At 71.2% G+C, this 55,374-nt stretch carries 54 protein-coding genes and 1 tRNA gene (2 of these 55 cut by a window edge); 32 read left to right on the forward strand and 23 right to left on the reverse strand.

Annotation, left to right across the window (positions count from 1 at the left end; all coding sequences use genetic code 11):
- The 4 genes from ACVHNB_RS00755 to ACVHNB_RS00770 all read left to right on the forward strand — a co-directional run.
- Positions 1 to 1,501, forward strand: partial view of a DUF5979 domain-containing protein gene (locus ACVHNB_RS00755; protein WP_456227200.1) — the end only. 3,572 nt of this gene lie to the left of the window's left edge; 1,501 of the gene's 5,073 nt are visible here — the last part of the coding sequence; its start codon lies beyond the left edge, outside the window; it ends in the stop codon at positions 1,499 to 1,501.
- 292 nt (positions 1,502 to 1,793) lie between these two features.
- Complete coding sequence (locus ACVHNB_RS00760; RefSeq protein WP_428953431.1) at positions 1,794 to 1,931, forward strand: hypothetical protein; 138 nt, start codon at positions 1,794 to 1,796, stop codon at positions 1,929 to 1,931.
- Between the two features lie 17 nt (positions 1,932 to 1,948).
- Positions 1,949 to 2,056: a hypothetical protein gene (locus ACVHNB_RS00765; RefSeq protein WP_428953429.1), complete on the forward strand. Its 108-nt coding sequence runs from the start codon at positions 1,949 to 1,951 to the stop codon at positions 2,054 to 2,056.
- Between the two features lie 41 nt (positions 2,057 to 2,097).
- Positions 2,098 to 2,958, forward strand: a complete 861-nt coding sequence (locus ACVHNB_RS00770; RefSeq protein ID WP_428953428.1) for an MFS transporter — start codon at positions 2,098 to 2,100, stop codon at positions 2,956 to 2,958.
- Between the two features lie 156 nt (positions 2,959 to 3,114).
- Here ACVHNB_RS00770 and ACVHNB_RS00775 read toward each other — a convergent pair whose 3' ends face one another.
- The 5 genes from ACVHNB_RS00775 to ACVHNB_RS00795 all read right to left on the reverse strand — a co-directional run bounded on the left by ACVHNB_RS00775 (position 3,115) and on the right by ACVHNB_RS00795 (position 5,956).
- A complete protein-coding gene (locus ACVHNB_RS00775; RefSeq protein WP_428953427.1) occupies positions 3,115 to 3,561 on the reverse strand; it encodes a hypothetical protein in 447 nt (148 codons plus the stop codon).
- Between the two features lie 385 nt (positions 3,562 to 3,946).
- Complete coding sequence (locus ACVHNB_RS00780) at positions 3,947 to 4,231, reverse strand: hypothetical protein (RefSeq protein WP_428953426.1); 285 nt, start codon at positions 4,229 to 4,231, stop codon at positions 3,947 to 3,949.
- Positions 4,232 to 4,423: 192 nt separating this feature from the next.
- Entirely contained in the window at positions 4,424 to 4,894 is a 471-nt protein-coding gene (locus ACVHNB_RS00785) for a hypothetical protein (protein WP_428953425.1), read from the reverse strand.
- A gap of 433 nt (positions 4,895 to 5,327) precedes the next feature.
- Positions 5,328 to 5,594 carry a hypothetical protein gene (locus tag ACVHNB_RS00790; RefSeq protein ID WP_428953424.1) on the reverse strand — a complete coding sequence of 89 codons (267 nt, stop codon included), beginning with the start codon at positions 5,592 to 5,594 and terminating at the stop codon, positions 5,328 to 5,330.
- 288 nt (positions 5,595 to 5,882) lie between these two features.
- Positions 5,883 to 5,956, reverse strand: a tRNA-Gly gene (locus ACVHNB_RS00795).
- 512 nt (positions 5,957 to 6,468) lie between these two features.
- On the opposite strand from ACVHNB_RS00795, the gene dcd reads away from it, so the two are divergent.
- Positions 6,469 to 7,044, forward strand: a complete 576-nt coding sequence (gene dcd / locus ACVHNB_RS00800; RefSeq protein WP_428953423.1) for a dCTP deaminase — start codon at positions 6,469 to 6,471, stop codon at positions 7,042 to 7,044.
- Positions 7,045 to 7,055: 11 nt separating this feature from the next.
- The gene (locus ACVHNB_RS00805; protein WP_428953422.1) at positions 7,056 to 7,553 is read left to right on the forward strand and encodes a phosphoribosyltransferase; all 498 of its coding nucleotides are present in this window, start codon (positions 7,056 to 7,058) and stop codon (positions 7,551 to 7,553) included.
- A gap of 73 nt (positions 7,554 to 7,626) precedes the next feature.
- On the opposite strand, the gene ACVHNB_RS00810 is transcribed toward ACVHNB_RS00805, so the two are convergent.
- The 8 genes from ACVHNB_RS00810 to ACVHNB_RS00845 form a co-directional block, all read right to left on the reverse strand.
- The gene (locus ACVHNB_RS00810; protein WP_428953421.1) at positions 7,627 to 8,451 is read right to left on the reverse strand and encodes a Yip1 family protein; all 825 of its coding nucleotides are present in this window, start codon (positions 8,449 to 8,451) and stop codon (positions 7,627 to 7,629) included.
- A 117-nt stretch (positions 8,452 to 8,568) separates the two neighbouring features.
- Positions 8,569 to 10,044 (reverse strand): FG-GAP repeat domain-containing protein, encoded by a 1,476-nt coding sequence (locus ACVHNB_RS00815; RefSeq protein WP_456227201.1) that lies wholly within the window; start codon positions 10,042 to 10,044, stop codon positions 8,569 to 8,571.
- Between the two features lie 46 nt (positions 10,045 to 10,090).
- Positions 10,091 to 11,455 carry an FG-GAP and VCBS repeat-containing protein gene (locus ACVHNB_RS00820; RefSeq protein ID WP_456227202.1) on the reverse strand — a complete coding sequence of 455 codons (1,365 nt, stop codon included), beginning with the start codon at positions 11,453 to 11,455 and terminating at the stop codon, positions 10,091 to 10,093.
- Positions 11,456 to 11,537: 82 nt separating this feature from the next.
- The gene (locus ACVHNB_RS00825; RefSeq protein ID WP_456227203.1) at positions 11,538 to 13,052 is read right to left on the reverse strand and encodes an FG-GAP and VCBS repeat-containing protein; all 1,515 of its coding nucleotides are present in this window, start codon (positions 13,050 to 13,052) and stop codon (positions 11,538 to 11,540) included.
- A 238-nt stretch (positions 13,053 to 13,290) separates the two neighbouring features.
- Positions 13,291 to 14,583 carry an FG-GAP repeat domain-containing protein gene (locus ACVHNB_RS00830; RefSeq protein ID WP_456227204.1) on the reverse strand — a complete coding sequence of 431 codons (1,293 nt, stop codon included), beginning with the start codon at positions 14,581 to 14,583 and terminating at the stop codon, positions 13,291 to 13,293.
- A 114-nt stretch (positions 14,584 to 14,697) separates the two neighbouring features.
- Positions 14,698 to 16,092, reverse strand: a complete 1,395-nt coding sequence (locus tag ACVHNB_RS00835; RefSeq protein ID WP_428953416.1) for an FG-GAP repeat protein — start codon at positions 16,090 to 16,092, stop codon at positions 14,698 to 14,700.
- A 185-nt stretch (positions 16,093 to 16,277) separates the two neighbouring features.
- A complete protein-coding gene (locus ACVHNB_RS00840; protein WP_456227205.1) occupies positions 16,278 to 17,801 on the reverse strand; it encodes an esterase in 1,524 nt (507 codons plus the stop codon).
- 186 nt (positions 17,802 to 17,987) lie between these two features.
- A complete protein-coding gene (locus tag ACVHNB_RS00845) occupies positions 17,988 to 20,270 on the reverse strand; it encodes a (Fe-S)-binding protein (protein ID WP_428953414.1) in 2,283 nt (760 codons plus the stop codon).
- 302 nt (positions 20,271 to 20,572) lie between these two features.
- On the opposite strand from ACVHNB_RS00845, the gene ACVHNB_RS00850 reads away from it, so the two are divergent.
- The 6 genes from ACVHNB_RS00850 to ACVHNB_RS00875 are packed head-to-tail and all read left to right on the forward strand — an operon-like array spanning position 20,573 to position 25,954.
- Positions 20,573 to 21,607: an NAD-dependent epimerase/dehydratase family protein gene (locus tag ACVHNB_RS00850; protein ID WP_456227206.1), complete on the forward strand. Its 1,035-nt coding sequence runs from the start codon at positions 20,573 to 20,575 to the stop codon at positions 21,605 to 21,607.
- A gap of 2 nt (positions 21,608 to 21,609) precedes the next feature.
- Positions 21,610 to 22,656, forward strand: a complete 1,047-nt coding sequence (locus ACVHNB_RS00855) for an MraY family glycosyltransferase (protein WP_456227207.1) — start codon at positions 21,610 to 21,612, stop codon at positions 22,654 to 22,656.
- Between the two features lie 59 nt (positions 22,657 to 22,715).
- A complete protein-coding gene (locus tag ACVHNB_RS00860; RefSeq protein WP_428953411.1) occupies positions 22,716 to 23,132 on the forward strand; it encodes a class I SAM-dependent methyltransferase in 417 nt (138 codons plus the stop codon).
- Positions 23,129 to 24,268, forward strand: a complete 1,140-nt coding sequence (locus ACVHNB_RS00865) for a glycosyltransferase family 4 protein (protein ID WP_428953410.1) — start codon at positions 23,129 to 23,131, stop codon at positions 24,266 to 24,268. Before ACVHNB_RS00860 ends, ACVHNB_RS00865 begins: the two co-directional genes overlap by 4 nt.
- On the forward strand, positions 24,265 to 24,924 hold the full coding sequence (locus ACVHNB_RS00870) for a glycosyltransferase (RefSeq protein ID WP_428953409.1): 660 nt from the start codon (positions 24,265 to 24,267) through the stop codon (positions 24,922 to 24,924). Before ACVHNB_RS00865 ends, ACVHNB_RS00870 begins: the two co-directional genes overlap by 4 nt.
- The gene (locus ACVHNB_RS00875) at positions 24,911 to 25,954 is read left to right on the forward strand and encodes an LCP family protein (RefSeq protein WP_456227208.1); all 1,044 of its coding nucleotides are present in this window, start codon (positions 24,911 to 24,913) and stop codon (positions 25,952 to 25,954) included. Before ACVHNB_RS00870 ends, ACVHNB_RS00875 begins: the two co-directional genes overlap by 14 nt.
- 16 nt (positions 25,955 to 25,970) lie before the next feature.
- Here the strand turns inward: ACVHNB_RS00875 and ACVHNB_RS00880 are convergent, their stop codons facing one another.
- Positions 25,971 to 26,795, reverse strand: a complete 825-nt coding sequence (locus ACVHNB_RS00880) for a glycosyltransferase family 2 protein (protein WP_456228828.1) — start codon at positions 26,793 to 26,795, stop codon at positions 25,971 to 25,973.
- A gap of 329 nt (positions 26,796 to 27,124) precedes the next feature.
- Between ACVHNB_RS00880 and dnaK the strand changes: the two genes are divergently transcribed.
- The 4 genes from dnaK to ACVHNB_RS00900 are packed head-to-tail and all read left to right on the forward strand — an operon-like array spanning position 27,125 to position 31,379.
- On the forward strand, positions 27,125 to 28,990 hold the full coding sequence (gene dnaK / locus ACVHNB_RS00885; protein ID WP_428953407.1) for a molecular chaperone DnaK: 1,866 nt from the start codon (positions 27,125 to 27,127) through the stop codon (positions 28,988 to 28,990).
- Positions 28,990 to 29,676 (forward strand): nucleotide exchange factor GrpE, encoded by a 687-nt coding sequence (gene grpE / locus ACVHNB_RS00890; protein WP_428953406.1) that lies wholly within the window; start codon positions 28,990 to 28,992, stop codon positions 29,674 to 29,676. The genes dnaK and grpE overlap by 1 nt, the downstream gene beginning before the upstream one ends.
- A 48-nt stretch (positions 29,677 to 29,724) precedes the next feature.
- Entirely contained in the window at positions 29,725 to 30,921 is a 1,197-nt protein-coding gene (dnaJ, locus tag ACVHNB_RS00895; RefSeq protein ID WP_428953405.1) for a molecular chaperone DnaJ, read from the forward strand.
- Positions 30,922 to 30,926: 5 nt separating this feature from the next.
- Positions 30,927 to 31,379: a heat shock protein transcriptional repressor HspR gene (locus tag ACVHNB_RS00900; RefSeq protein WP_428953404.1), complete on the forward strand. Its 453-nt coding sequence runs from the start codon at positions 30,927 to 30,929 to the stop codon at positions 31,377 to 31,379.
- Positions 31,380 to 31,484: 105 nt separating this feature from the next.
- Here ACVHNB_RS00900 and ACVHNB_RS00905 read toward each other — a convergent pair whose 3' ends face one another.
- Together ACVHNB_RS00905 and ACVHNB_RS00910 are read right to left on the reverse strand one after the other, a co-directional pair.
- Entirely contained in the window at positions 31,485 to 33,431 is a 1,947-nt protein-coding gene (locus ACVHNB_RS00905; protein ID WP_456227209.1) for a PA14 domain-containing protein, read from the reverse strand.
- Positions 33,432 to 33,564: 133 nt separating this feature from the next.
- Positions 33,565 to 34,344 (reverse strand): NAD(P)H-dependent oxidoreductase, encoded by a 780-nt coding sequence (locus ACVHNB_RS00910; RefSeq protein ID WP_456227210.1) that lies wholly within the window; start codon positions 34,342 to 34,344, stop codon positions 33,565 to 33,567.
- A 152-nt stretch (positions 34,345 to 34,496) separates the two neighbouring features.
- Here ACVHNB_RS00910 and ACVHNB_RS00915 point away from each other — a divergent pair, with 152 nt between their 5' ends.
- Positions 34,497 to 35,345, forward strand: a complete 849-nt coding sequence (locus tag ACVHNB_RS00915; RefSeq protein ID WP_428953401.1) for a helix-turn-helix transcriptional regulator — start codon at positions 34,497 to 34,499, stop codon at positions 35,343 to 35,345.
- A gap of 33 nt (positions 35,346 to 35,378) precedes the next feature.
- Positions 35,379 to 35,897 carry a GNAT family N-acetyltransferase gene (locus ACVHNB_RS00920; RefSeq protein WP_428953400.1) on the forward strand — a complete coding sequence of 173 codons (519 nt, stop codon included), beginning with the start codon at positions 35,379 to 35,381 and terminating at the stop codon, positions 35,895 to 35,897.
- Here ACVHNB_RS00920 and ACVHNB_RS00925 read toward each other — a convergent pair.
- Complete coding sequence (locus ACVHNB_RS00925; RefSeq protein WP_456227211.1) at positions 35,864 to 36,091, reverse strand: DUF397 domain-containing protein; 228 nt, start codon at positions 36,089 to 36,091, stop codon at positions 35,864 to 35,866. The genes ACVHNB_RS00920 and ACVHNB_RS00925 overlap by 34 nt on opposite strands.
- Entirely contained in the window at positions 36,088 to 36,936 is an 849-nt protein-coding gene (locus tag ACVHNB_RS00930; RefSeq protein WP_456227212.1) for a helix-turn-helix domain-containing protein, read from the reverse strand. Before ACVHNB_RS00930 ends, ACVHNB_RS00925 begins: the two co-directional genes overlap by 4 nt.
- 167 nt (positions 36,937 to 37,103) lie before the next feature.
- Between ACVHNB_RS00930 and ACVHNB_RS00935 the strand changes: the two genes are divergently transcribed.
- The 4 genes from ACVHNB_RS00935 to ACVHNB_RS00950 all read left to right on the forward strand — a co-directional run bounded on the left by ACVHNB_RS00935 (position 37,104) and on the right by ACVHNB_RS00950 (position 40,594).
- A complete protein-coding gene (locus ACVHNB_RS00935; RefSeq protein WP_428953397.1) occupies positions 37,104 to 37,649 on the forward strand; it encodes an ATP-binding protein in 546 nt (181 codons plus the stop codon).
- Positions 37,650 to 37,810: 161 nt separating this feature from the next.
- Positions 37,811 to 38,611: a helix-turn-helix domain-containing protein gene (locus tag ACVHNB_RS00940; protein WP_456227213.1), complete on the forward strand. Its 801-nt coding sequence runs from the start codon at positions 37,811 to 37,813 to the stop codon at positions 38,609 to 38,611.
- Between the two features lie 298 nt (positions 38,612 to 38,909).
- Positions 38,910 to 39,290 (forward strand): nuclear transport factor 2 family protein, encoded by a 381-nt coding sequence (locus ACVHNB_RS00945; protein ID WP_428953395.1) that lies wholly within the window; start codon positions 38,910 to 38,912, stop codon positions 39,288 to 39,290.
- 182 nt (positions 39,291 to 39,472) lie between these two features.
- Positions 39,473 to 40,594 (forward strand): substrate-binding domain-containing protein, encoded by a 1,122-nt coding sequence (locus ACVHNB_RS00950; protein WP_428953394.1) that lies wholly within the window; start codon positions 39,473 to 39,475, stop codon positions 40,592 to 40,594.
- A gap of 272 nt (positions 40,595 to 40,866) precedes the next feature.
- On the opposite strand, the gene ACVHNB_RS00955 is transcribed toward ACVHNB_RS00950, so the two are convergent.
- Positions 40,867 to 41,841, reverse strand: coding sequence for a LuxR C-terminal-related transcriptional regulator (locus tag ACVHNB_RS00955; protein WP_428957601.1), 975 nt, complete (start codon positions 41,839 to 41,841; stop codon positions 40,867 to 40,869).
- 48 nt (positions 41,842 to 41,889) lie between these two features.
- The gene (locus tag ACVHNB_RS00960) at positions 41,890 to 42,873 is read right to left on the reverse strand and encodes a helix-turn-helix transcriptional regulator (protein WP_428953393.1); all 984 of its coding nucleotides are present in this window, start codon (positions 42,871 to 42,873) and stop codon (positions 41,890 to 41,892) included.
- Positions 42,874 to 43,004: 131 nt separating this feature from the next.
- On the opposite strand from ACVHNB_RS00960, the gene ACVHNB_RS00965 reads away from it, so the two are divergent.
- The gene (locus ACVHNB_RS00965; protein WP_428953392.1) at positions 43,005 to 43,394 is read left to right on the forward strand and encodes a hypothetical protein; all 390 of its coding nucleotides are present in this window, start codon (positions 43,005 to 43,007) and stop codon (positions 43,392 to 43,394) included.
- Complete coding sequence (locus ACVHNB_RS00970; protein WP_428953391.1) at positions 43,391 to 43,735, forward strand: hypothetical protein; 345 nt, start codon at positions 43,391 to 43,393, stop codon at positions 43,733 to 43,735. Before ACVHNB_RS00965 ends, ACVHNB_RS00970 begins: the two co-directional genes overlap by 4 nt.
- Before the next feature lie 134 nt (positions 43,736 to 43,869).
- On the opposite strand, the gene ACVHNB_RS00975 is transcribed toward ACVHNB_RS00970, so the two are convergent.
- Positions 43,870 to 44,289: a PPOX class F420-dependent oxidoreductase gene (locus ACVHNB_RS00975; protein ID WP_428953390.1), complete on the reverse strand. Its 420-nt coding sequence runs from the start codon at positions 44,287 to 44,289 to the stop codon at positions 43,870 to 43,872.
- Positions 44,290 to 44,392: 103 nt separating this feature from the next.
- Between ACVHNB_RS00975 and clpB the strand changes: the two genes are divergently transcribed.
- Together clpB and ACVHNB_RS00985 are read left to right on the forward strand one after the other, a co-directional pair.
- Complete coding sequence (gene clpB / locus ACVHNB_RS00980; RefSeq protein ID WP_428953389.1) at positions 44,393 to 46,990, forward strand: ATP-dependent chaperone ClpB; 2,598 nt, start codon at positions 44,393 to 44,395, stop codon at positions 46,988 to 46,990.
- A gap of 114 nt (positions 46,991 to 47,104) precedes the next feature.
- A complete protein-coding gene (locus tag ACVHNB_RS00985; RefSeq protein ID WP_428953388.1) occupies positions 47,105 to 47,641 on the forward strand; it encodes a YbjN domain-containing protein in 537 nt (178 codons plus the stop codon).
- 22 nt (positions 47,642 to 47,663) lie between these two features.
- Here the strand turns inward: ACVHNB_RS00985 and ACVHNB_RS00990 are convergent, their stop codons facing one another.
- Together ACVHNB_RS00990 and ACVHNB_RS00995 are read right to left on the reverse strand one after the other, a co-directional pair.
- Positions 47,664 to 48,854, reverse strand: coding sequence for a hypothetical protein (locus ACVHNB_RS00990; protein ID WP_428953387.1), 1,191 nt, complete (start codon positions 48,852 to 48,854; stop codon positions 47,664 to 47,666).
- A gap of 70 nt (positions 48,855 to 48,924) precedes the next feature.
- A complete protein-coding gene (locus tag ACVHNB_RS00995; protein WP_456227214.1) occupies positions 48,925 to 50,118 on the reverse strand; it encodes a pyridoxal phosphate-dependent aminotransferase in 1,194 nt (397 codons plus the stop codon).
- A gap of 321 nt (positions 50,119 to 50,439) precedes the next feature.
- Between ACVHNB_RS00995 and ACVHNB_RS01000 the strand changes: the two genes are divergently transcribed.
- From ACVHNB_RS01000 to ACVHNB_RS01025, 6 genes are all read left to right on the forward strand, one after another.
- A complete protein-coding gene (locus ACVHNB_RS01000) occupies positions 50,440 to 51,174 on the forward strand; it encodes an ANTAR domain-containing protein (RefSeq protein WP_428953385.1) in 735 nt (244 codons plus the stop codon).
- Positions 51,175 to 51,239: 65 nt separating this feature from the next.
- A complete protein-coding gene (locus ACVHNB_RS01005) occupies positions 51,240 to 51,950 on the forward strand; it encodes an ANTAR domain-containing protein (RefSeq protein WP_456227215.1) in 711 nt (236 codons plus the stop codon).
- Positions 51,951 to 52,137: 187 nt separating this feature from the next.
- Positions 52,138 to 52,449, forward strand: coding sequence for a hypothetical protein (locus ACVHNB_RS01010; RefSeq protein WP_428953383.1), 312 nt, complete (start codon positions 52,138 to 52,140; stop codon positions 52,447 to 52,449).
- Positions 52,450 to 52,784: 335 nt separating this feature from the next.
- Positions 52,785 to 53,309, forward strand: a complete 525-nt coding sequence (locus ACVHNB_RS01015; protein WP_428953382.1) for a DUF2617 family protein — start codon at positions 52,785 to 52,787, stop codon at positions 53,307 to 53,309.
- Between the two features lie 98 nt (positions 53,310 to 53,407).
- A complete protein-coding gene (locus ACVHNB_RS01020; RefSeq protein WP_428953381.1) occupies positions 53,408 to 54,940 on the forward strand; it encodes a polyamine aminopropyltransferase in 1,533 nt (510 codons plus the stop codon).
- Positions 54,941 to 55,118: 178 nt separating this feature from the next.
- A protein-coding gene (locus ACVHNB_RS01025) for an SRPBCC family protein (protein ID WP_428953380.1) crosses the window boundary here: on the forward strand, positions 55,119 to 55,374 show its beginning. 569 nt of this gene lie beyond the right edge of the window; only the first 256 of its 825 coding nucleotides appear in the window; the start codon lies at positions 55,119 to 55,121; its stop codon lies off the right edge, out of view.

Here is a 55,374-nt window from a genome sequence, read left to right on the forward strand (position 1 = left end):
CTGGGACGAGCGCCCCACCCTCGCCTCCCGCCCGCAGCTCGACGGGCCCGGCACGATGACCACCACGTACGAGAACGACGAGCCCCTGTGCACCGACGACCTCGACATGGGCGGTGCCGGCTCCAGCGCCGACCGATGCCCGTCGGACACCTGGGACGACGCGTACGGCCCGCGGGCCCGGGGAGCGGAGATGCAGCTCACCTTCGCCCCGGCGCTCGCCCCGGGCGGCACCGTGAACATCACCTACGCGATGGACACCCCGCTCGACGTCACCAAGAACGGCGACCCGACCATCGCCTGGAACTCCTACGCCCACAACGAGACCACCGACCGCGCAGGATCCCCGCGCGTCCTGCAGGCCAACGAGCCGATCCAGGTCGGTGTCGCCCTCGCCTACGGCGACCTGAAGCTGGTCAAGCGCCTCGGCGCCCACCCCTCGCAGCTGGACGGGCCGCTCAAGAAGGTCCCGTTCCCGTTCCACGTCACCTGCGTCATCCACCCCCAGGGCGGCCGCGACCGCACCGTGATCGACAAGGACTACCGGGTCTCCGTCGACAAGCCCGTCACCATCGAGGGCATCCCCGCCGGAGCGGACTGCGAGGTCTGGGAGACCTCGGCGCGCGGCGGACAGGCGAACCACACCGCCGACAACCCGGTGCAGGTCACCATCAAGCCCGGCATCGGAAAGACGTCCGTACAAACGGCAGCGGTCACCAACACCTACGAGTTCGGCGCCCTGCAGCTGATCAAGTCGGTCGACGGCGACGCCGCCGACTACGCGGACGGCCGCACCTTCACGGTCGACGTCTCCTGCGCTCTGCCGAACGCGGCCGGGAACGCCAGTGACCTCGTGCTCCACAAGACGTACGAGGTGAGCGCCGACGAGCCCGTCACCATCAAGCCCCTCCCGGTCAACTCCCGCTGCTGGGCCGAGGAAGTGGACACCGGTGGAGCCGCCGAAGCGGTCGTCGACCACGGCTCGGCCGACAACCCGGTGATCATCACGGCAGACGGCGACGCGGCCGTCACGGTCACCAACACCTTCCCCGCCGGACAGATCACCGTCACCAAGCACGTCGTGAACGGCAGCGCTGGACCGTACGCGTTCGAGCTGTCCTGCACCACCGGCCAGGGCGACGTCCCGCTCGCCCCGGGCGACCGGTCCTTCGAGCTGAGCGACGGCGAGAGCCGCACGGTCAGCGTGCCGCAGGGAGCCGAGTGCACCGTCGAGGAGACGGATGTGCCGGGCGGCGACACCGTCACCTACACCGCGTCCGACGGCGGTGACGACGGGCAGGTCGTCGTCGATGACAAGGCGGCGGTCGACGTCACCAACACCTTCGACACGACTCCGGACACGCCTGGCCACCACGACCACGGCAAGGACCACCTGGCCGACACCGGGTCGTGGGACTGGACGGTGATCGGCGCCCTGATCTCGGCACTGGCCCTGGCGGCCGGATTCGCGGTCCGCAGGTTCTCCCGCAAGCGCGTCGCCTGAGTCGTTCCGCACCGAACACGTCGAGGCCCCGGGCAAGTCCATCGCCCGGGGCCTCGACGTATGCCAATCGAGAAACCAGCGTCGAAGCCCGGCAGAAACCGCCCTTGAGGGCCTTCCAGGAGCGTTCTGGAGCGGTGCGGGGCCGTGGCCGGGGTGACCTGCCTGCCCCCCTTCCTCGCGCCCTCACCGTGCCCAACCACTGCCTGGACCATCCCTTTTCGCACCCGCTGAGCTGCGATTACGGCGGTAGTTTTCGTTGCGTTCCCACCCCCCTTTTCACCTGGAGTGCGCCTTGCCCAGTCCTGCCCAGAACACGACGGACACCGAGCACTCCACGCCCGGGCCGGCCGCCCGCACCAAGCTGCTGATCTTCCTTGTCCTGGCCGGGCTGACGGCACTGCCCTCGCTGTCGTCGTACAGCTCACCCTGACGTCATGCCTGGTCGGCATGGCCCTGGGCCAGCTCGTCGTCGGCCCGCTCAGCGACCGGCTCGGCCGCCGACGCCCCCTGCTCACCGGCATGACGCTCTACACCCTCGCCTCCATCGCCTGCTGATCGGCCTGCGCTTCGTCCAGGGCGCCGCCGGGGCCGCGGGCGTGGTCATCGCGCGTGCCGTCGTACGCGATCTGTACGAGGGAGTGGAGATCGCCAAGGTCTTCTCGTCCCTGATGCTGATCTCCGGCGTCGCACCCGTCATCGCCCCGCTCTTCGGCGCCCAGCTCCTGCACGTCACCGACTGGCGCGGCGTCTTTGTCGCGCTGGCCGTGCTCGGCCTGCTCCTGGTGCTGCTCGTCGTACGCAGCCTGCCCGAATCCCTGGAACCCGCCGCACGCCGCCGCCGTGGCGTGGGGCTCGGCGAGATGGGCAAGCTCCTGCGGGACCGGATCTTCGTCGGCTGTCTGATCGCCGCGAGCGGAGCGTTCGCGGCGTTCTTCGCCTACCTCGCCGCCTCGCCCTTCGTCCTCCAGGACCTCTACGGCGCGTCCCCGCAGACCTACGCCCTGCTGTTCGGCCTCAACGCCGTCGGCATGGTCGGCGTCGGCCAGCTCAACGGCCGTCTCCTGGTGGGCAAGTTCCCCGTCCACGCCATCGTGACCGCCGGACTGGCGTTGCTCACCCTCGCCGGCGTGGCCCTGCTCGCCCTCGCCACCGGCCGCCTCGGCACCCCGGGCCTCGCGCCGGTCTGCGTGGTGCTGTTCGTCCTGGTCTCCAGCCTCGGCCTGCTCATCGGCAACGCCAACGCCCTTGCGATGAACCGCACCAAGCACGCGGCCGGCGCCGCCTCCGCACTCCTCGGGGCCTCGTCGTTCCTCATCGGCGCACTCGTCTCGCCCCTCGCCGGCATCTCCGCCGGCGCGACGCCCATGGCCCTCATCCAGACGATCGCCGCAGCCGCCGCACTGACCGGCTTCACCGTCCTGACCCGCGGCCGTCCGGCCGGTGCCGACAGCGAGTGATGCTCAGCAGTACGCCTGCCGGCAGTTGTGCGCCGGACTGCAAAGCAGGCTGGTTGCCCGCACTTCCCCGTGGCTGCCGTGCCGGATCGGCGACCCCGAAAGGGCGGAGCCGCATCACCGACGGTGCGGCTCCGCCCCCGAGGTCAGCGCTGACAGTCACTTCAACGTGACGCAGGCCTTCGTGGTGTAGCCCTTGAACTGCCCGCAGAACTTGGTTCCCTTGGGGAAACTCAGGCCACTGCTGTGAAAGCGCTCGCCCCACTGGGCTTCGTACCAGTGATCGTTGTCCTGCGAGCCGTATGGAGCCTTCCGCCAGGACTTGCCGACGTGAGCCGAACCACCCGGCTTCTTGTACAGCCAGCGGCCGTACTTGGTGCCGATGTGCCTGGACACGTTCTTGTCGATGGCGATCATGCTGATGGCCCGCTTGGTGGTGCCCGCCCTGGGCTGGTAGGTCACGATGATGGCGTAGTTGCCGTTGTGTGCGACTACCTGCTTCTCGGGCGCCGCCTGCGCGGTGGGTGCACTCAGGAGTGCGATGGCGGTGCTGGTGGCAAAGACGCCCGCAGCGATGCCGGCGCGCGTTCGCTTGACTGGTTGCATGGTGATGTCACCCCGTGGTGAAGCATTCGATCTTGGTCAGGGTGCATGCTACGTGCGCCTTCGGCGCAGGACCTTGGGTCAACGCCGAACCGTCGCAGCACCTGAACCGGCTGGTCACATGCGGAAGATCCAGCGTCTTGGGGCAGGTCGCGGGCCGCGAACGTTCACCCGCCATGTGGCACCCGCCGATATCGCCGCCGGGCCCCTGCAAGGGATCAGGCGCGGATAGGGCGTCTTGCCCGGCCGCCGCGACGACTGCTCGGACGCCTGAGGCCGGCCGGAGCCACCGTCGTCCGCTGCCGTTGATGTCAGCGATGGATGTCAGACGACGAGCCTGGACTCGGCTAGGGGCGCCGGTAGGTTCCCGGTCTGTTCTGGGAGGCACTCAGAGGCCGCGTAGTGCCTCGTACAGGTCGCCGTAGGCTTCCCAACAGTCGACGCTGCCGTCGTCGTACAGGCTGCCCATGTACCAGTCGTCGTCATCGACAGGCCTCACGAGACACAGGCTGTGGAACCCGAGAACGATCTCTGGGCGTGGCATCCCGTGGGCCCCATCGACGCTGACCCACTTCACCGGCCGATCGGGGCCCAGGGCGACAGCCGCCCGGTCCCCTGAGACATCGCGGATCTGCTGAAGAGTCCATCCCTGGGGCAGTCGGGCGTCGGCCATCCACGGATGATCTCACCCTGTGGCACGGAAACCGGATGATCAAGCAGCTGGCACGGATGGGGCACGCGGCGACTGAGCGAGAGCGCACAGCAAAAGGCCCGGGTCGATGACCTGGGCCTTGTACAGCCGGTGCCAGCCGAAGCTTTGTCCTTCCTCGGATGGGCTGAGGCCGATCGGCCCGGCAGGCGACCTCTAGGCCTGCTCCACCAGTTCCATCGCGATGGGCGCGGCGGACTCGATCTCGATCGTGGCCGCTTCGTCCTCCTGCAGGGCGTCAGAGGAAGCGTCGACGGGGAGTACGACCAGCCTCGTGTGCGGTCGAGGAAGCCGACCCAGGTCCAAGGGCGGATCGTGGCGCCGGATGTCGACGACACGAACGAGCGTCTCGGGAATGCTGACGCTGCACGAGTCCCCACGGTTCAGGTATTGAGGGCTCGGCTCGGTGCGAAACAGCGTGTACGACCACTCCCACGAGCCAGGGTCGACAGGGAAGGCCACTTGGCCGTTCCATCGGAACCGGGAGTCCGGATCGATCTTCTCCCAGGGCCACTCCACAGAGATGTAGGAGCCCCGAACATCGGCAACTCGCGCGCTCGCCGGCGAGCAACTCACTCTCAGTACATCGCCTACCCGGTAGACCGGTCGACCGACTTCGCGCTTCACCCGCTGTTCCTCACATGTCTGATCCGTATCCGAAGGCTACGGCTGGTTGTTGCCTTCTTCTTGCCCTGGGTCTTGTCGGGGATCTCAGAGGCCTGCGTTGTTGCAGCTCTGGGGGTTGGACGCGGTCGTCTGAGTGGTCGTCATTGGTCGTTGTCGGCCTCCGTTGAGCGACCTCGGACGGCCCCGAGACGGCCCAGACAACGACCCGCTGACCTACGAGCTGATGGGTAGCTCCCGCGCTCGCTGGCGTGCCTGGGCCCGTAGTTCCTTCAAGCGGATGTGGAACGCGTTGTGGCGGTTCGTCGACTGGGACATGTCCACCGAGTGTGGCCACTTCCCGAAAGCCGCCGCTGCCCGCTCGTGACCGTGATTCCCTGTGAGTTCCTGGTCTATCGGGCACGGGTGGGGCACGACCGCAGGCAGGCTCGCGGGCTCAGCACTTCTTCTTCAGCACGTTGTAGAAGTCGTCGGCGAACTCGTCTTCCGACTCCTGCGATGCGTATGACGGGATCTTGATCGGGTGCTGCGGGTCGTGCGCGCGGTATGCCTCGCAGTACTCGGTGCGCTCATCCTTGGTGCTCTTGTACCAGGCGCCTTCCCCGGCCGATCTGGTCGGACGCAGTTCAGGCTTCTCCTGCGCGCAGGCCGTAAGCAGAGTGGCTGACAGGATCGCCACGGTGAGCATGGGCGCGCGCTTCATGATGCCTCCGCAGGATTGAGACCATGATTTTGGGGGCTTGGCCTACGAGGCGGTTTGCTGGTTGAGGCTTCGTGCCCGGTGCACCCCTCAGCCGCCCGTGCGGCCGTCGGACTCCCCGAAGAGCGACAGCGTGAGGTCGCCGACGGGCTCGACGCGATGGTGCGCGCTCGGCGTGCGAAGGACCACAAGGGCACGCCCGAACAGAGCTAGTGGTGCGGCTGTGGTGCGCGCCCCGCCCACGGTCCGGGCAACAAAGAACCCCCGGGTCGATGACCTGGGGGTTTCACATGGAGCGGGTGACGAGAATCGAACTCGCACTCTCAGCTTGGGAAGCTGATGTTCTACCACTAAACTACACCCGCGTAGTACGGCCGCTGAAGCGGCTTTGTACTGGCGGTCACTCTACCTCATGCCGGGTCCCGGGCGCTTGCGCCTCGGGGCCCGGCTGCGTTGTGACGCATGGATGTGACTGCGGGTGAAGGGAGTTGAGGCGTACGGTGGGGGAACCGCCAGAGGGTTGTCCACGGTCGGAGTGCCGCCTGGATCGGCGTCCCTTTCGTCCCGTAATGTGACCCCTCGTCGTCGGTCAGGAAACTGGCCCAATGGCTCGTGGGGAAGGGACTCCGGGACTTTGATGGACTCGATGGAACGCACCGTCGTCCGTTGTGCCGAAGGGCACGTGTTCAGCACCGCTTCGTTCCCGATGCAGCAGGCCGACCGTCTCGGTCCCGGCCGGCTCATCCGGTGTCCGCGCTGTGCTCGACTGCGGCATGCCGTTCCGGTGGGACCTGGCAAGCGGTAACAGGACGGAGCAGGTGAAGCGCGCGGCCCCGCCGATTTAGGCGGGCCCGCGCGCTCTGCGTATCCTCGCTACGTGCTTCTCTCAGACAAGGACATCCGGGCCGAGATCGACGCCGGACGGGTACGGATCGATCCCTACGACGAATCCATGGTGCAGCCGTCCAGCATCGACGTACGCCTCGACCGCTACTTCCGGGTGTTCGAGAACCACAAGTACCCGCACATCGACCCGAGTGTGGAGCAGGCCGACCTGACCCGGCTCGTGGAGCCGGAGGGCGACGAGCCGTTCATCCTCCACCCCGGTGAGTTCGTGCTCGCGTCGACGTACGAGGTCATCACCCTCCCCGAGGACATCGCCTCGCGCCTGGAGGGCAAGAGCTCGCTGGGCCGTCTCGGTCTCGTCACGCACTCCACGGCCGGATTCATCGACCCCGGCTTCAGTGGCCACGTGACGCTGGAGCTGTCGAACCTCGCGACGCTCCCCATCAAGCTCTGGCCCGGGATGAAGATCGGGCAGCTGTGCCTGTTCCGGCTGTCGTCGCCCGCCGAGTTCCCGTACGGGAGCGAACGGTACGGTTCGCGTTACCAGGGACAGCGGGGGCCGACGGCCTCCCGTTCCTTCCTCAATTTCCATCGGACCCAGGTGTGAGCAGCAGCGACATGAGTGACGTGCGCGAGAACCTTACGTACGAGAAGTTCGGCGTCGCCGTGCGCGAGCTCGCCCAGACGATCGCCGACGACGGGTACGAGCCCGACATCGTGCTGAGCATCGCGCGGGGCGGGGTGTTCGTCGCCGGCGGCCTCGCGTACGCCCTCGACTGCAAGAACATCCACCTGGTGAACGTCGAGTTCTACACGGGGGTGGGGACGACGCTGGAGATGCCGGTCATGCTCGCGCCGGTCCCCAACGCCATCGACTTCAGCGACAAGAAGGTGCTCATCACCGACGACGTCGCCGACACCGGCAAGACGCTGAAGCTGGTGCACGACTTCTGCCTCGACACGGTGGCCGAGGTGCGGTCCGCCGTCGTCTATGAGAAGTCGCACTCGCTGGTGAAGTGCGAGTACGTGTGGAAGCGGACCGACGACTGGATCAACTTCCCGTGGAGTGTCGAGGAGCCCGTCGTGAAGCGTGACGGACAGGTGCTCGACGCCTGAGCGGACGCGCTGCCCGTACGGAAGGGGCCCGGCACCGAGACGGTGCCGGGCCCCTGCCGCGTACGGGTGCGTACTAGAACGTGCCGAGCTTGATGATCGACAGCAGGGCGATCAGCTGGATCGCGGACGCCGCGAGGGCCTTCGGCCAGGGCAGGTCGTGGGACTTGGAGACCATGGTCGTGAGCAGTGCGCCCGCGGCCAGCCAGGTCGCCCAGCCGAGGAGCTGTACGAAGCCCTCGTCGCCGCCGAGGAACATGCCGACGATCAGGCGCGGGGTGTCCGTGAGGGACGCGATCAGCATGGACAGGCCGACCGTGGGCTGCCAGGCGCCGTCGCCGCCGAGCTGGCGGGCCAGGGTGTGGGTGACCACGCCGAGGATGAAGAAACTGATGGTGACCGCGACGCCGGTGGTGAGGACGTAGGGGATCGCCGACGAGAGCGTGGCGTTGATCACGTCCTCGCGGGCGCCGTCGAAACCGAAGATCGCCAGCAGTCCGTAGAGGAACGTCACGATGAGGGCCGGGGCCCACATCGCGTAGTCGCGCATCTGGAGGTACGTCGGGGCGGGGCGCAGGACGACCCCGCTGAGCAGCTGCTTCCAGTGCAGACGGGGGCCGACGGGGCCTGCCGCGGCGGAGCCCGCCTGGTAGGTGGCGCCCTGGGTGTACGGGTCCTCGTTCACCGAGAACGCCTGGGTGTGGCCCGGGTTGTTCGCCGCGTACGGGTCGTAGCCGCCCTGCGGGTGCCGCGGCGTGCCGGGGTCGCCGAAGTACTCCGGCTCACCGTGCCCGTTGTTGCTCTGGGGCCACTGCTGCTGGCCCCCGCCTCCGTAGTACTGCGGTTGCCCCTGCGGCGCTTCGCGGTTGTCCCGGCCGCGTCCGTTCCTGAATCCAGCCACGTGTCGAACGTACCTGGTTTCGGCGGGAGGGATGCCGGGCCCGGGGATCCGGGCCCGGCATTGCGGCTGAGCTGTGACATCCCCTAAGGGGCGCCCCGAGGGGATGCCACGGGTGCGTTACGGGGCCAGGATCCCGCCGTACGCGAGCGGTTCGGACGACGCCGGGAGCGTGAGCGTGCGCGGGGAGAAGGCCGTGACGGGGGAGTCGTCCCCGCCGGGCAGCAGCCAGGCGGCGCCCAGCGACGCGTTCTCGCCGGGGGAGCCCGCGACCAGGTCGGCGGTGCCGTCGTGGTCGTAGTCGGCGGCGGTCAGCGCGGCCGCGAAACGGTCGCCCGCCTCCGCGACGCCCGGGACGCCCGACGTGTCCTGCTGGACGCCGACGCCCACGGCCCGGCCGGACGCGTCGAGGACGCCGGCCGGGCTGCCGCGCAGCACCGTGAACGCGCCTGCCTTCGCCTTGCTGCCGATCGCCTCGCCGGGGGCGCCGACGATCAGGTCGTCGCGGCCGTCGCCGTCCAGGTCGGCGACGGCCAGGGCGTCACCGAAACCGTCGCCGGACTCGGCGACGCCGGGCACGCCCGGGGTGTCCTGGTTGAGGGTCTGCTTGCGGTAGCCGAAGGAGCCGCCGGGGCCCGCGCCGTATCGGATGTGGACGCCGCCGCCCTTGGTCAGTTCCTCGGGGCCGCACGGGTCGTCGATGTTCTCGTCGGCGATCTCGCGGCAGTCGCCGAGCGCGAGGTCGTCGTGGCCGTCGCCGTCGAAGTCGCCGACGGCCAGGGCGTTCGCGGCGCCGTTGTCGTTGGCCCAGAACAGCAGCATGCTCTTCTCGTCGGTGTTCCAGCCGTAGAGGAGGACGTGCGACTGGAAGTACGGCTGGCCCTGCTGGTAGTGGGCGACGGCGAGGTCGGTGCGGCCGTCGGAGTCGAAGTCGCCGGTGGCCAGGAGCGGGGCGCGGCCGCCCATGTGGTCGCCGGCGAACGTGGTCGTGGACAGGCGCGGATCGGTGGTGCCGCCGCCCTTGTAGAGCTGGACCTTGTCGGTGGCGCCGATCGCCAGGTCGTTCTTTCCGTCGCCGTCGAAGTCGCCCGCGGCGAGCGACAGCCCGTACTTCCCCCCCGTGTTGATGCCGTCGGCGAGCGGGCGGCCGGTGCCGAAGCCGCCCTTGGCGCCGTGCACGACGGTGACGGTGCCGCCGTCGCGGACTTCGCCGTCCTCGCCGGGGACGCCGACGACCAGGTCGGTGCCGCCGTCGCCGTCGATGTCGGCGGCGGTCACGGAGGCCCCGAACCGGTCGCCCGCCTCGGGGACGCCCGGGACGCGGGCACTGTCCTGGCTGATCCGGACCGAGCCGTGGGAGCCGACGCCCTTGGGTCCGCCCCAGACGACGTTCACGTACCCGGCACCGGCCTTGCCGGAGACCGTCGCCGAGGGCAGGCCGACGGCGAGATCGGGGTAGCCGTCGGCGTTGAAGTCGGCGGTGGGGGCGGCGGGTTCGGGCGTGGCGGCGAGGGCGGGGGTGGCGGCGAGCGCCGTCGCCGCGAGGGCCGTCGCGGTGGCGAGGGCCAGCGGGACGGTGCGGTGGAGTCGTGACATGGGAGCTCCAGCTCGTCTGGGGGAGAGGGGTGTCGGGTGCCGGTGGTTACTGGAGGAAGGCGCTGACGGGAAGCTGGTTGAACTCCGTGACGCCCGCCGTGGTGATCCCGGTCGTCGCGCCGGGCAGCCGCAGCGAGTCGTAGCCGCCGGAGACGAAGAGATCGGCCTTCTTGTCCCCGTCCGTGTCGCGCAGGCGCACGTCGCCGCCGAAGCTGTCCCACTCCTCCAACGCGCCCGGCACGCCGGGGCTGTTGCGGGCGAACCACTGGGAGCCGGTACCGGACAGGCCGCTCGCGCGCCCCTTGAAGAGGTGGACGCCGCCCGCGGTCTTCTTGCCGTCGATCGCCTCGTTGGGGACGCCGACGGCGAGGTCCGCGTAGCCGTCGCCGTTGACGTCGCCGGCCGAGACGACGGTGCCGAAGCTGTCGTAGTCCTCCGGTGTACCGGCGACGCCGCTCGACGCCTGGGTGATGCGGGTGTCGCCGGCGGGTCCTGACGAGGAGCCGTACCAGACGGTGAGGCGGCCCTTGTGCTTCGAGTACATCTCGGTGCCGATGGCGATGTCGCCGTAGCCGTCCTTGTCGAAGTCGGCGATGACGCCGTCGCCGCCGCGTTCACTGCTGCCGCCGTTGCCGGACTGCGACTCCAGGCGCAGGGTCTTGCCGGAGGTCAGTGAAGAGCTGCCGCCCTTGATGAACCAGGCGTCCGATGCGATGTACGACGGGGTGACCACGTCGCCGATGATGGTGAGGTCGGTCTTGGAGTCGCCGTTGACCTTGCCCGCGATCAGGGCCGTCGCGTAGAACGACGACGTCTTGTCGAGCTTGGTGACCGCGCCGGTGCGGCCGGAGCGGGTGAACGGGCCGCGGTAGACGTACGTGACGGCGCCGTTGACGACGGCCAGGTCCTGCTTGCCGTCGCTGTTGAAGTCGCCGGTCGCCAGGTCCTTGCCCATGGCGTTCCACGAGTCGGGGTTCTTGTTCGCCAGGGTCGTGCCGGTCTTCAGGCCCGATGCCGAGCCCCACAGGATCGTCACCGCGCCCTGGCCGACGCCGTGCGAGCCCTTCTCGTGGGTCGCCGACACGGCCAGGTCGCCGTATCCGTCGCCGTCGAAGTCGGCGGCGGCCCGCACCTCGCCGAACATGTCGTCGGCCTCGTCGGCGCCGGGCACTCCGGCGCTCGCCTGGCTGATGCGCCGGGTCGTGGTGCCGGGGCCGTCCGCCGTGCCCAGCACGACGGCGACGCTGCCGCCGCCGTTGCCGCTGTAGCCGGCGTAGGCGTAGTCGCGGTACCCGTCGCCGTTGAAGTCGTCGGCGTACTTGGCGGGGGCGGCCGTCGCGGGGCCGGCCGGGAGTGCCAGGGCGCCGGATGCGGTCAGGGCCGCGGCGAGGAGGAGGACGCGCTTGCGCATGGGTGACTCCGTGTCTGGGGAACGCCCGGTCCGGTGCTCCGCCGAGCACCGGACCGGGCGGTGAACTGCACTGAGATACGCGTCAGTTGGCGGCGTTCGCGCCGAACTGCGGGTAACCGTCCGTGCTCACGCCGGCCGCCGTCGTGGAGATGCCGCGCGAGCCGGTCGTGGTGATCTTCGTGCCGTCGGACGGCAGGTAGGTCAGCGCGCCGTTGCCGTCGTTCTCGCCGAGGGCGCCGACGGTGAGGTCGGACTTGCCGTCCTTGTTGACGTCGGTGAGCTTGACCTCGCTGCCGAAGTAGTCGTACGCCTCGTCGTCGCCGGGGACGCCGGGCGTGGACTGGGCGAGGAACTGGGTGCCGGAGGTGGTGTTGATGCCGTCCGGGGAGCCGTAGAGGACCGTGACGGAACCGGTGTTGACCACGGACGGGCTGCCGAGGTTCTCGCCGGAGGCGCCCGCGACCAGGTCCTGGTAGCCGTCGCCGTTGATGTCGCCGAGGGAGACCTCACCGCCGAACCAGTCGCCGCGCTCGGAGGAGCCGGGGACGTTGCCGGTGTTCTGGTCGACGTCGACGGACCCGGTGGGGCCGGAGGGCGAGCCGTACAGGATGTGGACCTGGCCGCCGGTGACGGACTCGGGCACCGAGGGCTCCGAGGAGCCGGACTTTGCCGGGTCCCAGTCCTGGCCGGTGACGATGTCGCCGAAGCCGTCGCCGTTGATGTCCCCGATGCCGGTGATGACACCGCGCTTGAGCTGCTTGGCGCCGCTCGTGGTCAGGCCGGAGGCGGAGCCGGGGAGGTAGTAGTTGGTGTTCCAGCCGTACCCGCCGTCGTTCTCGTAGCCGTCGACGACGAGGTCGGTCTTCTTGTCGCCGTTGACGTCACCGGCGGTGAGGATGAGCGGGCCCGCGTCGCCGCCGCTCATGATGTTCGGCTTGACGGTGTAACGGCCGCCTGCGGTACCGGACTTGGAGATGCCGCGCTTGAAGACGTAGATGGTGCTGGAGGACGAGCCGACGGCCAGGTCCTCGGTGCCGTCACCGTCGAAGTCGCCGGCGGCGAGGGTCTTGCCCCAGCGGTCGTGGGAGGAGGCGGCCGGGTCGGCGATCGTGGTGCCGCCGGACAGGCCGGACGTCGAGCCCCACAGGATGGCGACGGTGCCCCCGTTGGTGTCGGTGCCGACCTTCTCGTGCTCGGCGGCGACGGCCAGGTCGTCGAAGCCGTCGTGGTTGAAGTCGCCGTAGGCGGTGTTCCAGCCGAACGAGTCGCCCGTCTCCGCGCTGCCCGGGACGCCGGTGGTGTTCTGGCTGATGGTGGTGCGCTTGGTGGAGGTGATGCCGCTGGCCGAGCCGTACAGGGCGACGACCTGGCCGGCCTGCTTGTGTCCGGCGACCGTGGCGTAGCCGGCGGCGAACGCGACGTCGCCGAAACCGTCGCCGTTGAAGTCCGCCTCGTGGTGCTGGACGGAGTCGGCGGCCCCGGCCGTGCCCGCGGACACGGCGAGCAGGCCGCCGGTCAGCGCGGCGGCCACCGCCGTCGCCGTGGCGAGGCGAAGGCGGGTCGGGGACGGAGCGGGGATGCGTCTGTGCTTGGGCATGGGCTGAGCTCCTGCGGCAGGAAGGGGATGTCTGGCGGACATCCCGCGTCGATGAGATGCCGGACCGCGGGTGTTTGCCGGGAGTTGTCCCGGACATGACCCGCCGTTCGGCGAACAGGAGACTCGTCGGGGGGTGCAAGGGTTGTACGGAAACTTCGGGGAAATCAGGGGCTGATGGGGCGGGCGGGCGATAGATGCCGGTAGTTCCGGAAAGACCCGGACCCGCCCCCGGGAGGGCCTAGGGGGCGAAATCGACCGTGGAGAAGGTGAGGCGCGGCTTGTCGGTGAGGAGGGCGGAGGTCCGTGCGCCCGGCAGCACCACGACGGTGTCCTTGCCCGCCGCCGAGTCGGTGGTGCGCTGGAGCACCACGTCGTCCCGCCCGTCCCCGTCGAAGTCCGCGACCGCCACGACCCGGCCCGCGCCCGGTGTGCCCGGCACGACGCGGGAGCCGGAGCGGACCAGGTGCGCGGTCGTGCCGCCCGAGACGACCAGGTCGGTGCGGCCGTCCCCGTCGAGGTCACCCGCGTCGAGCGTGGTGCCGGACACCTTGAGGGCGGCGCCCGCGCCCACCTTCAGCCCCGCCGCGGTCAGGACGGCCGCGCTCTTCGCCGGGGCGGCGCCGAACCGGCCGAACGCCACGTCCGTACCCGCCGGGTAGGCCGCGCCGGGCGCGCCCGGACCCTTCGGGCCGCCGAGGACGACGGCCGAGCGGGCGGTGCCGTTGTGGGCGCGGACCAGGACGTCGTCGGCGCCGTCGCCGTTCAGGTCGGCGGCCGGGCCCGCCGGAACGTTTCCGGCGGCCTGCGCGAGGCGGGCCGTGCCGCGGGGCGCGCCCGCGCGGGTGAACGGGCCGGGCAGGAAGGTGAGGCGGCCGTCGCTCGCGTGCACCACGAGGTCGTCCTTGCCGTCGCCGTCGAAGTCGCCGCAGACCGGCTGGTCCGGCCAGTCGTTGCCGAAACGTGCCTGCGCCGGGATGCGCAGCTTCACGCCCTTGCCGGAGATGCCGGTGGGCGAGCCGAAGAGGATCTGCAGCGGCACGGGCGGCTGGCCCTGGCCGTCGTAGGGCGGGTCCGTCGACACGACGAGGTCGGCGAACCCGTCGCGGTCGAGGTCGCAGCTCGCCTCGGAGCTGAACGCCGCCGGCGTCTGCCCCTTCGTCTGCGCCGCGTACTTCGCGGGCGACAGCACCTGCCGGGTCGCCGGGTCGAGCCCGTGCCCCTTGCGCCCGTACACGATCCCGATCCCCGCGTCGTCGCCGAGCCCGTCGTGGGCCAGATCGTCGAGTACGAGGTCGGGGGCGCCGTCACCGTTGAAGTCGGACGCCACCTTGCTGCCGGTGCCGCGCGGGACGGGACGGTCCGCCCGCGCGTCCTTGCCGGTCAGGGCCACGGGGCTGTGCGAGGCGGAGCCCGCGGCGGGCTCCGTGCCGCCGCAGCCGGTGAGTGCGGCCGTGAGCAGTACGGCACCGCTCAGCCCCGCCACGCCCTTGCGCAGAGCCGTGCCCCGTCCGCAACTTTCTCTGCCCGCCATCAGCAACGACCCCGTCCACCTCATGAGTTCACAACCTGCACATGATGGCGCCCGCGGGGCGTGGCGTTAAGGGGCACGAGATGCCGCGTTCGTCACGCCCCGCGCGCCGGGGCGTCAGCGCAGGGTCGTGCCGAACGCGATGCCCGCGCCGGGCAGACCGACGTCGGCGCCGTTGAACGAGGTGATCCTCGCCGTCGTCACGAACGGGTCGGCGCCGCGCAGCACCCACACCGCGCCCGCGTCCATCGTCGTGCGGATGTCCTCACCGGACGCGGCGATCTCCAGGTCGGCGCGCTTGTCGCCGTTGATGTCCTTGAAGGCGAGGGTGGAGCCGAACGCGTCGCCGGGCTCCGGGGCGCCGGTGACGCCGGGGGTGGCCTGGTGGTAGGCGCGGCCGCCGCTCTCCACGTAGCCCTTGCGGCCGTCGAGGACGGTGACCGAGCCGGTGCCCCTGACGCCGTCGACCGTCTCGCCGGGGGCGCCGATCGCGATGTCGGCGCAGCCGTCGTCGTTCATGTCGCCGACGGCCACGGACGCCCCGAACCGGTCCTCGGGCTCGGTGACCCCGGGCACGTCCTCGCTGTTCTGGGTGACCTTGCCCATGCCCTCCATCTCGTCGGTGAAGACGGCGCCGCCGCCGTAGATGACCCAGACCGAGTTGTCCTCGGGCTGCCCGGTGACCAGGTCGGGGATGCCGTCGCAGTTCACGTCGCCGGTGGCGGCGGCGCCGGTGGTGGAGCCCAGGAAGCTCCCGTCGAGCCGGCCCGAGTGGTAGCCGATGTCGCCTGGCCCGCCGTCCACCCAGCCCGTGTACGCCGAGCCGTCGGCGTTCTTGCCGTACAGGACGTACGTGTACGTCTCGCCGACACCGGCGCCGTGGATCTGGAGCGCGGTCTCGCCCTCCAGGGTCACGCCCTCGGGGATGAAGTCGACCTCGGGCGCGTACGCCGACGCGGGGGTGCCGTCGCCGTACCACCACCAGTTCTTGGCGCTGACGACGGACAGCTGCTCCCAGTCGTCGCCGTCGAGGTCGACGAAGACCGCGCCCTCGCCGAAGCGTTCGTCGTCCGCCGTCGGCGCGTGGTAGACCTGCGCGCCCTTGGTGAAGGGCTTGGTGCCGCCCCAGACGACGGTGACGGAGCCGCTCGCCCAGTCGGCGACCTGTTCGCCGGGAGCGCCGATGATGAGGTCGGTGTAGCCGTCGTGGTTCACGTCGCCGCTGGTGACGTTCTCGCCGAACTCGTCCTCGGGCTCGGTGGCGCCGGGGACGCCGGGGGTGGCCTGGGTGATGGTCACGGACCGGGCGGGTCCCACGCCGGAGGCCGAACCGAACGTCACCGTCACGGAGTTGGTCTTCGGGGTGCCGATCGCCAGGTCCCGGTAGCCGTCGCCGTTGTAGTCGTCCTTGAGGGCGGTCGCGGCGGAGGCGGTCCCCGCCAGGGGGAGGGTGAGGCCGCCCGCGGTGAGGGCGGCCACCCCGGCGGCGACGGCCAGTTTCCGGATACGCACGGTCAACTCCGTTGGGGTGAGGGGATGCTGTGCTCTGTGTTCACCGGTGTGACGGCTGGGGTTCGGTGAATGGTTGTACGGGGTGGGCGGCGGATTCTGTTGTCGGGTGCGGGTGGGTGGGGCTTCTCGCGCGACCAGCCCCCACCGGCCCGCACCCGAGAACGACGCACCGCCCCCAACGGCCCCTAGTCGTCCACCGCCGCCCCGAACCGCGCATCCTGGGCCGGAGCGGCCAGCGACCCCGCTCCGTAGGTCCAGGAACCCGACGCCGTGATCCCGCCGGAGCCCGCCGAGAAGACCCAGACCACGCCGTCGTTCGTGTTCTCGCCCGGCGCCGCCGCGAGCAGCCCGAAGCGGCCGTCGTCGTTCGGGTCGGTGAAGGACACCTGGGCGCCGAACTTGTCGCCCTTCTCGGCGGCGCCGGGCACGTCCGCCGAGTCCTGGTTGACGTCCCGTGCGCCGCTCGCCGTCAGGCCGTCGGCGGAGCCCCGCAGGACCCAGACCGCGCCCGCGTCGGCGACGGTGCCGATGTCCTCGCCGGGCGCGCCGACGGCGACGTCGGCGAACCCGTCGCCGTTCGTGTCGCCGACCGACAGGTCCCCGCCCCAGCGGTCGCCCCGCTCGTGGGCGCCCGGTACCCCGGGGCTGTCCTGCGTCCACCGGTCGGCCTCACCGGCGGGGCCCGCGTCCGAGCCGTAGTACACGCCGATCATGCCTCCGGCGACGGACTCGCCGCCCTCGTCGGGGCCCTGCGGCTCGCCGGTGACCAGGTCGTCCTTGCCGTCGCCGTCGATGTCCCCGGAGGCGACGACCGGGCCGCCGCGCAGCGCGAGCACGGGCAGCGGGTCGGCGTCGGAGGCGGTGCCCGGCAGGACGTAGGACCAGCCGTGGCCGCTGTCGTCGTCCACGGAGATGCCGGAGACGACGAGGTCGGCGAAGCCGTTGGCGTCGTAGTCGCCGGTGCTCAGGTTCGTCGGCCGGATGCCCGGCGGCTCCTCGGCCGCGGAGCGGGCCTTGGGCGCCTTGTGCGCGAAGTCGGTTCGGGAGTGCCGCACGAGGTTCTTGCCCGAACCGCCCGGGGCGCCCTTCGCGGCGGGCGCCGCCTCGTACCGGAAGATCGCGAGGCCCACCGAGTCGAGGACGGCGAGCAGGTCGCCGTCGCCGGTGTCGGTGAAGCGGGCCGCGGCGAGCGCGGAGCCGAAGCGGCCGCCCTTGGCGGGCTCGTCGGCCTCCAGGCCCGTACTGGCGCTGCCGGTCAGGCCCTTGGGCGTGCCCCACAGGACGACGCCGCCGCCGGAGTCGGCGAGGGTGCCGAGGTCCTCGCCGGGGGAGCCGACGATCGCGTCGTCGTAGCCGTCGCCGTCGAGGTCGCCGGTGGCGACGGCCTGGCCGAACGCGTCGCCGGCCTCGGCGGCCCCGGGCACTCCGGTGGTGTTCTGGCTGATGACGGCGGAGCGGGACGTGCCCATGCCGCTCGCGCCGCCGTACTGGACGGTGACGAGACCGGCCCCGGCGCGGCCGCCGACGGTGGCCCCGGGGGCGCCGACGAGGACGTCGTCGTAGCCGTCGCCGTTGAAGTCGGTGTTGCGGTCGTTCGCCCGGGTGCCGCCGGGACTGCCCGCGTACGCGGACGGGGCGGCGGCGATGCAGGTACCGGCGAGGAGGAGGAATGAGGCCGCGGCGACGGCGGCCGTACGGTTCTTGCGCACGAGCGGCTCCTGAAGCGAAGGAAGGCCGGGCAGCGCGGGGGTATGGCCGGAAAGGGCCCGTTCCTTGTCCGACGCCCCGTTCGACACGGGATCAGGCGCAAGGGTTGTACGGGACGGGACAAGCGAAAGGGCACCCCGTCGGAACGGGGTGCCCTCAGTGACGTACGAACTCGCCTATGAAAGAGGCTACTTCACGGGCTCGGGCTCCGGCGCGTCCTCGGTCTCCGTCTCGCCCGCCGGGTCGGCGGGCGTCTTCACGGAGTCGAGCAGCAGCTGGGCCACGTCGACGACCTGGACGGACTCCTTGGCCTTACCGTCGTTCTTCTTGCCGTTGACCGAGTCGGTCAGCATGACGAGGCAGAACGGGCAGGCGGTGGAGACGATGTCGGGGTTCAGCGACAGGGCTTCATCAACGCGCTCGTTGTTGATGCGCTTGCCGATCCGCTCCTCCATCCACATCCGCGCGCCGCCGGCGCCGCAGCAGAAGCCGCGCTCCTTGTGGCGGTGCATCTCCTCGTTGCGCAGGCCCGGGACCTTGCCGATGATCTCGCGCGGCGGCGAGTAGATCTTGTTGTGGCGGCCCAGGTAGCACGGGTCGTGGTACGTGATGATGCCCTCGACCGGGGTGACCGGGACGAGCTTGCCCTCGTCCACCAGGTGCTGCAGCAGCTGCGTGTGGTGGATGACCTCGTAGTCGCCGCCGATCTGCGGGTACTCGTTGCCGATCGTGTTGAGGCAGTGCGGGCAGGTGGCGACGATCTTCTTGGCCGTCTTCGGCTTCTTCGACTCGTCGGTGACCTTGCCGTCGTCGTCGTACTCCTCGCCGAACGCCATGTTCAGCGCCATGACGTTCTCCTGGCCGAGCTGCTGGAACAGCGGCTCGTTGCCGAGGCGGCGGGCGGAGTCACCGGTGCACTTCTCGTCGCCGCCCATGATCGCGAACTTGACGCCCGCGATGTGGAGCAGCTCCGCGAAGGCCTTCGTGGTCTTCTTGGCGCGGTCTTCGAGTGCGCCCGCGCAGCCGACCCAGTAGAGGTACTCGACCTCGGTGAGGTCCTCGATGTCCTTGCCGACGACCGGCACCTCGAAGTCGAGCTCCTTGAGCCACTCCAGGCGCTGCTTCTTCGCCAGGCCCCAGGGGTTGCCCTTCTTCTCCAGGTTCTTGAGCATCGTGCCCGCCTCGGACGGGAACGCGGACTCGATCATCACCTGGTAGCGGCGCATGTCGACGATGTGGTCGATGTGCTCGATGTCGACCGGGCACTGCTCGACGCAGGCGCCGCAGGTGGTGCAGGACCACAGGACGTCCGGGTCGATGACGCCGTTCTCCTCGGCGGTGCCGATCAGCGGGCGCTCGGCCTCCGCGAGGGCGGCGGCGGGCACGTCCTTGAGCTGCTCCTCGGTCGCCTTCTCCTCGCCCTCCATGGACTTGCCGCCACCGGCGAGCAGGTAGGGCGCCTTGGCGTGCGCGTGGTCGCGCAGCGACATGATCAGCAGCTTCGGGGAGAGCGGCTTGCCGGTGTTCCAGGCGGGGCACTGCGACTGGCAGCGGCCGCACTCGGTGCAGGTGGAGAAGTCGAGCAGGCCCTTCCAGGAGAAGTGCTCGATCTGGGAGACGCCGTAGACGTCGTCCTCGCCCGGGTCCTCGAAGTCGATCGGCTCGCCCTTGGAGGTCATCGGCAGCAGCTCGCCGAGCGAGGTCTCGCCCTTGGCATTGCGCTTGAACCAGATGTTCGGGAAGGCGAGGAAGCGGTGCCAGGCGACACCCATGTCGGTCTTCAGGGCGACCGTGATCATCCAGATGAAGGAGGTCGCGATCTTCAGGCCGGCGAAGAAGTAGGTGAGGTTCTGGAGCGTGGAGACGTCCAGGCCCTCCAGCGCGTTCACCACCGGGTACGAGATGAAGAACGAGGACTCGTAGCCGTCCACGTGGTGCTGGGCGCCTTCGAGGGCGTGCAGCATGAAGATGCAGACGCCGACGATGAGGATGACGGCCTCGACGAAGTACGCCTGGCCGAAGTTGGAGCCGGCGAAGCGGGACTTGCGGCCCGGCTTGTTCGGCTTGCTCAGCTGGCGGATGACGATCAGGACGAGGATGCCGAGGACCGTCATCGTGCCGATGAACTCGACGAAGACGTTGTACGGCGCCCACTCGCCGATGACCGGCAGCAGCCAGTCGGCCTGGAAGAGCTGGCCGATGGCGTTGACGATCGTCAGCAGCAGCGAGAAGAAGCCCACCGCCACGAACCAGTGCGCGACACCGACGACGCCCCAGCGGTTCATCCGGGTGTGGCCGAGGAACTCCCTGGCCACGGTGACGGTGCGCTGGACGGGCTCGTCGGTGCGGGTGCCCGCCGGCACGTTCTGGCCGAGCCGCATGAAGTTGTAGATCTGCAGGACGGCGCGCGCGAACAGGGCCACGCCGACCACGATCAGAACCAGCGACACGATGATCGCGGCGAGTTGCATTTGGGGGCTCCTCGGGCCTGCGAGGTGGTCTCTTCGTTGACGTACGAGTGATTACTAAGCGGTAACTTATGCAGTCCGTCTGAGACTACCCACTTACGCGGTCGCAATGTAGTCGGCCCGGTGGTGATCTGCGTCGCTGAGGCAACCCTCAGATCACGGTGTCACACCGTTCGCCGCGCGCGCCAAAGCAGATCGTGTTATTCGCCCCATATTTGGACATAACGGAATACCTTATGTAGGGCTCCGGACGGGCGTGCCCCACCGGTGTCACCCCGATACCGCAACTCACCGAGGGGCCCACGATGACCACATCCCTGACGTACCTGGTCACCGGCGGCGCAGGCTTCATCGGCTCGCACCTGACCGACGCGCTGCTCGCCCAGGGCCACACCGTCGTCGTCCTCGACGACCTGTCCATCGGTGACCGCGGCAACCTCGCCGCCGCCTGGCCCGACCCGAGGCTGCGCTTCGTCCGCGGCTCGGTCCTCGACGCGCGGCTCGTCGACGAGCTGACCGCCCGCTGCGACGCGGTGGTCCACCTGGCCGCGGCCGTCGGCGTCCGCCGCGTCGTCGAGCAGCCGCTCCGCTCCTTCGCCACGAACGTGCGCGGCACCGAGCACGTCATCGAGGCCGCCCACCGGCACGGCCGCAGGCTGCTGCTCGCCTCGACCGCCGAGATCTACGGCAAGAACAGCGCGGGCCCCGTCGCCGAGACCGCCGACCGGATCCTCGGCCAGACCACCGTCGCCCGCTGGTCGTACGCCACCGCCAAGGCCGTCGACGAGATCCTCGCGCTCGGCCACCACCGCGAGCACGGCCTGCCGGTGACCGTCGCCCGCCTCTTCAACACCGTCGGGCCGCGCCAGTCGGCCGCGAACGGCATGGTCCTGCCGCGCCTCGCCGCGCAGGCCGTCGCCGGTCAGCCGCTCACCGTGTACGGCGACGGCACCCAGCGGCGCTGCTTCACCTACGTCACCGACGTCGTCGACGCGCTGCTGCGCCTGCTCGCCCACCCGGGGGCCGACGGCGAGGTCTTCAACGTCGGCAGCGCCGAGGAGACCACCATCGCCGACCTGGCGGGCCTCCTCGTCGAACGCTCCGGCTCCGCCTCGCCGCTCCGCTTCGTCCCGTACGAGGAGGTGTACGCCGACGGCCACGGCTTCGAGGACGCGGCGCGGCGCGTCCCCGACACCCGCAAGCTCCGCGAGCTGACCGGCTGGACACCCCGGGCGGACCTCCTGGACATCGTCGACGCGGCGCTGCTCGACGCGGGCGGCGGGACGCCGGGGCCCGTGACCGCGCCGTCCGCCTCGCCCGCCGTCCCGGCCAGGGTCTGACCGTGCTGTACGGGATCGCCGCCGCGGCGACCGCGCTGCTGCTCGCCGCCGCCCTGACCACCGCGCTGCGGGCGCTGGCGCCGCGCACCCCCCTCGGCGCCGCCCGGCCCGGCGGGCGGCGGGCGGCGCGGAACCGGAACGCGTCGCGCCTCGGCGGCGTCGCCGTGGCCGGGGCCACCGGCCTCGTCGCGGGGACGGGGGCCGCCACCGGACTCGTCCCGCTGGGCTCCACCACGGGCACCCTGCTGCTCGCCGCGGGCGCCGTCGCCCTGCTCGGCCTGCTCGACGACCTGCGGCCGATGGGGGCGCGGGCCCGGATCATCGTGGAGGCGGGGGCGGCCAGCGTGGTGGTGCACGGCACCCACCTCGGCTTCCTGACCGGCGCGCTCGCGGTGCTGTGGATCGTCTTCGTGACGAACGCCTTCAGCCTGCTGGACCACTCCGACGGCGCGATGGGCGTGGTGGGCGTCATCACCGCGCTCGGCCTGTGCGCGTGCGCCGGGGCGGAGGGCCTCGGCCCGCTCGCCGTCGTCCTCGGCCTGCTCGCCGCCTCGCTCACCGGGTTCCTGATGCACAACTGGCATCCGGCCCGCGTCACCCCGGGCGGCTGCGGCTCCCTGTTCACCGGGTTCCTGGTGGCCTGTGCTGCCCTGCTGGTGAACGCCGGGCACGAGGCGCCCGAGGCACCGGCCGCGCTGTTCGCGCTGACCGTGGTCGTCACCGCCGACATCGTGCTGGTGGTGGTCTCCCGGCGGCGGGCCGGACGCGGGGTGCTGCGCGAGGGCACGGACCACATCGCGCACCGGTTGCGCCGGCTCGGGCTCACCGCGCCCGGGGCGGCGGTGGTGCTCGGCGCCGCCGCCGCGCTCGGCACGACCACGGGGGTGCTGCTGCACCGCGGGGCCGTCGGGGCGTCGCTGGTGTGGTGGCTGGGCGGGGCGGCGCTGGTGGCGGTGGTGCTGCTGCTGCGGGTGCCGGTCTACGGGGGCCGCAGACGGGTGCGCAGGGCCGAGGCCGAGCGGGTCGACCTGTTGAGGGCCGACGCCTGAGGCACACCCCGCCCGGCGCGGGGGCCTTCCCGTCCACGTACACGCAAGGGAGCAGACGCATGATGACCTTTGGCCGGATGCGGGAGCTGGTACGGCAGCTCGCCCAGTGGGAGATCGACCTGGTGCTCGACTCCGGCGGGCAGGACGGCGGCTTCGGGCGGGCGCTGCGGCGCTGCGGCTACCGGGGGCGGATCGTCTCCTTCGAGCCGTTCGGCGGGCCCCGGGCCGGGGTGCGCCGGGCCGCCGCCCGTGACCTGGACTGGCGCGTGCTGCCGTACGCGCTCGGCGACCGGGACGGCACGTGGATGCGCCGCCTCGACGGGGTCTGGGAGGACGTCGTGGCGCCCGGGGAGCGGGTGCTGCTGCAGGTGGACCAGGAGCCGGAACTTCCCCAGGTGCTCGCCGGAGCAGGGGAGTTCGGCGGTGATCTGACCCTCGTGCGGTGCGGTGTCGCGCGTGAGGCGGCGTTCGCATGAAAGTCGCGCTCGTCCACAGCTTCTACGGCGCCGCCGGACCCGGCGGCGAGAACGAGGCCGTCCTCGACCAGGCCGCCGCCCTCGGCCGCGCGGGCCACGAGGTGCGCCTCGTCGCCGCCCGCACCGACCACCTGCAGAACGCGCCCTGGTACGCGGCCCGTTGCGCCGTCACCGTCGCCACCGGGCACGGCCGCAGCCCGCTGTCCGCGCTGCGTGCCTTCGCGCCGGACGTGGTGCACGTCCACAACCTGTTCCCCAACTTCGGCCGCTCCTGGGCCGCCGAGTGGACGGGACCGCTGGTGGCGACCCTGCACAACTACCGTCCGCTGTGCGCGGCCGCGGTCCTGTACCGGGACGGCGCCCCGTGCACCCGGTGTCTCGACGGCGACCGGTGGGCCGGCGTGCGGCACGGCTGCTACCGGGGGTCACGCCTTGCCACGCTGCCGCTCGCGTGGGCCCAGCGGGGCGGGGTGCGCGAGGACCCGCTGCTGCGGCGCGCCGATCGCGCGGTCGTGCTGTCGGAGCCGAGCCGGGACACGTACGCGCGGGCCGGGATGCCGGCCGAGCGGCTGGCGCTCGTCCCCAACTTCGTCCCCCTGGCGGACGGTTCGGCGACCACGGCCGAGGACGCCTGGGTGTTCGCCGGACGGCTCACCCCCGACGAGGGCATCCTCGACCTGCTGCGCCGCTGGCCCGCGGGACGGCGCCTGGACGTCATCGGCGCGGGACCGCTGGAGCGCGCCTGCCGCGCGGCCGCGCCGCCGTCCGTGCGGTTCCTCGGCGCGGTCGGGCGCGACGCGCTGCGCACCGCGCTGCCCGGGTACCGCGGACTCGTCCTGCCCGGCCGCCGGCCCGAGGGCGTGCCGCGCGTCTACGCGGAGGCGCTGGCCGCCGGGGTGCCCGTGCTGGCCTTCGAGGGGACGTCCCTGCCGCACGTCGTGCGCGCCGAGGGGACCGGCACCGTCACCGCCCGGGACGCCTCGCTGCCCGCCGCCCTGGGCGCCGCCGAACGGATCTTCCCCACGCTGCGCGAGCACTGCCGGGCGGTCCACGACAAGCGGTACGGGGAGACGGCGTGGGTCGAGCGGACCGAGCAGCTCTACACCGCCCTGACCCGGTCCGCGGAGCGCGCGTGACGCAGCGGACCCGTGCCGCCGTCGCCGACGGCTTCCCCGGCCCCCGCCGCGTCCGTGCCCTGGCGGCGGCCCGCGACCGGGTCACCGAGGGCGAGGTGCGGCGGCTGCGGGCGTGGCACGGGCTCACCCCCGGGCTCACCGGCCTGTACCTCGGCGGCCTCGACGCCGGACGCACCCCGTTCCTGCTCGCCGCGGCCGACGCGCTCGCCGCCCGGCTGCCCGGGTTCCGGCTGCTCGTCGCCGGGGACGGTCCGCGGCGCGCGTCGGTCGAGCGGCACGGGCCACCGGTCGCGTACGCCGGCGACGTGGGGGAGCGGCGGGCGGCGCTGCTCGGCGCGGCGGCCGAGGTGATGCTGGTGCCGGGAGCCGTCGGCCCGCACGCCGTCGACTCGTTCGCCCTGCGCACGCCCCTGGTCACCACACCGTGGCCGTGCGCGGAAGCCGAGCTGGGCTATCTGGACGACGGCCGCAACGCCGTCGTCGCCCCCGACGAGCCGGGCGCCTACGCGGCCGCCGTGGCCGAACTCCTCACCCGGCCGCGCCGGTTGGCGTGCCTGCGTCGGGCCTGCCGGGCGGACGCGCAGCGGTACACGGTCGAGGGGACGGCCGCGCGGACCGCCCGCGGCGTGGAAGGGCTCCTGCATGGCACTACGTGATCTGCGTCTTCTGCGCACAAGACTGTTCGCCCGCCGCCGGGTGCGCTGGAGCGCCCTGGGTGCCGGGGTGCTCCTGCTGACCCTCGTGTGCGCGGGCGGTCTCGCGTACGCGGTGCTGAACGGCAACATCCGCACCGACTGGGCGACCGACCGGGCCCTCGACGCGGACCACGGCAAACGCCCGGTGGCGCTGCGTCCGGGCGCGCAGAACATCCTGGTCATGGGCTCGGACATCGAGAACACCAAGGACAGCCAGCGTTCCGACACGACGATGCTGCTGCACCTGTCGGCGGACCGGAAGCGGGCCGCGCTGGTGAGCGTGCCGCGCGATCTGATGGTGGACATCCCGGCCTGCCGGCTGCCCGACGGGGAGCGCAGCGAGCCCGAGTACGCGCAGTTCAACTGGGCCTTCGAGCGGGGCGGCGCGGCCTGCGCGATCCGCACCTTCGAGGATCTGTCGGGGGTCCGCGTCGACCACCACGTGGTCCTGGACTTCACCGGGTTCAAGAAGGTCGTGAACGCGCTCGGCGGCGTCGACGTGAAGGTGCCCGAGCGGATGAAGGTGCCGCACGGCGATGTCGTCCTCGACGAGGGCGAGCAGCACCTCAACGGCGCCGAGGCCCTCGTCTTCGTCCGCGGCCGCACCGGCGTCGGCGACGGCAGCGACCTGCAACGCATCGAGCGGCAGAAGGAGTTCGTGCGCGATCTGCTCGCCCAGGTCCGCGAGGCGGGGCTGCTCGACCACACGACGCGGCTCTACCCGGTCCTCGACGCGGTGACCTCCTCGCTCACCGCGGACAAGGACCTCGACTCGCTGAGCGAGCTGTACGGCCTCGCGGAGGCGGCCGGGAAGGTGCCCGAGGACCGCACCGCCATCGTCACGGTCCCGAGCGTGGAGCACCCCGACTACTGGGGGCGCTACACGCCGGTCGAGGACCAGGCGGCGGAGCTGTTCGAGGCGCTGCGGCGCGACGAGGAACTGCCGAAGCACCTCTACAACGCGTACGACCCGGACAACGACGAGCTGTGACGGCCCCGCGGGCCGGTCACCGCGTGCCGCGGCCGGCCGCGAGCGCCCGCACCACCGTCACCACGTACGGCGCCACCATCAGCACCGGCGCCCGCACCCCCGTGTGCCGCCAGCAGTACACCCACCACTGCCACACCGGGAACTCCCGCTGCGAGACCCGCCGCCGCAGCGCCTCGCGCACCCCGATGCCGGGTTCGCGGGACGCCCGCGGCGCCGGGCCGGCCGGGCGGTCGCCGACGTGGCGCGGGGCGACGTAGGCGGCGACGCCCGCGCGGCGGGCCCGGAAGCCGTGGTCGTGGTCGCCCAGGCCGTTCCGGAAGACCTTGTCGATGTCGCCGACCCGTTCGCGCACGGCCCAGGGCAGCAGGACCACGTCGCCGTCGTACGTGTCGCAGGGCTCGGGCCCGCCGGACGGTTCGACCAGGTCGAGGGTGTGGCCGTGGCGGCGGCGGCCGGAGCAGGTGGTGACGCCGTCGTGGCGGACGGCGCCCACGATTACCGCCTCGTCGTCGAACTCCCTTGAGGTGTCCAGGAGTTGGGCGAGGGCGTCCGGGGCGAGCCGGACGTCGTCGTGGAGCCACAGCTGGTGCGTCGGCTCGGGGCTGCCGGCCGCGCGGCTGTTGCGGCTGGCCAGGCGCATGCCCTGGCCCCAGAGGACATCGGGGCCGGCCACCGCGACCTGGGCGCCGGGGTGCGCGCGGCGCACCGCCCGGACGGTGCCGTCCGTCGAACCGGCGTCGACGAGGTGGACCCGTACCCGGGTGCCGGGCGGCAGGCCGCACTGGGCCGCGAGCGCGTCGAGGGCGGCGAGCGTGGCGGCGCGGCGGTCGTGGCTGGTCATCAGGACGGCTACCCGGGGCGGCTCCACCTGGGCTCCTCACATCGCGCGTACCGGACATCGGGCGCACAAGTCTTCAGCCCCGGGGTCGGGAATCCGGCGAGCGACATAGGGTCCTGCCCGCCTCCCGGGGCCTCGGATGCCGTCTTTTGTGCCGCGTCCGGAGCGCTGGCGAATCTGCGAAAGGCCAGGTCAGGCGGGTTTCCCCGGGAAGGCTGCCCATAAGCGCAGGATAAAAGTTGAGCGTGCGGGACTCAGGTCTGTTGACGGCGAGGGGGCCGGTGTTGCAGTCTTGAGTCAGTTCCACTCAAGTATTAGCTGGAGGAATTGAAATGGCACGTGCGGTCGGCATCGACCTGGGCACGACTAACTCCGTCGTCAGCGTTCTGGAGGGCGGTGAGCCCACCGTCATCACCAACGCAGAGGGCGCCAGGACCACGCCGTCCGTCGTCGCCTTCGCCAAGAACGGCGAGGTGCTCGTCGGCGAGGTCGCCAAGCGCCAGGCGGTCACGAACGTGGACCGGACCATCCGTTCCGTCAAGCGCCACATGGGCACTGACTGGAAGGTCAACCTGGATGGCAAGGACTTCAACCCGCAGCAGATGAGCGCCTTCATCCTGCAGAAGCTGAAGCGCGACGCGGAGTCCTACCTGGGCGAGAAGGTGACCGACGCGGTCATCACCGTCCCGGCGTACTTCAACGACTCGGAGCGTCAGGCGACGAAGGAGGCCGGCGAGATCGCGGGCCTGAACGTCCTGCGTATCGTCAACGAGCCGACGGCCGCCGCCCTGGCGTACGGCCTCGACAAGGACGACCAGACGATCCTCGTCTTCGACCTCGGTGGCGGCACCTTCGACGTCTCGCTGCTGGAGATCGGCGACGGCGTCGTCGAGGTGAAGGCCACCAACGGTGACAACCACCTCGGTGGTGACGACTGGGACCAGCGCGTCGTCGACTACCTGGTCAAGCAGTTCAACAACGGTCACGGCGTGGACCTCGCCAAGGACAAGATGGCGCTCCAGCGTCTGCGCGAGGCGGCCGAGAAGGCCAAGATCGAGCTCTCGTCCTCGACCGAGACCACGATCAACCTGCCCTACATCACGGCGTCCGCCGAGGGCCCGCTGCACCTGGACGAGAAGCTCACGCGCGCCCAGTTCCAGCAGCTCACGTCCGACCTGCTGGAGCGCTGCAAGACGCCGTTCCACAACGTCATCAAGGACGCGGGCATCCAGCTCTCCGAGATCGACCACGTCGTTCTCGTCGGTGGCTCGACCCGTATGCCGGCCGTCGCCGACCTGGTCAAGGAACTGACCGGCGGCAACGAGGCCAACAAGGGCGTGAACCCGGACGAGGTCGTCGCCATCGGCGCCGCCCTGCAGGCCGGTGTCCTCAAGGGCGAGGTCAAGGACGTCCTGCTCCTCGACGTCACCCCGCTGTCGCTTGGTATCGAGACCAAGGGCGGCATCATGACGAAGCTCATCGAGCGCAACACGACCATCCCGACCAAGCGGTCGGAGATCTTCACGACGGCCGAGGACAACCAGCCGTCGGTGCAGATCCAGGTCTACCAGGGCGAGCGCGAGATCGCGGCGTACAACAAGAAGCTCGGGATGTTCGAGCTGACCGGTCTGCCGCCGGCCCCGCGCGGTGTCCCGCAGATCGAGGTCGCCTTCGACATCGACGCCAACGGCATCATGCACGTGACCGCGAAGGACCTCGGCACGGGCAAGGAGCAGAAGATGACCGTCACCGGTGGCTCCTCGCTGCCGAAGGACGAGGTCAACCGGATGCGCGAAGAGGCCGAGAAGTACGCGGAGGAGGACCACGCCCGCCGCGAGGCCGCCGAGTCGCGCAACCAGGGCGAGCAGCTCGTCTACCAGACGGAGAAGTTCCTCGCCGACAACGCGGACAAGGTCCCGGGCGATGTGAAGACCGAGGTCGAGGAGGCCGTCGGCGAGCTGAAGGAGAAGCTCAAGGGCGACGACTCGGCCGAGATCCGCACCGCCACCGAGAAGGTCGCCGCCGTCTCGCAGAAGCTGGGCCAGGCCATGTACGCCGACGCCCAGGCCGCGGGTGCGGCCGGCGCCGAGGGTGCCGGTCCGGACGCCGACGCGCCGAACATGTCCAAGGACGACGACGTCGTCGACGCCGAGATCGTGGACGACGAGAAGCCCGACGCGAAGGGCGGCGCCGCCTGATGACAGAGGAGACCCCGGGTCTCGGCGACGCCGAGCAGCCCGACGTCCCCTCCGGCGCCACCCCTGATGACGCGGCGCCGAAGGCCGCCGAGCCCTCCACGCAGGAGGGCCCGGCGGCCCCGGCCGGGGACGCAACGAAGGCATCCGCGCAGGATGTGGGCCTGACCGCCCAGCTGGACCAGGTGCGCACCGCGCTCGGCGAGCGCACCGCGGACCTCCAGCGGCTGCAGGCCGAGTACCAGAACTACCGTCGTCGGGTGGAGCGGGACCGCGTCACGGTCAAGGAGATCGCGGTCGCGAACCTCCTGTCCGAGCTGCTCCCGGTCCTCGACGACATCGGCCGCGCCCGTGAGCACGGCGAGCTCGTCGGCGGCTTCAAGTCCGTGGGCGACTCGCTCGAGACGGTCGTGGCGAAGCTGGGCCTGCAGCAGTTCGGCAAGGAGGGCGAGCCCTTCGACCCGACGGTCCACGAGGCCCTGATGCACTCGTACGCGCCGGACGTCACCGAGACGACCTGCGTGGCGATCCTGCAGCCGGGCTACCGGATCGGCGAGCGCACCATCCGCCCCGCGCGGGTGGCCGTGGCCGAGCCGCAGCCGGGCGCCCAGGCGAAGGCCGACGGCGCCGGCGAGTCCGCCGAGTCCTCGGCGGACGAGAAGGAGAGCGGTGGCCCGGACGAGGGCTGACGTCATCCGCGTGACAACCGATGTGAGTGAGGAGGGACGTCGAGGCCGATGAGTACCAAGGACTTCATCGAGAAGGACTACTACAAGGTCCTCGGCGTCCCCAAGGACGCCACCGACGCCGAGATCAAGAAGGCGTACCGCAAGCTCGCCCGTGAGAACCACCCCGACGCCAACAAGGGCAACCCCAAGGCGGAGGAGCGCTTCAAGGAGATCTCCGAGGCGAACGACGTCCTCGGTGACCCCAAGAAGCGCAAGGAGTACGACGAGGCGCGGGCCCTGTTCGGCAACGGCGGGTTCCGTCCGGGACCCGGCGGCGCCGGCGGCGGCTCGTTCAACTTCGACCTGGGCGATCTCTTCGGAGGCGGCGCCCAGGGCCAGGGCCAGAGCGGCTCCGGCGGGTTCGGCGGCGGCATCGGCGACGTCTTCGGCGGCCTGTTCAACCGGGGCGGCGCGGGTGCGGGCACCCGTACCCAGCCGCGCCGCGGCCAGGACATCGAGTCCGAGGTGACGCTCAGCTTCACCGAGGCGGTGGACGGGGCCACGGTCCCGCTGCGGATGTCCTCCCAGGCCCCCTGCAAGGCGTGCTCCGGCACCGGCGACAAGAACGGCACGCCGCGCGTGTGCCCGACCTGCGTCGGCACCGGGCAGGTCTCGCGGGGCGGCGGAGGCGGCTTCTCCCTCACCGACCCCTGTGTGGACTGCAAGGGCCGCGGCCTCATCGCCGAGACCCCCTGTGAGGTCTGCAAGGGCTCGGGCCGCGCCAAGTCGTCGCGCACGATGCAGGTCAGGATCCCCGCCGGGGTCTCCGACAGCCAGCGCATCCGGCTGCGCGGCAAGGGCGCACCCGGTGAGCGGGGCGGCCCCGCGGGCGACCTGTACGTCGTCGTCCACGTCGACGCCCACCCGGTCTTCGGCCGCAAGGGCGACAACCTCACGGTGACCGTGCCCGTCACGTTCACCGAGGCGACGCTCGGCGGCGAGGTCAAGGTGCCCACGCTCGGCGGCCCCGCCGTCACCCTGAAGCTGCCCCCGGGCACGCCGAACGGGCGGACGATGCGGGCCCGCGGCAAGGGCGCGGTCCGCAAGGACGGCACGCGGGGAGACCTGCTGGTGACGGTCGAGGTGGCCGTCCCCAAGGAGCAGGACCTGACCGACGAGGCCCGTTCGGCCCTCGAGTCGTTCCGCAAGGCGACTGAGGACACCGATGTGCGGGCAGAACTGTTCCAGGCCGCGAAGGGAGCTTGAGCGAGATGGACGGCCGGCGTCGCACCAACCCGTACGAACTCACCGAAGAGACTCCGGTGTACGTCATTTCGGTGGCGGCCCAGCTCTCCGGCCTCCATCCGCAGACCCTGCGCCAGTACGACCGCCTCGGCCTGGTCTCGCCCGACCGCACGGCCGGGCGCGGCCGCCGCTACTCGGCCCGCGACATCGAACTGCTGCGCACCGTCCAGCAGTTGTCGCAGGACGAGGGCATCAACCTGGCCGGCATCAAGCGCATCATCGAGCTGGAGAACCAGGTCGCGGCGCTCCAGTCCCGCGTGGCCGAACTCTCGGCCGCCGTGGAGGGAGCCGCCGCCGCCATGCAGCAACGTGAGGCGGCGGTGCATGCCTCGTACCGCCGCGACCTGGTGCCGTACCAGGAGGCCCACCAGACCAGCGCGCTGGTGGTGTGGCGGCCCAAGCGGTCGCCGGAGGCGTAGCGCGCCGCCCAGAACAGGCGAGAACAGGCGAGAACAGGCGAGAACAGGTGAGAGGGGCCCGGAGGTGAGAACCTCCGGGCCCCTCTCGCGTGCGTGAGGTGCCGGTCAGCCGACCTTGAACGTGACGCTCGCGGGCCATCCGTAGCGGCCGTAGGCGTCACTGACCTCGACCTGCACGGTGTAGGTGCCGGTGGATGACGGACGCCACGTCAGTTTTCCCTCGGTGGTGGTCCGCACGAATCCGTCGGGGCCGCCCACCAGCCACCGGTATCCACCGGCCACGTGCCCGGGCTGCACCGCGGGTGTCGCCGTGATCGTGACGTCCTGCCCGTAGCCGTGGCCCGCGCAGTCGTTGGCGGTGCACTCCGTGAAGGGGGCGGAGAGGGAGAGCGTCGGGATCGCTGGTGCGTCCGGCGTGGCCGGGGTGCGGCGGTTCACGGTGGCCGTGGGTGACGGGACCGATTCGAGGCCGTCGCGGTCGACCGTGGTCACGTAGTACCAGGATGTGCCCGTCGGGGCTGCCGTGTCGTCGAAGACCTGGGCGGTGGCCTTCGCGGACAGCCGGGTCCAGGCGCCGTTCGGTTCCGTGCGCCGGTACACGCGGTAGCCGTCGTAGTTGTCGGCGTAAGGCCAGGACAGGCGGGTGAGTCCGTCCCACGGGGTCGCGGTCGGGGTCTCGGGCGCGGCCGACGCGGAAGCCTTCGGGCGGGTGGCCGACGCGGACGCCGAGACCTGCGAGATGTTCCCGGCCCCGTCCACCGCGTACACCCGGTACTCCGTGGCGACACCGACGAGTGCGGAGGCGTCCAGGTACGAGGTGCCGGACACGATGCGCGGACCCGACGGGTCGGGCCCCTCCGGCGTCGACACCCACACCTCGTAGTGCGCAGTGTCGGCCGAACTGGCCTCCCAGCGGACGTTGTTGCCCGCCGTCGATGCCTCCGCGGTGACGCCCTGGACCTGGCCGGGCGCGGTCTCGTCGGGAACGCCGGTGTCGGCGGTGGCGGACGGCCCGGAGACATTGCCCGCGGCGTCGCGCGCCACGACCCGGTAGTACCAGCGGCGGGTGGTGCCGAACGAGGGCGTGTCGCGGTAGGACGCGTCGGTCAGCCACGCGGACACGGCGGTGTACGTGCCGTCCGCGGTGGCCGAGCGCAGCACCTGGTAGGACGCGGCGCCGTCGACGGCCTGCCACGTCACCGCGACGCTGCTCTCTGCCCGGGTGACTTTCAGGCCGCCGGGAGCGCCAGGTGCGACCTTGTCGACGGTGGTCACGGCCAGCTCGGCGGTGGCGTCGGAGCGGTTGGCGGCCTTGTCGACGGCGCGGACGCGGTAGAAGTACCGGCCGCCGTCGGCGGGCGGGGTGTCGGTGTACGTGGTGGCGGTGATGTCGCCGCTGATGTTGTCCCAGGTGGTGGAGGAAGCGGCGCGCCGGTACACGCGGTACCCGGCGAGATCCATCTCCACGTTCTTCGCCCAGCTCACCGTCGTCTTGCGGGTGCTGGTGCTGTACGAGGCCTTCGCGTCGGCGGGGACGAGCGGCACGGTCTTGTCGTACGTGGCCGAAGTGCGGGGCGTGTAGGTGTACTTGACCTTGGCGGTGCCGGTCCAGTTGACGTAGTCGACGCGCAGGGTGTGCTTGCCCTTGGGCACGGTCAGGTTCACGGTCCTCGTGCGGGACGAGCCGGTGTTGGACCACAGGTCGATCTTGCGGGTGCTGTCCAAGTAGACGCGGATGCCGTCGTAGCCGGAGGCGGTGAAGGCGAAGGGGCCGCCGGAGCCGAAGTCGCGGGTGACGGACCAGCGCACGCCGAAGTTGTTCGTGGGCAGCCCGGAGGCGGGCGCGCCCGTGCCCCAGTTCTGGTCGATCGTGGAGTCGCAGTCGGTCTTCTTCGGCGTACCGGAGAACGAGGTGTTCGCGTAGAAGCTGCGCTGGAAGACGTTCGTCGAGCAGGAGGTCGCCGCGTGGGCTGCCGGCGCGACGGCCGTGGCGGTCAGGGCGGTGCCTGCGGCGAGGGTCGCGGTGGTGGCCGCGGACAGGAGTCGGCGCATGGGTGGGGCGGGCCTCTCGGTGCCGTGATCAGCGAACGGTGCGCGTCGACCGGATCGTGATCGGTGATCGCTCCCGTGTGGGAGCGAGAAGGAGACACCCGAGAGGCCGCAATGGTTGCCCGGTCGACGGAGATCAGCCGCGCACGTGCAGTCCGAAGCCCGTGCGGCCCGTGGGCTCCAGGCCCTCCTTCAGGTGCAGCAAGGGGATCTCGTAGTCGCCGAAGTTCTGTCGCCGGAAGGGGATCGGTTCGGTCGACTCCAGGGTGAGCAGGCGCTGCTCCCAGGCCTTGGCGGCGTCCGGGTACTCCTCGGCGGTCATCCGGTCGGTGCCGTACAGCACGAACGGCGGCAGCACCTCGATGCCCGGGTAGTAGAGGATGCCGTGCTGGATCGGGAACAGCAGGTCGTCGATGGGGCCGTTGATGCCGCGCGCGGAGTAGTGCGACTCGGGGCCGCCGGTGGTCACCGACAGCAGGGCCCGCTTGCCGGCGAGGGTGCCTTCGCCGAAGCGCTCGCCGTACTTGGTGTCGCTGTGCTCGCCGACGCCGTACGCGAAGTGGAAGGTGAACACCCGGTCCACCCAGCCCTTGAGGATCGCGGGCATCGAGTACCACCACAGCGGGAACTGGAAGATGACCGTGTCCGCCCACAGCAGCTTCTCCTGCTCGGCGCGGACGTCCGGGGTGAGCGTCCCGGCGTCGAAGGCCCGGCCCGAGTCCCGGGCGACCTTCAGCGGTGTCGAGGCGTCGGGGCCGAAGTCCTCGGCGTCCACGGCCGCCTTCCAGTTCATGGCGTACAGGTCGCTCACCCGCACCTCGTGACCGGCGGCCTCCAGCGTGGACACCGCCAGGTCCTTCAGCGAGCTGTTGAGCGACGTGGGCTCCGGGTGGGCGTGGACGATCAGCGTCTTCACTGGGGGCTCCCTCGGATCGGGCTTCGGATCGGATGCCCTGATCCTGCGCGCCGCGGCGCCCGGCGTTCAGGGGCGCCGTTTCCGTCGGACGGGACTTCCTGGTACCGGCAGGGCCACCCTCACGGGCGCCCGCCGCGGCCATACTTGGCCGCATGGACGACCTTGCGAGCTTCCTGCGGACCCGGCGTTCCCGGGTCGACCCGGCGTCCGTCGGCATCCCCACCGACAGCCGCCGCCGCGTCGAGGGACTGCGCCGCGAAGAGGTCGCGCACCTGTCCGGGGTGAGCGTCGACTACTACGTACGCCTGGAGCAGGGCCGCGCGACCCAGCCCTCCGAGCAGGTCCTCGACGCGCTCGCCCGCGTCCTCGGCCTCGACGAGACCGAACGCGGGCACCTGCACCGGCTCGCCCGGCAGCCCCGCCGCCGGGCGAAGGCGCCGGGCGGGCGGGTCCGCCCGGAGCTGCTGCGCGTCCTCGACCTGGTCACCGACGCACCCGCGCTGATCATGGACCACCGCCTGGACGTGCTCGCCGGCAACCGTCTCGTCCAGCTCCTCTACGGGCGTCCGCTGCCGGGTCTGAACACGGCCCGGCACATCTTCCTGGAGGAGGCCGAGCGCGGCCTCTACGCGGACTGGGAGAGCTGCACCCTCGACGTGGTCGGGCACCTGCGCCTGGCCGCCGGCAAGTACCCCGACGATCCCCGCCTCGCCTCGCTCATCGGCGAGCTGGCGATGGGCAGCGAGCGCTTCCGCCGGCTGTGGGCCCGCGCGGACGTGCGCGCCCGCACCCATGGCCGCAAGGCGTACCGGCACCCGCTGGTCGGACTCCTCGAACTGCACCAGGAGAACTTCGCGCTGCCCGACGCGTCCGGCATGGAACTGCTGGTGCTGTCCGCGGCCCCCGGCAGCCCCGCCGAGGACGGGCTGCGCCTGCTGGCGAGCCTGGGCGCGGACAGCGGTGACGCGGCCGCCCCCGCGAAGGCCCAGGCCCGCGAGTAACCCGATGACGCCCTCGTGGCGCAGGATGGGTACATGACCGAGATCCACACCCCCCGCCTGCTCCTGCGCCGCTGGTCGCCCGACGACGACCTGGCGCCCCTCGCCGAGATCCAGGCCGACCCCGCCGTGATGCAGCACATCGGCGACGGCGCCCCGCGCTCCCTCGACGAGACCGCCGAGGACATCGAGCGCTGGGAGGAGGAGTGGGACGACGAGGGCTTCGGCGTCTTCGCCGTCGAGCTGCTCGGCTCCGGCGAGCTGGCGGGCGCGGTCGGCCTGTACGTGCCGGACGCTCCGGCGCCGGTCGCCGGGCACATCGGTATCCAGTGGCGGCTCGGGCGCCAGTTCTGGGGCCAGGGGTACGCGTCCGAGGCCGCGCACGCCTCCCTGGAGTTCGCCCTCCAGGACCGGGGCATCGACCGCGTCGTCGCCGCCATCGCCGACGGCGACACGTCCTCGCCGAAGGTCCTGGGCAAGCTGGGCCTGACACCGACCGGCGAGGCGGATGGCCTCCGGCTCTACGCGATCGACCTGACCGAGTTCCAGGGCTGACCCGCGAGGAACCCGACCCAGGTCGCGCCGCTCACGGTGAGGTGGGGGCGGTGGGGGTTCTTCGAGTCGCGGATGTGGGTGGTGCCGGGGGTGTGGGCGATCTCGACGCAGTCGGCCTCGCTGCTGTTGCTGCTGTAGCTGCTCTTGAACCAGGCCAGTTCGGACGAGTCCCCGGCGGAGGTCTTGCGGTTCATGTTTCTCCCAGCACTTGCTCGATGAAGGCCAGTGACTCCCCCGGCGCGAGAGCCTGGGCCCGGATCATGCCATACCGCAGTTCCAGGACGCGGAGCTGTTTGGGCTCCGTGACCGGCCGCCCGTTGAACGCGCCCTCGGAGCGCCCCACGGCCGCGCCGTCCTTGAACTTCAGCACCTGCAACTCACCTTGCATTCCGGCATGTTCCTCGCGGGCTGTCGGCATCACCTGGATGGAGACCGCGCGCAACTGAGCGATTTCCATGAGGTGTTCGAGCTGCCGGCGCATCACCATTCTCCCTCCGAGCGGCCGCCGGAGCGTCACCTCTTCCTGGACGAAGCTGAGTGCCGGAGCCGGGCTCCGCTCGAAGACGGACTTCCTGGCCTCCCGGGCGGCGACGGCCCGTTCGATCTCATCGGGCTCGTAGGCGGGCAGTCGCATCTCGAAGAGGGCTCGCGCGTACTCAGGTGTCTGAAGCAGCCCATGGAGGTTGTGATCTCCGTAGGCCAGCAGCTCTACGGCCTGCGCCTCCATCCGCGCGATGTCCCGCACCTTCTTCGGATACCTGACCTCCCGCAGATCCTCCTTCAGCCCGGCCAGAATCCCGCGGGCCCCCAGCACCTCATCCGCCTGATCCAGGTACTCCGGCCGAGGAATCCGCTTCCCCGCCTCCACCTTGTAGACGATGCCCTCGCCGTACCCCATCGCCTCCGCGAACTCCGGTACGCGCAGCCCCGCCGCCTCCCGCCAGCTGCGCAACTGCCTTCCTGCCGTGGCCACGACGGCCGCACCCTGTTCGTCGTCGGGGTCGACCTCCCAGCCGTCACCCTCCGTCGCCTCGGTCATCCGCGCGCACCTCCAGCCCGTCCCGCTCCCCGGCCACGTACCGTCAACGTCCGTACCCCCATGGCACTCTGGACAGCCTGTACAGCTCTGGACAAACGCTGGACAGTCGCCGTACGTGACGGGCATGTCGCTGGTGAGCGTACGAGGGCCCGGCCACGCTGAGTGACGTGAACCCAGAAATCGTCGAACTCCCGCGCACCGGCCGCCACTTCAATGTGCAGCTGTCACCCACGCCCCGCGGAGCCCGCCTCGCCCGCCTCCTCGCTGTCGAGCAGCTCCGTACCTGGGGCCTGCCCCTCGACCCCGACGCGGCAGCGCACGTCGTCGCCGAACTCGCCGCGAACGCGGTCACGCACGGCCGGCTGCCCGGCCGCGACTTCCGGCTCAGCCTCTACGTCACCGGGGGAGCCCTGCGGATCGAGGTGGCCGACGCGCGGGGCGACCGCGTGCCCGAGGCCCGACTTCCGCCGCCCACGGCCGAGTCAGGGCGCGGGCTCGTGCTCGTAGCGGCACTCACCGACCGCTGGGGCGTCACGGACGGGCCCGCTCCCCGTAAGACCGTGTGGGCCGAACTCGACCTCGTGCGGCGACCGCGACCGGCGCCCGGGAACCCGTACGCCGGTGACGTGGACGACAACCTCAAAGGAACGGTCGAGGGGGAAAGAAACCAGGCCAAGCCCCACCCCACCTCCCGCCGCCACACGGACGGGTGAAGGGTGCCAACTCAGCTTGCGCACGGGCCCTTTGCGCCCTCTACGCTCACGACCGGCAGCAACAGCGCCACGTCCACCACAACCACAGACATGCGACGGCCCCCGCCGGGACGGCAATCCCGATGCGAGGGCCTGACCACCGAGGAAGCAGACCCTTCCTGATGGATACCCAGCACCCTAGCGCGGCCTCACACGCCCCGGGCGGCATCGTCCACGACAATGCCCGCCATCACACCCGTTTCACGGTCATCGGCAACCACCTCGCCCAGCACCGTGACCTCTCGGGCCTCGCGATCGGCCTCGCCGTCCACATCCAGTCGCTCCCGGCCGGGGCCCGCGCCGACGTCCGCACGCTCGCCGCGCGTTTCCCGGAGGGCACCACCCGGATCGCGGCCGCCCTGCGCGAACTGGAGACCCACGGCTACCTGCGGCGCGAGCGGCACCGCACCCCCGACGGGCGGGTCCGTACCCGTACGGTCTCCTGCAATCGGCCGGGCGCGACACCCGAGGCCCCGGCGAGGCACCGACCGCCCCCGCCGAAGAAGAAGCCCCGGCCCCTCACGGTCCCCCACCCGGAACACACCCCGGGCCCCGCTCTCCTCAAGGCGGCCACCGAAGTCCTCGCCGGCCTGCACCGCGCCGACGCCCGCCTCACCCTCTCCACCCGCGACGCCGAACGCCTCGCACCCGGCGTGGCCGCCTGGCTGGAACGGGACCTGACCCCGTCGGCCGTCCGCCACGCCCTGGTCCGTGACCTGCCGCAGGACCGCCCCGTCCACCGCCCGGCGGCGTTCATCGCGCACCGCCTGACAGCCCAACTCCCGCCCAGAACACCCGCGTTCGGCGCAGCCGCCGCACCCCCACCCGTCCGGCATCCCCTCCACAACTGCGACGTCTGCGACCACGCCTACCGGGGCCCGGAACCGGGTTGCTGCCCGGGCTGCCGTCCCGCGCCACGATGACCGCTCTCACCGCTGGCCGCCGGGCGGAGCGGTCACGCGATCTCTCCTCTCCGGTGCTGCTCCGCGGAGCCGGGTGGGGGGAAAGGGGAGCCCCGGAGCGCGGGTGATCAGTGTGGTGCCGGGGTCTGCGGAGGTAAAGATGTGCGCCCCGGGCCCGTCCGGGAGGCCCTTACCTGTGACGTAATCGACCGGCCCCGGCCCGCCCGGCACTCTGAGGTCACCGGAACCCGGGCGGCGCACTCCGCTCGGGCTCCGGCTCCCACGACCTGCCGAGACACCCTTCAGGAGGGCTGGAGCCATGACCGGAACCGACATCCACGAGAACGCCGTCGCCCGCTACTTCGAGGCATGGAACGCGCGCACCCCCGAGGAGCGGACCAAGGCCGTCGCCGCCGCCTGGACCGAGGACGGCACGTACACCGACCCGCTCGCCGACGTCGCCGGGCACGACGGGATCGCGGCCGTCATCGGCGCCGCGCACGAGCAGTTCCCCGGCTTCTCCTTCCGGCCGCTCGGCGCGGTCGACGGGCATCACGGGATCGCCCGGTTCGGCTGGGAGCTGGTGTCGGAGGCGGACGGGACGGCGCCCGTCGCCGGGTCCGACGTGATCGAGCTGGCCGACGACGGGCGGATCCGGGCCGTGCACGGCTTCCTCGACCGGGTGCCCGCCGGAGCCTGACACCAAGGGTGTTACCGCCGGGTACAGATGTCCGGTATTCGCCGTATCTGGCTTCATGTGGGGAAGTAACGGATGCGGTTTCGTTGCGGTGTTGCTTCACCTCTTGACGCTGCTTGGGAGGCCGAGTTGGCTTCGAGCCACCTCGGCCGCACCGTCGCGGCCACGTCAGGGAGGTATCCGTAATGAACACGCGAATGCGATGCGCGGCGTGGGCCGGCGCCGCATCCGTCATGGTGGTCTCGCTCACGGCCTGTGGTGGTCTGCTGCCCGGCGGGGACAGCGACAGCAGCGCGCCGGTGCGCAAGGGCAACGATGTCAAGATCGGTCTGCTCCTGCCGGAGAAGGAGACCGCACGCTACGAGAAGTTCGACTACCCCATCATCAAGAGACAGGTGGAGAAACTCACCAGCGGTCAGGGGCAGGTGGTCTACGCCAACGCCGGGGAGGACGCCGACCTGCAGAACCGGCAGGTGGCGGAGATGATCGCCAAGAAGGTGGACACGCTGATCGTCGACGCCGTCGACGCGAAGGTGATCGCCTCCTCGGTGCAGAAGGCCAAGGACGCGGGCATCCACGTCATCGCCTACGACCGGCTCGCCCAGGGCCCGGTGGACGCGTACGTGGGCTTCGACAACGGGCTCGTCGGCCAGACCCAGGGCAAGGAGCTCGTCCAGGCCCTCGGCGACAAGGCCACCAAGAGCAGCAAGATCGTCATGATCAACGGCTCGCCGACCGACCCGAACGCGGCCGACTTCAAGGAGAGCGCCCGCGCGGAGCTGACGGAGGCGGTGACCGTCGCCAAGTCGTACGACACGGTCGCCTGGAAGCCCCAGAACGCCGAGGCCAACATGGCGCGGGCCATCGCGGACATCGGCGCCGCCAACATCGCGGGCGTGTACTCGGCGAACGACGGCATGGCCGGCGGGGTGGTCGAGGCGCTGAAGAAGGCCGGGCTCACGAAGATGCCGCCGATCACCGGCCAGGACGCCGAACTCGCCGCCGTGCAGCGCATTCTGACCGGCGAGCAGTACATGAGCGTCTACAAGCCCTACCCGGAGGAGGCCGCGACGGCCGCCGAGATGGCGGTGCGGGTCGCGCAGGGCCGCAACATCGAGTTCGAGGCCCTCGCGATGGACACCGTCGACAGCCCGACGAACAAGCAGATCCGCACGGCGAGCATCAGCGTCGTCGCGCTCAAGCGCGACAACATCAAGCAGACCGTGCTGAAGGACAAGATCTTCAAGCTGTCGCAGATCTGCACGCCGAAGTACGAGGCGGCGTGCGCGGATGCCGGTCTGAAGTAGGAGCAGAACAAGGAGCAGCGGAGCGGGGCGGTGCCGCGCCGCCGGTGTGCCGCTCGATGACGTCCCGTGCGCGGGACGGAGGTCGAGGCCGGCCGAGCGGCGCCGCTCCGGTGCGCGTAGGAGGCCCTGCGTGTGCAGTCGCACATTGTTGAGGCGCGGTGTGAAGCGGTCGTCCGGGTGGGCACCGGGACGCGGGGAGCCGGGTCGGCGGGTGTGACGACTGGCTGAGAACATGCCTCTTCGCGCGCGGCGGCCAGGGGTGCGGGCCGCGGTCAGTGATCTCCCACGTGGAGCCCGGACTGGCCTATGAGAAAGCCGAGTTGGGCGCGGCTCGCGCTGCCGAGGGTGGCGGCGAGCTTGGCGATGTGGACGCGGACGGTGCGGATGTTCATGCCGAGGCGCTCGGCGATGACGGCATCGGTGTGGCCCTCGATGAGCAGCTTCGCGATGGTGCGCTGGCGGGCCGAGACCCCGTTCGACGTCGGCTCCTCGTCGGCCGCCTGCGGGAACATCGGCGTGCCCAGCCGCCACAGCCGCTCGAACGTGGTGGCCAGATAGGCGATCAGTGCCGGGTGCCGGATCTCCAGGGCGACGGTGCGGTCCGGGTTGGCCGGGATGAAGGCCACGGTGCGGTCCAGCATGACGAGGCGCTCGGTGACCTCGTCGAGGGTGCGGACCTGGACGTCGCCGTGCAACTGCTCGTAGTGCGCGATGATCGACGGGTAGTGGCGGGACGGGTGCTGGTACAGGGTCCGCATGCTGCAGCCGCGGGCCAGCAGCTCCTGTTCCCGGGGGAGCGCGGAGGCGAGCAGCTCGGGCGGTCTCTGCCCGCCGGGCTGGATGGTCAGCAGTTCCTTGGAGGAGACGGCCATGGCCGCCCCGATCGCGTCGTTGATCCGCTGGAACCCGAGCAGCACCTCGATCATCGGGGTGCTCGGGATCGAGGCACGCTGCGCGGCGAGGTCGATCAGCGGGGCGAACGTCTCCGCCAGCAGGGCTTCCTTGCGGCGCTGTTGCGCGATGCCGTCCTCGACGGCCTTCAGCAGGTCGGGCAGGACGACCGCCGGCGGCACCGGGCGCAGCCACTGCGGGTCGTCGGTGTCCCGGCGCAGCAGCCCGAACGACTCGAGGCAGGGGACCGGTTCGGCCTCCTCGCGATGTACACGCCCCTCGCGCAGGGTCCTGGCGTACAGACTCGATCCGGCCTCGCAGAGCTCTTCGGGTCCGTGCTGGTGGGCGTCTGGGATCACGTGTGGACTCTCTTCGACCGACTGTGGGGGTTCCTGGCAGGCGCGTCAGTTCTCCCGTTCGAGAATTCCTGACCTGGCTATCAGATAGCCGAGCTGAGCGCGGCTCCCGCTGCCGAGGGCGGCGGCCAGTTTGGCGATATGCGCTCGACACGTACGGACGTTCATGCCCAGGCGGCGCGCGATCGCCTCGTCGACGTGGCCCTCGATGAGGAGCTTTGCGATGGAACGCTGGACGCCGGTGATGCCGTCGGTCGGCGGGGCGTAGGGGGTCTCGTCGAGCAGCGGCACCGCCCTTTGCCAGAGCTGCTCGAAGACGTTCGCCAGGTACTCGACGAGGCCGGCGTGGCGCAACTCCAGTGCGGCGTGGCGGTCTTCGCGGGCGGGAATGAACGCCACGGAGCGATCGATGATGATCAGCCGCTCGATGAGTTCCTCCAGCGTGCGTATCTCGACGTTGCCCTGGGCCAGCGCCTCCGCGTAGGCGAGCGTGCCGTGGCTGTGCCGCGCGGTGTGCTGGTAGAGCGTGCGCATGGTGATGCCGCGGTCGGTTATCTCCTTCCCCATCTGCAGCGCTTTGGTGAGGGTGTGCTCGTCACGGCCGCCGCCGGGCTGCACCGTGAGCATCTCGGACGCGCAGTCCGCGAGAGCGGTTTCTATGGCGTTGTTGATCCGCTCTTTGCCCTCCAGGACCGTGATGGTGTGCATGGTGGGTTGCGCCTGCGCACTGATGGCCAAGAATGGCTCGAAGGTGTCGGTGAGTTCGACCGCGAGGATCCTCCGTTCCTGGATCTCGCGTTCGAGCGGGTGAAGACGCTGTGAGAGTGCGGCGGAGGGCGCCACCGGGCGGAGCCAGGCGGGATCTTCTGGATCAGGATGCAGGAGCGCGAGGTCCAGGAGGCAGGGGGCCGAGGTCACTTCGGTGCGCGCGATGCGTCCTGAGCGCAGAGCGGCGGCGTACAACTGCTTGCCTGCGTCGCACAGCTCGGTCGTGGCGTGTGGATGTGCCCGGTTTGAGCTTATTGATGGCATTGCTCCACCCCCCAGGGTCCTGAACGTGCAGGAACATGATGCATCGACCCTGTGGTGTTTGCGTGGCCGAATGAGCCATCGTCATGGAGAGCCGGGGGAGAGAAGCCATGGAAGTGAGGACAAAACCCACTATGCGTAAGGGAATACTTGGCGTAGCACTTGCTGGCGCCTTCTCCGCCGGGTTGGTCTTCGGTGCGGTCGGTCCGGCGGATGCGATCTGGAACTCCGCGCCGACGGTTCAGGCGGCGCCCGGCGATGCGATCTGGAACTCGGCGCCGGCGGCCGCGGTGGCCCAGAAGGACCCGGTCTGGAACGCGAAGCCCGCGGACGCGATCTGGAACTCCGCGCCGGCGGCCTCGGCGGCGCAGCAGGACCCGGTCTGGGACTTCGCCCCTGTGGTGCAGAAGGACCCGGTCTGGAACGCGAAGCCCGCGGACGCGATCTGGAACTCCGCACCGCTGAACTCGGCGGCGCAGCAGGACCCCGTCTGGAACTCCGCACCGACGGACGCCGCCGCATGATCACTCCGCCCGACGACAGGACCCTGCGCCGCGAGATGGCGATCGCCTACCGGTCCGGCTGGCACACGATCGACCTCGTGACGGCGATTCCGAACCCGGGTGACTCCCTCATGGTCACCCTCTTCGGAGAGCCGATCATCGTGGTGCGGGACGACGAGGACGACGTCAAGGCGTACCGGTGTCTGCGTCGCCCCCGCGGCGCACCGCAGCCGGTGCGGACCGTCGTCCGGTACGGAATGATCTTCGTCAACCTCGACCAGCGTGATCACCAGCTGGTCGGGGACGCGGGGCCCGGGGCCTCGCACACCGGCTCTACCTCTGCCACCCCCCGCAGTGCCTGACGCGATTCCCCCGTCGTAACAGATCGCGCAGGTGCTTCCCCCCGCAGCGGCGTCACCGTGGACCTGAACACGGTGGCGCCGCTGCAGTTTTGTGCGCGGTTCGCGCCGCCGGGCCGGAGCCTCGCGCAGGGCTCTCAGTCGTCGAAGACGGCGTTGCCCGTGCCCCGGTCCACCGCGATCTCGATGACGACGCGCTCCGGGTTCGGGCGCGGGGCGCGGCTGTAGCGCTCGGCGTACCGGCGCTCGGCGTCCGCGACCGAGTCCGGGTCCGTGCGGACGGTCGCCGTGCCCTCCAGGGTCGCCCAGCGCCGGCCGTCGACCTGGCAGACCGCGACCCGCGCCGGTTCCCGCCCCGCCAGGACGTGGGCGACCTTCCGCGTGGTCCCGCTCGTGATGACGCGGGCCACCCGCTGCTCCGCGTCGTAGGTCACGCCGACCGGGACGACGTGCGGCGTGCCGTCCGGGCGCAGGGTCGTCAGCGTGCACAGATGCCGCTCCCGCCAGAAGCTGAGGAAGGCGGTGCCGGGGGCGTCCAGGTCGATCTTCTTGGCCATGACCGGGAATCTATCCTCCCTACCTTGAGTGGAATAGACTCAACTTTGTGTACGTTGGACAGGTCAGATCTGACCGTGGCGTGACGCAGAAGGAGACAGGTACGTGGACGCCGAGCTGACGAACCGGAGCCGTGACGCGATCAACGCGGCCAGCAGTCGGGCCGTGTCCGGGGGGCACCCGGATCTGACCCCGGCGCATCTCCTGCTCGCCCTGCTGGAGGGGCAGGACAACGAGAACATCACCGACCTGCTGGCCGCCGTCGACGCCGACCAGGCGCAGGTGCGGGCCGGGGCCGAGCGGGTGCTCGCCGGGCTGCCGAGCGTGACCGGGTCGACCGTCGCGCCGCCGCAGCCCAGCCGCGAGATGCTCGCCGTCCTCGCCGACGCCGGCGCCCGCGCCAAGGACCTGGGCGACGACTACCTCTCCACCGAGCACCTGCTGATCGGCATCGCCGCCAAGGGCGGAGCGGCCGGCGAGGTGCTGACCGCGAACGGGGCCGGTGCGAAGAAGCTGGCCGAGGCATTCACCAAGAGCAGGGGAGGGCGCCGGGTGACCACACCCGACCCCGAGGGTTCGTACAAGGCCCTGGAGAAGTTCGGTACCGATTTCACCGCCGCCGCCCGCGAGGGCCGGCTCGACCCCGTCATCGGACGCGATCAGGAGATCCGCCGGGTCGTGCAGGTGCTGTCGCGGCGCACGAAGAACAACCCCGTGCTCATCGGTGAGCCCGGCGTCGGCAAGACCGCCGTCGTCGAGGGCCTCGCCCAGCGCATCGTGAAGGGCGACGTGCCGGAGTCCCTGAAGGACAAGCGGCTCGTCTCGCTCGACCTCGGCGCCATGGTCGCGGGCGCGAAGTACCGCGGCGAGTTCGAGGAGCGGCTCAAGACCGTCCTCTCCGAGATCAAGGAGAGCGACGGGCAGGTCATCACGTTCATCGACGAGCTGCACACCGTCGTCGGCGCGGGCGCCGGCGGCGACTCCGCCATGGACGCGGGGAACATGCTCAAGCCCATGCTCGCCCGCGGTGAGCTGCGCATGGTCGGCGCGACGACCCTCGACGAGTACCGCGAGCGCATCGAGAAGGACCCCGCTCTGGAGCGCCGCTTCCAGCAGGTGCTGGTCGCCGAGCCGAGCGTCGAGGACTCCATCGCCATCCTGCGCGGCCTCAAGGGACGCTACGAGGCCCACCACAAGGTCCAGATCGCCGACAGCGCGCTCGTCGCCGCCGCCACCCTCTCCGACCGGTACATCACCTCCCGCTTCCTCCCCGACAAGGCCATCGACCTCGTCGACGAGGCCGCGTCCCGGCTGCGCATGGAGATCGACTCGTCCCCCGTCGAGATCGACGAACTCCAGCGCGCCGTCGACCGGTTGAAGATGGAGGAGCTGGCCATCGGCAAGGAGACCGACCCGGCCAGCCGGCAGCGCCTGGAGAAGCTGCGCCGCGACCTCGCCGACAAGGAGGAGGAGCTGCGCGGTCTCACCGCCCGCTGGGAGAAGGAGAAGCAGTCCCTCAACCGCGTCGGTGAACTGAAGGAGAAGCTCGACGAGCTGCGCGGGCAGGCCGAGCGCGCCCAGCGCGACGGCGACTTCGACACCGCCAGCAAGCTGCTCTACGGCGAGATCCCCACCCTGGAGCGGGACTTGGAGGAAGCCTCCGCCGCCGAGGAGGAGGTCGCCAGGGACACCATGGTGAAGGAGGAGGTCGGGCCCGACGACATCGCCGACGTCGTCGCGTCGTGGACCGGCATCCCCGCCGGGCGCCTCCTGGAGGGCGAGACGCAGAAGCTGCTGCGCATGGAGGACGAGCTCGGCAAGCGCCTCATCGGACAGAGCGAGGCCGTGCGCGCCGTGTCGGACGCCGTCCGGCGCACCCGCGCCGGGATCGCCGACCCCGACCGGCCGACCGGATCGTTCCTCTTCCTCGGCCCGACCGGCGTCGGCAAGACCGAGCTCGCCAAGGCCCTCGCCGACTTCCTCTTCGACGACGAGCGGGCCATGATCCGCATCGACATGAGCGAGTACGGCGAGAAGCACAGCGTCGCGCGGCTCGTCGGCGCCCCGCCCGGCTACGTCGGGTACGAGGAGGGCGGCCAGCTCACCGAGGCGGTGCGCCGCAGGCCGTACTCGGTCGTGCTGCTCGACGAGGTCGAGAAGGCGCACCCGGAGGTCTTCGACGTCCTGCTCCAGGTGCTCGACGACGGACGGCTCACCGACGGCCAGGGCCGCACGGTCGACTTCCGCAACACCATCCTGATCCTGACCTCGAACCTGGGCTCGCAGTTCCTCGTCGACCCGCTCACCGGCGAGGACGAGAAGCGGCAGCAGGTGCTCGACGTCGTACGGGCCTCGTTCAAGCCGGAGTTCCTCAACCGCCTCGACGACCTGGTGGTCTTCTCCGCCCTGGACAAGGACGAGCTGCGGCGCATCGCGGGCCTGCAGATCGACCGGCTGGCCAAGCGCCTCGCCGAGCGGCGCCTCACGCTCGACGTCAGCGACGCCGCCCTCACCTGGCTCGCCGAGGAGGGCAACGATCCGGCCTACGGAGCGCGCCCGCTGCGCCGCCTGGTGCAGACGGCCATCGGCGACCGGCTCGCCAGGGAGATCCTGTCGGGCGAGGTCAAGGACGGGGACACGGTCCGCGTCGACGCCTTCGGCGACGGCCTTCTGGTCGGCCCCGCCACCGGCAAGACGCTGTAGCGACCGTCCGCAGTCGGCGAACGGCCAAAACCCGGCGGACAGGCCTTCCGGGCTTGCCCCCCGGGGGGCCCCGTGGGAGAGGATGGGCCCCAGCCATACGAAGGGACCAAGCACGTGAGCATCGACCCGTCCTCGATTCCGAACTTCGGGGGACAGCCCGAACCGCAGCAGGGGGCGGGACCGGCAGGCCCCGTCATCCCCGACCAGGATCTCGTCAAGCAGCTCCTGGAGCAGATGGAGCTCAAGTACGTCCTCGACGACGAGGGCGACCTCGCCGCGCCGTGGGAAGAGTTCCGTACGTACTTCATGTTCCGCGGCGAGGGCGACCAGCAGGTCTTCTCGGTGCGGACGTTCTACGACCGGCCGCACACGATCGAGGTGAAGCCGCAGCTCCTGGAGTCCATCGACGACTGGAACCGGCGCACCCTGTGGCCCAAGGTCTACAGCCACACCCACGACGACGGCACGGTCCGCCTCATCGGCGAGGCCCAGATGCTGATCGGCACCGGTGTCTCCCTGGAGCACTTCGTGTCGTCGACCGTCAGCTGGGTGCGCGCCGCGATCGAGTTCGACCGCTGGCTCGTGGAGCAGCTCGGCCTGGAGTCCGAGGTCGACTCCGCCGAGAAGCCGCAGGACGACGGCGAGGAGTGACCTTCCGGTCGACCCCCTCCAGCTACAGGGGCGTGTGGGCGTAGACGATCAGATACGTCCCGTACGTCACCGAGAGCCCGGCCAGTACGCCCACCACCAGGAGGGCGTGCGCAGGCCGGGCTCTCGCCGTTCTGGCCAGGGCACAGGCCAGCGGCAGCAGCAGCGGGAACGCGGGCAGCAGGAAGCGCGGCTTGGACTCGAAGAAGCCGGAGCCGCCGACGGCGACGAGGAGCAGGACGCCGCTGTACACGAGCAGCGGCAGCGGGGCGCGGTCCAGGAGCAGCAGGGCGAACAGCAGCACCCCCACCGCCACGATCACCAGCGTCATCGCGAACACGAACCGGTCCCCGTCCAGCAGCATCCGCTTCGCGAACCGGGCCGAACCGGCCCCGAAGTCGAACGTCGAGCCCCAGCCGCGCTGCACCGCGAAGTACCCGCCGAGCGGATCGCCCTTCCGGAGCCCGACCCACAGCACGTACGCGGCCCAGCCGGCCGGCGCGAGCAGCGCGCCCGTCCACAGCCTGTGGGGAACCCGGCCGCGCCGCCGCACCATCTCGTACCCGGCGGTGACCAGGACCGCCGCGGCGACCGCGGAACCGTTCGGCCGGGACAGGCCGGCGAGCGCGGCCAGCGAACCCGCCCACAGCCAGCGCCCGCGCAGCACCGCGTACAGCGACCACGCGGCCAGCGCCGTGAGGACCGGCTCGGTGTAGGCCATGGACAGCACGACCGAGTGCGGCAGCAGGCCCCACAGGACGACGAGCAGGGTGGCCACCGTGCGGCCGTGCAGGAGGGTGCCGATCCGGTAGACGCCGAGGGCGGCGGCGAGCGTCGCGGCCCACGCGATCAGCAGGGCGCAGGTCCCGGCGCCGAGCGGGAGCGCCCCGTGCAGGGCCCGGATCAGCGCCGGGTACAGCGGGAAGAACGCCAGGTCGCTGTGGACGACGCCGGGCTCGAAGTACAGGGTGCGGACGCCGTAGCCGTGCGCGGCGATGCCGAGGTACCACTCGGAGTCCCAGGACCGGCCGAGCAGGGTGAGGGGCCGCTGGTCGCTCAGCCGGGCCGCGGCGGCCACGGCGAGCATGCCGGTGAGCCGGGCGGCGGCGAACAGGCCGAGGGCGCGGGCCGCGCCGGACGGGCGCAGGCGCGGCAGGGCCCGGGATCCGGCGGTGGCTGAGGGGGTGTCAAGAACGGCGGTGCTCTGCTCGGTCACATCCGAACCCTGCGATGCCCGTGCCGCGCCCGCGATTCGGGCGCGGCCAGACGGGGGCGGCCGCGGGGCCTCAGAGCTGCTTGAGCCGTCCGACGGCGTCCGCCAGTACGTCGTCCCGCTTGCAGAACGCGAACCGGACGAACGGGGCGCCGGCCTCCCGGTCGTCGTAGAACACCGCGTTCGGGATCGCGACGACGCCGCACCGCTCGGGCAGCGCCCGGCAGAACGCGAAGCCGTCGTCGAAGCCCAGCGGCCGGATGTCGGTCGTGACGAAGTACGTGCCCTGCGGCCGGAAGACGCCGAACCCGGCGTCCGCCAGGCCCGCCGCGAGCAGATCCCGCTTGGCCGTCATACCGGCCCGGAAGTCCGCGAAGTAGGAGTCGGGCAGGGCGAGGGCCTCGGCGACCGCGTACTGGAACGGGCCGGACGAGACATAGGTGAGGAACTGCTTCGCCGAGCGCACCGCCGTGACCAGCTCCGGTGCCGCCGTCACCCAGCCGACCTTCCAGCCGGTGAACGAGAACGTCTTGCCCGCGGAGCCGATCGTCACCGTCCGCTCGCGCATCCCGGGCAGCGTCGCGAGCGGCACGTGCTCGGCGTCGTCGAAGGTCAGGTGCTCGTAGACCTCGTCGGTGACGACGAGCAGATCCCGCTCGACGGCCAGCTCGGCGACGGCGGCCAGCTCGGCGCGGGTCAGCACGGTGCCGGTCGGGTTGTGCGGGGTGTTGATCAGCAGCAGCCGGGTGCGGGGCGTGATCGCGGCGCGCAGCTCGTCCAGGTCGAGGCGGAACGAGCCGTCGTGCGGCCGCAGCGTCACGGGGACGCGGGTGCCGCCCGCCAGCGCGATCGAGGCCGCGTACGAGTCGTAGTACGGCTCGAACGCGACGACCTCGTCACCGGGCTCGACCAGCGCGAGCAGCGAGGCGGCGATGGCCTCGGTCGCGCCCGCCGTCACCAGGACCTCACGGTCGGGGTCGAGCGCGATGCCGTAGCGGCGCTCCTGGTGCGCAGCGATCGCGGTGCGCAGCTCGGGGACGCCCGGGCCCGGCGGGTACTGGTTGCCGCGCCCGTCGCGCAGCGCCCGCACCGCCGCCTCGCGCACCTGCTCGGGGCCGTCGGTGTCGGGGAAGCCCTGGCCGAGGTTGATGGCGCCGGTCGAGACGGCCAGCGCGGACATCTCCGCGAAGATCGTCGTCCCGAACTCGGCGAGCCGGCGGTTGAGCAGCTGGCGCGGGCTGGCAGGCGTGGCGGTCATGGCCGCCATCCTGCGCCGAACCCCTGGAGTTCCTCAACTTGCCGAGGGAGGCGCCGCTCGCTCATGAGTCCGGCTCGTGAAGCACTCCTCCGATGCCCTGCCGGGGTATAGCGTGGAGGTGAACCGTGAGGGCATGCGGACCGGGCGGATCCGGTTGAAGTGGCGCCCTTCGACGGGCAGACCCGGGACAAGAGGCGAGTACGCGTAATCCCTGTCAGCGGGCACGTCATGGCTCTTCTACGGAGCCGCCTCTCTCTCGCTGCCGGACGGGTCGAGCCCGGTCCCTGCCGCTGTCGCGGAAGCGGGAGACCGCTGATCGGCAGGAACGCCATGCCCACCAACGACCTCAACCTGTACGTCGCCCGGGCTGTTCTCGACCTCGCTCACCGTCCCGAAGGCTTCGATCCGCTCGAATTGCTGCACGATCTGACCGCGCAGGCGGTCGCTCTGCTGCCGGTGCGCTGCGCCGGAATCACGGTCCGGAACGAGCAGGGCCAGGTCGTCTACGTCACTGCCTCCGACATGACGTGCGCCGGCCTGGAGGAGGACCAGATCGAGCTGGACGAAGGGCCGTGCCTGGACAGTGTCAGGACCGAGCAGTCCCTGCCGCTGACCCTGCTGACCAGCCCGTGGGCCGCGGAACGCTGGCCCCGGTTCACTTTCCGCGCCCGCCGCGTGGGTATCAGGGCCGTCGCCGCGGTGAGGCTGCCTCTGCCGCACATGACCTTCGGAGCACTCAACCTGATGATGGCGGGACCGCCTTACGTCACCAGCCGGGACCTCGAACTGGCCGACGTCCTGGCGAAGGCCGCTGCCGTGGCCCTGACGCACCAGCGGCTGCTGGCCGGCCGGGACGAGGTCGTCGCCCAGTTGCAGACCGCGCTGGACAGCCGCTTGGTGATCGAGCAGGCCAAGGGGGTGCTTTCGGCCACCCTGAACGTCAGCGTGGACGAGGCGTTCACCCGGCTGCGGGCCCACGCCCGCGCCCGGGGGCAGAAGCTCACCGTGCTGTCGACCCGGATCGCCCTGGGCGACATTCCCCATGACCTCGTCCCGGCCCCGTGACCCCGGTCCCACGCCGGGCACGCTGGTTTCCTTCCTGCTGCGTGCGGTCCGGAAGGGAACACGTGATGTCTCGTGATGAGTCGGCAGACCTCGTCAAACGACTGCGTCGGGCCGCGCGCGACGGCCAGAACCTGTCCGCAGTGCCTGCGGCCACCGCTGCCCGCCTGCTGCACCTGGATGCCCTGACCTTGAGCTTCATCTCTTCCGGCGGCCACTTGGAACTGCTCTGGGCCGATCCCGCCGACCCCATGGGGCCCGTTCTCGAAGACCTCCAGTACACCCTCGGCGAAGGCCCCACCCTGGATGCCGTTCGCACCCGCCGCACCGTCACCGAAGTCGACCTGTCCGCCACCGCCCGCTGGCCCCTCTTCACGCCCGCCGCCTGCCGCACCCCGGCACGCGCCGTCATCGCCACCCCGCTGCTCCTGGGTGTCATCGCCGCGGGCGCGCTGACCGGCTACCAGACCACCCCGGGCCCCTTCCCAACGGAACAGCAACGCAACATGGCCCGCTTCGCCCAAGTGGCCCTGGACCTCCTGCTGAGCACCCCGCCCGCAGCCATGACCACCGAAACCGGCCTGCAGGCCAACGGCCTTGAGCTGCACCGCGTCGAGGTCCACCAAGCCGCCGGCGTCCTCACCGTCCACCTGGGGCTGCCCATCGAGGACGCTCTGCTCCGCCTCCGAGGACACGCCTACCGGCACGGCCGGCCCGTGCTCGACGTGGCGCGCGACATCCTCGCGGGCCGCATCGAGCTCGAACCGGACCGCCCTTAGACGGCCCGCTCGGCCACCATGGCCCCTGGTTCCGCCTCCGCGGCAGGCCAGGGGCTTTCGCGTACCCGGAAACCTCTGGAGTTCCTCAACTCTGCTTTGACCGCGTACGGGCACGGGCATCCCCCTCACACGCCCCGCTCGGGGCGCCCCTCGGGGGATTCGGGGGAACGAGAAAGGAGGACCGGTGATGGAAGCAGTCGTCATCGTGGTCTTCGTGGCAGTGGTCGTCGCCATCGTCGTCGGAACGGCCCGGGCGGGCGGCAGCGGCCGCTCGTCGCGTACATCTCTCAAGAAGCGTTCCAGCGGTTCGCGCAGCAGCGGCAGCTGGTGGGCCGGCGGCGGCGGGGCCGTCGGCGGTTCCTCGTGTTCTTCCGGTTCGTCCGGCCATCACGGCGGGCACCACTCGTCGTGCGGCGGCGGATCCTCGTGCGGCGGCGGCAGCTCCTGCGGCGGCGGCTCGTCGTGCGGCGGCGGGGGAGGGTGCGGCGGCGGCAGCTGACGCCGGACCCGGGGCGTGCGGCCCGCGCGGAGACGACTGACACGGGGCAGTCGGTCCGCGTGGGCCGCACGCACGTTCCCCTTGACACCCGGCCGGTGGTGCATCGGTCACGAAAGATGACCGCGACAGTTGAACAGTTGAGCTGTGCAGCCCTCGGGGGGATGGAAACCCTCCGAAGTTGGGTAAAAACGCTGTGACGCCGCCACCGCTCATGATTCCCTCTTAACCGTCAACTCAGCCCTCGTACTACGTTCTCAACGCGTTCTCGTGGGCACGAGCCGGTCCCTATGACGTAGCCGGCCCCATCTCCCCCTGCGTGCCAGCGGAGCCGACCCATGCTCACGACCCTGAACACCGCCTACACCGACACGAGTGCGGCCGATCTGGCCTGGGCCCTGGGCCGCGAGCCGCTTCCCGCGCTCGCCTCCCTCGACCTCGAACTTGCCGGTGCGAAGCTTCAGTTGAGGCTCCTCGGCGCCTCCCACCAGGTACTTCTCGAGGAGGAGCAGGGCAGCTGTTCCGAGACCGTCGCCTGTATCCCCGGCAGCAGCACCCCGCTGCCGCTCGGCGTCGCCAAGCGGGTCGGCGACTGGGAGTACGAATTCGCCGCCCGAGTCGAACATTTGACGGCTGGTCAGTTCGCCGGACGGGCCCAGGAGCTGCTGGCCCTGGTCGCCGACCACCCGAACGGGCTGGCGGGCGTCTTCCCCGGCAGCCCGCACGCCTTCACGGCGATGCTCGCCCAGCGCCACGAGGGCCAGGTGCAGTGGCGCACCTGGCACGCCTATCCGCAGGACGGTCAACTCGTCGCCACCCGCAGCCGGGTGGGAGTACGGATGCCGCTCGCCGCCGCACTGTAGTTCTCACCGAGGGCGGGGCGGGGAGTATGCGTGCCACGCGCCGGTTCCACACGTGTGGGTGACCGGGTGGAGTCGGACGGTGACGTAGCGTTCCAGGCGTGATCGAACCGCACGTGCCCGCCCCGCCCGCGGGCCCCGGACTGTCCCGGTCCCGCAGCGGGCCGGGCCGGGCCCCGCTCCCCGTGAAGCCGGGCACCGGCCGGTTCCTCGTGCTGGCCTGCGTCTTCGTCTGCGCGGCCTGCGGACTCGTCTACGAGCTCGAACTGGTCGCGCTGGCCTCGTACCTGATGGGCGACTCGGTCACCCAGGCCTCCGTCGTGCTGTCCGTCATGGTCTTCGCGATGGGCCTCGGCTCGCTCGCCGCCAAGCGCCTGCGGCTGCGCGCCGCCGCCGGGTTCGGCCTGGTCGAGGCCGCGCTCGCGCTCGTCGGCGGCTGCAGCGCGATGGCGCTGTACGCCGTGTTCGCGTGGACCGGCGGCTGGGGCGGGGCCTGGAGCGACGGCCCGCGCTGGCTGCTGGTCGCCTTCTCCCTCGGGATCGGGGTGCTGATCGGCGCCGAGGTGCCCCTGCTGATGGTGCTCATCCAGCGGATCAGACGGCAGGACCCGGGCGGCGCCGTCGCCGACCTGTTCGCGGCGGACTACGTCGGCGCGCTGGTGGGCGGCCTCGCCTTCCCGTTCCTGCTGCTGCCGATGCTCGGCCAGCTCACCGGCGCCCTGCTGACCGGCGCGGTCAACGCGGTGGCCGGGGGCGCCCTCGTGCTCGGCCTGTTCCGGCGGGACCTGAGCACCCGGGGCCGCTGGCTGCTCCTCGTCGCCAACGTCACGGTGCTCGGCCTGCTCGCCGCCGCCTGGGTCCTCGTCGACGACTTCGAGCGGGCCGCGCGGCAGGCCATGTTCGGCGCGCACATCCGGGTCGCCGAGCGGACCGGGGAGCAGGAGGTCGTGCTGGCCGGGGGCGAGCACGGCCCCGTCGACCTGTACCTCGACGGGCAGCTGCGGGTCAGCGGCCGCGACGAGGCCCGCTACCACGCGGCGCTCGTCGACCCCGCGATGCGCGGCGCGCCGCATGCCCGGGTCCTCGTGCTCGGCGGCGGGGACGGGCTCGCCGTGCGCGAGGTGCTGCGCCACCCCGGGGTGCGCCGGGTGGACGTCGTCGACACCGACCCCGGGGTCGTCCGCCTCGCCCGCACCGATCCGCGGCTCACCTCCCTGAACGGGCGGGCGCTGAACGATCCGCGGGTGCGCGTGACCACGGGGGACGTCTTCAGTCGGCTGCGCGCGGTGCGCCGGGCCGTCCCCTACGACGTGGTCGTCTGCGATCTGCCCGACCCCGGCCGCACGGACAGTACGAAGCTGTACTCGCAGGAGTTCTACGGGCTGGTGGGGCGGGTGCTCGGCCCTCGCGGGCGGGTTGTGGTGCACGGCGGGGCGGTGTCGGGGCGGTTCTGGACGGTCGAGTCGACGGTTCGCTCCGCGGGGTTGCGGGTGGTGGCCTATCGGGGGGCCGGGGATGCGGGGTTCGTTCTCGGCGGGTGGGAGACGCCGGCCGGGGTGTCAGGTGTGCGGGTGATCCGGCCGGGCCGGGGGTACGCCCCGTCGACGCTGGTGCATCCGCGGTACGGGAGCTAGACGCCGTGGGGGTGTCGTGTGCGTCGCCGGGTGCGGCCCGGTGGGGCTTCTCGAGCAGTTCCCCGCGCCCCTGAGGGAACGGCGCGACCAGCCCCCACCGGCCGGAACCCGCAGCGATCCGTACCCGCAACGGCGAAGAGGACCCCCGTTCCCGACGGAGTCGCTAGGCTCGGGTGGCATGGAGCATGAGGTGTTCGTTCCGGTTCCGGCGGAGTCCCTACGGGCGGTGCTCTGCGATCCCCTCCGCGTGGCCCGGGCGCTGCCCGGGTTCCAGCGTGACGCCTCCGGCGAGGGAGGCCGCCTGAAGGTACGGATCGGCGGGCACGCCATCACGTACCGCGGCACCGTCCGCGTCACGGAGGCGTCCGACGGCTCGTTCGCCGTGACCGGCGACGCCACCGAGGCCCGCGGCACGGGCGGCGTGAAGTTCGCGC

This window comes from Streptomyces sp. YJ-C3 (assembly GCF_053891275.1).

Excerpts from the sequence above, each read along its gene's own strand:
- ACVHNB_RS01000 (WP_428953385.1), top strand. The coding sequence starts at position 50,440 with ATGCCCACCAACGACCTCAACCTGTACGTCGCCCGGGCTGTTCTCGAC.
- ACVHNB_RS00815 (WP_456227201.1), bottom strand. The coding sequence starts at position 10,044 with ATGTCACGACTCCACCGCACCGTCCCGCTGGCCCTCGCCACCGCGACG.
- dnaK (WP_428953407.1), top strand. The coding sequence starts at position 27,125 with ATGGCACGTGCGGTCGGCATCGACCTGGGCACGACTAACTCCGTCGTC.
- ACVHNB_RS00875 (WP_456227208.1), top strand. The coding sequence starts at position 24,911 with ATGGCACTACGTGATCTGCGTCTTCTGCGCACAAGACTGTTCGCCCGC.
- ACVHNB_RS00820 (WP_456227202.1), bottom strand. The coding sequence starts at position 11,455 with ATGCGCAAGCGCGTCCTCCTCCTCGCCGCGGCCCTGACCGCATCCGGC.
- ACVHNB_RS00965 (WP_428953392.1), top strand. The coding sequence starts at position 43,005 with ATGCGTAAGGGAATACTTGGCGTAGCACTTGCTGGCGCCTTCTCCGCC.
- ACVHNB_RS00865 (WP_428953410.1), top strand. The coding sequence starts at position 23,129 with ATGAAAGTCGCGCTCGTCCACAGCTTCTACGGCGCCGCCGGACCCGGC.
- ACVHNB_RS00845 (WP_428953414.1), bottom strand. The coding sequence starts at position 20,270 with ATGCAACTCGCCGCGATCATCGTGTCGCTGGTTCTGATCGTGGTCGGC.
- ACVHNB_RS00775 (WP_428953427.1), bottom strand. The coding sequence starts at position 3,561 with ATGCAACCAGTCAAGCGAACGCGCGCCGGCATCGCTGCGGGCGTCTTT.
- ACVHNB_RS00970 (WP_428953391.1), top strand. The coding sequence starts at position 43,391 with ATGATCACTCCGCCCGACGACAGGACCCTGCGCCGCGAGATGGCGATC.
- ACVHNB_RS00850 (WP_456227206.1), top strand. The coding sequence starts at position 20,573 with ATGACCACATCCCTGACGTACCTGGTCACCGGCGGCGCAGGCTTCATC.
- ACVHNB_RS01005 (WP_456227215.1), top strand. The coding sequence starts at position 51,240 with ATGTCTCGTGATGAGTCGGCAGACCTCGTCAAACGACTGCGTCGGGCC.
- ACVHNB_RS00900 (WP_428953404.1), top strand. The coding sequence starts at position 30,927 with ATGGACGGCCGGCGTCGCACCAACCCGTACGAACTCACCGAAGAGACT.
- ACVHNB_RS00930 (WP_456227212.1), bottom strand. The coding sequence starts at position 36,936 with ATGACCGAGGCGACGGAGGGTGACGGCTGGGAGGTCGACCCCGACGAC.
- ACVHNB_RS00960 (WP_428953393.1), bottom strand. The coding sequence starts at position 42,873 with ATGCCATCAATAAGCTCAAACCGGGCACATCCACACGCCACGACCGAG.
- ACVHNB_RS00825 (WP_456227203.1), bottom strand. The coding sequence starts at position 13,052 with ATGCCCAAGCACAGACGCATCCCCGCTCCGTCCCCGACCCGCCTTCGC.
- ACVHNB_RS01010 (WP_428953383.1), top strand. The coding sequence starts at position 52,138 with ATGGAAGCAGTCGTCATCGTGGTCTTCGTGGCAGTGGTCGTCGCCATC.
- ACVHNB_RS01015 (WP_428953382.1), top strand. The coding sequence starts at position 52,785 with ATGCTCACGACCCTGAACACCGCCTACACCGACACGAGTGCGGCCGAT.
- ACVHNB_RS00925 (WP_456227211.1), bottom strand. The coding sequence starts at position 36,091 with ATGAACCGCAAGACCTCCGCCGGGGACTCGTCCGAACTGGCCTGGTTC.
- ACVHNB_RS00995 (WP_456227214.1), bottom strand. The coding sequence starts at position 50,118 with ATGGCGGCCATGACCGCCACGCCTGCCAGCCCGCGCCAGCTGCTCAAC.
- ACVHNB_RS00975 (WP_428953390.1), bottom strand. The coding sequence starts at position 44,289 with ATGGCCAAGAAGATCGACCTGGACGCCCCCGGCACCGCCTTCCTCAGC.
- ACVHNB_RS00920 (WP_428953400.1), top strand. The coding sequence starts at position 35,379 with ATGACCGAGATCCACACCCCCCGCCTGCTCCTGCGCCGCTGGTCGCCC.
- ACVHNB_RS00905 (WP_456227209.1), bottom strand. The coding sequence starts at position 33,431 with ATGCGCCGACTCCTGTCCGCGGCCACCACCGCGACCCTCGCCGCAGGC.
- dnaJ (WP_428953405.1), top strand. The coding sequence starts at position 29,725 with ATGAGTACCAAGGACTTCATCGAGAAGGACTACTACAAGGTCCTCGGC.
- ACVHNB_RS00780 (WP_428953426.1), bottom strand. The coding sequence starts at position 4,231 with ATGGCCGACGCCCGACTGCCCCAGGGATGGACTCTTCAGCAGATCCGC.
- ACVHNB_RS00945 (WP_428953395.1), top strand. The coding sequence starts at position 38,910 with ATGACCGGAACCGACATCCACGAGAACGCCGTCGCCCGCTACTTCGAG.
- ACVHNB_RS00790 (WP_428953424.1), bottom strand. The coding sequence starts at position 5,594 with ATGAAGCGCGCGCCCATGCTCACCGTGGCGATCCTGTCAGCCACTCTG.
- ACVHNB_RS00805 (WP_428953422.1), top strand. The coding sequence starts at position 7,056 with ATGAGTGACGTGCGCGAGAACCTTACGTACGAGAAGTTCGGCGTCGCC.
- ACVHNB_RS00830 (WP_456227204.1), bottom strand. The coding sequence starts at position 14,583 with ATGGCGGGCAGAGAAAGTTGCGGACGGGGCACGGCTCTGCGCAAGGGC.
- ACVHNB_RS00940 (WP_456227213.1), top strand. The coding sequence starts at position 37,811 with ATGGATACCCAGCACCCTAGCGCGGCCTCACACGCCCCGGGCGGCATC.
- ACVHNB_RS00880 (WP_456228828.1), bottom strand. The coding sequence starts at position 26,795 with ATGACCAGCCACGACCGCCGCGCCGCCACGCTCGCCGCCCTCGACGCG.
- grpE (WP_428953406.1), top strand. The coding sequence starts at position 28,990 with ATGACAGAGGAGACCCCGGGTCTCGGCGACGCCGAGCAGCCCGACGTC.
- ACVHNB_RS00950 (WP_428953394.1), top strand. The coding sequence starts at position 39,473 with ATGAACACGCGAATGCGATGCGCGGCGTGGGCCGGCGCCGCATCCGTC.
- ACVHNB_RS00765 (WP_428953429.1), top strand. The coding sequence starts at position 1,949 with ATGGCCCTGGGCCAGCTCGTCGTCGGCCCGCTCAGCGACCGGCTCGGC.
- ACVHNB_RS00915 (WP_428953401.1), top strand. The coding sequence starts at position 34,497 with ATGGACGACCTTGCGAGCTTCCTGCGGACCCGGCGTTCCCGGGTCGAC.
- ACVHNB_RS00860 (WP_428953411.1), top strand. The coding sequence starts at position 22,716 with ATGATGACCTTTGGCCGGATGCGGGAGCTGGTACGGCAGCTCGCCCAG.